Source organism: Pseudomonas kulmbachensis, assembly GCF_963681935.1.
GTDB lineage: Bacteria > Pseudomonadota > Gammaproteobacteria > Pseudomonadales > Pseudomonadaceae > Aquipseudomonas > Aquipseudomonas kulmbachensis.
Map to the genome: position 1 here is coordinate 3,315,924 of NZ_OY817088.1, position 54,863 is coordinate 3,370,786.

Genomic DNA, 54,863 nt, shown 5'->3' on the forward strand with positions numbered 1-54,863 from the left:
TGGTGTAAAGCTATCGCCGTACTCATGGGGGATTAAAGATCTACGCGATTTAAATCAATACATGAATGGAATGATTTCAAAAAATCGATGATTGTTGAGTTGAGAGGCAGGCACAGAAACCCAAGAGCCATGTGGGTGACCTCCAACTAATCAGGGCTGCAATCCACCTCACAAAACTTCAGGAGCGATATACGTCAAATGCGTGAGCGAAAGGCAGCACGATTACTAGTTATAAGCCCCTCTCGAGATGTCCTGCTTTTCAAGTTTCTCCATAAAGATGGAGCTTTAGCCGGTAAAAATTACTGGGCCACCCCTGGCGGTGGTCTTGAGGACGGAGAAACATTCCACGCCGCTGCAATACGTGAACTGCGTGAGGAGACCGGTATTCAAGTCAACACTGTTGTAGGGCCTGTGGCAGATCGGAGGTTTTCAATGCTCCTGCCCAGCGGCGAGACGGTATTCGCCGTTGAGCAGTATTTCGTTGTGCACGTGGACAGCCAGATTATCTCTAGCTCCGAATGGACCTTACACGAGACTCAGGTCATGGCAGATCATCACTGGTGGTCCGCTCTTGAGCTTAGATCTACTGGAGAAACGGTATGGCCAGAGGCGTTAGTGGAGATGCTGGTAGATGCAGCTGTCTTCACACCGGGGGCGTAACCGTCACCGCGAATCCATATGCGTTTTTACACACCCTGGGCCAGAAGCTGACGTGCAACAAGAATGTAAGAGGCTGCCTAACACCCCTGTTCATTACACTCACGTCAAATCACACTCTATGCATCAACCTCTCACATCCCTATCTGCAGAAGCGCTGACTATTTTCTGGGGAGCAATGCGATCATTTGATCAAAGGACGTAACCGAATATCTTCCCTCAAGCTTTTCTACAGTGGGCATTTTGGAAGGAAACCCAAATCGCACTCTGCCGGGAAGCACTTCGTCCATAGATGCGTACCAGGCTAGCAAAGCCTGTTGGAGGCGCACATGAAGTTCGAACTTGCTCCGTCGGCGGGTAGTGTCTGCTTTGGCTCGTTCTCGCGCGAGCATCGGATCTATGCGGCCAACAATGTAACAGTCAGCAAAACCAATACGCCCTTGTGCGATCGTTTCTCTTGTGGCTTCCAACTCTATTTGCCAGTCGTGTTCGCTCGCCTCGCCGATCTGCCAAAGACACCAAATGTAGTGGAGTTTGAGAGGGTCACTGTCACACATAGCCCACGAAGAAATATCTTCCATGGCCAGCGCCGTTTGCCAGCGATCCACGTTTCGCTCTGCCCAAAAACGTGCAGCTCCAAATGAATCCTTTATCCGATCCGGTTCGTTTTCAAAACGACCGTTTTCAGCAATAACATGCTGCCCTCCATGCTTGGCGCACCAGGTGGTTTTCCCGCTGGCACTGATCCCCTCAACAACCAAAATCATCGTTTGACTACCCCGTTAGTTGCGCATCCTTGTAGTCTCCAAACATCTGGATGCTTGGAGACTCTTGATCATCTGCACATTATGACTGGCAGGAGCTTTAGGCAGAAATCCAACGGTGCGCTAGCAAACGACAAACCGTGGCCTACCAGGTAGGTTTTGCGCAGCTTCACCTCCCTACCTGAACAATGAAGTGGCTATCTGCTGGAAAACTGCGGCCTTGATGCTAAATAATTGGTTCTGAAACCAACATCTATTCTCAATGCTCAGGCTCCCAGCGACGGAACAGCACGCTGGCGTTAACTCCACCGAACCCAAAACCATTTGAAAGTGCATGAGTAATTAACATCTCTCGTTTAGTAGGACCGACCAGATTGAGCCCGTCGGCCAACTCATCGGGATGAGTCAGATTCAGTGTGGGTGGCGCGACCTGGTCTCGAAGTGCCAGAACGGTGAAGATCGCTTCAATGCCTCCAGCCGCTCCCAGAAGATGCCCAGTGGCGGATTTGGTCGCGCTGATCGCCACGCTGGAGTCAGTCCCGAACAACGAGCGGATGGCTGCCAGTTCCCCCCTGTCACCGACCGGTGTGGAGGTGGCATGCGCATTGATATGCTGCACTTGGGCAGGGCTCACAGCAGCCTGGCGCAACGCCTGCTCCATGGCGCGTCGTGCACCACCGCCGTCCGCTGGGCCCGCCGTCAGGTGATAAGCATCGGCGCTGGTGCCATAGCCGACCAGCTCCGCCAGGGGCTTGGCACCCCGCGCAAGGGCGTGTTCCAGTGTCTCGATCACCAGCAACCCCGCACCTTCGGACATTACAAAGCCGTCGCGATCACGATCAAAAGGGCGTGAAGCCTGCTGCGGGTGCTCGGCAAAACCTGTAGACAGCGCGCGGGCCGCCGCAAAGCAGCCCAGTGTCACTCGGTCGATTGCAGCTTCGGTGCCCCCGCAGAGGGCGATGTCTGCCTCACCACTTCGGATGATTCGTGCCGCATCGCCGATGGCCTGCACACCGGCCGCACAGGCGGTTACAGGAGCGCCGAGCGGCCCTTTGAAGCCGTAGTTGATGGATATGTGCCCTGCCGCCATGTTGGCTAGAAAAGACGGTGCAGTGAACGGCGACAATCGACGGGGGCCGCGTGTATCGGTGGTTCGTACAGCATCGGCAATCACGCCAAACCCACCGACGCCCGATGCAATGATCGTTGCCGTCCGTTCCTGCTCCACGGCCGTTGTGGGCTGCCAACCTGCCTGTTCCAGTGCTTCGTGGGCAGCCACCAGTGCAAACTCGATAAAGCGGTCCATCTTCTTGCGGTCCTTGGCCGAAATGATTCGCTCCGGATCGTAGCCTGCGATGGCATCCTCCTCCAGAGACGGCACCGGACCTCCTGCGGTAACGCCCGTACCCTCGGTGATATCGCCTGGCAAGTTACGGATGCCGGAACGGCCAGACAGCAACCTGCTCCAGACTTCTTCTGCTCCGCATCCCAGAGGCCCGACTATTCCGACGCCTGTCACTACGATTCGCTTTTGAGCTTCGAGATTAATCATTGAAACCTCTTTGTTTTTCAGTCGACGCTGGTAAAAAGCAGCGCGCTAATGCCTAGGATCAAACCTCTACGGCGAGAGGACGGTGGGCGTTTTGCCTGAAGCCTCAGGGCGGATCTTGAACCAGATGGAGTACATCGCCGGCAGGAACACCAAGGTGATGATAGTCCCCACGAACGTTCCCCCGATCAGTGTGTAGGCCAGCGTCCCCCAGAAAACAGAGTGCGTCAGGGGGATAAACGCCAGTATTGCCGCCAGCGCCGTCAGCAGTACCGGACGGGCTCGCTGTACCGTGGCCTCGACCACTGCGTGAAACGGATCCAGCCCTTGTTGCGTGTTGTGATGGATTTGCCCAATCAGAATCAGCGTATTGCGCATCAAAATGCCTGAAAGTGCGATCAGGCCGACCAAGGCATTGATGCCAAATGGCTGCTGGAAGATCAGCAGGGTCGGTACCACGCCAATCAACCCAAGTGGCGAGGTAAGGAACACCATGACCATCGCCGAAATCGACCGGACCTGCACAATGATGATCAGCAGCGTCAAGGCAATCATGATCGGGAAGAGTGGCAACATCGCCTTGCCCGCCTTGCCCGACTCCTCGATTGCCCCCGCCTGCTCGATCCGGTATCCGTCAGGCAACTGATCGATGACCGGCTGCAATGCCTTGATGATCACACTCGACACATCAGGTGGCTGCAGACCTTCGGCGATGTCACCTCGCACGGTGATGGTCGGCGTGCGATCACGACGCCGCAGGATCGGATCCTCCATTCGCACATCGACCTTGCCTACCTGAGACAACGGTAGACGCTGGCCTGCAGCCCCCACCAGCGTAAAGCCTTCAATTTTTGCGGGATCGAGGCGGATATCACCCGCGGCCCGCCCGACCACCTGTACCGAACGAATGTCCTCGCGAACCGCGGTGATGGGCACTCCGCTCAGCAAAAATTGCAGTTGCTGCGCCACTGAACTGGACGTCAGCCCCACCGCCTCCAGGCGATCCTGATCGAGAGTGAAATGCAGCGTCGGGGTCAGCGGGCCCCAGTCTGTGTTGACGGTCCTCATCATCGGGCTCGACTGCAACACGTCCTGCACCTGCCCCGCTATCTCACGCAGTTTTGAGGGGGCAGGCCCCATGACCCGGTAGGCAACCGGAAATGGCGAGTACGGGCCAAACACCAGTTGAGTCACCCTGATACGCGCTTGCGGGGCGAGCCCCTCAGCGGCAGCCGCTCTGAGGCGGAACTTGAGGGCCTCGCGCTGCTCTTGGCTGTCGGTCAGCACTACAATCTTCGCGAACGACGGATCAGGGAGTTCCGGCGCCATCGCCAGATAAAAACGCGGCGCACCCTGGCCGATGTAGGACGTGACGATTTTTGCCTCATCCTGCTTTTGCAGCCAGGCCTCTATAGAGCTGGTAGTCGCGCGGGTCTGTTCAATGGCGGTTCCATACGGCATTTGCACTTCAATCAATACTTCGGGACGGTCCGAAGTTGGGAAAAACTGCTTTTTGACCACGCCCATACCCAGGACAGCCACGACAAAAGAAACGATAACAGCCCCGGCCACCAGCCATTTACGCGCGATAACATGCGTCAAAAGCTGGCGAAAACGATTGTAGCTAGGGGTGTTGTAGATTGCCCCATGACCACCCTCGACCTTCTTGATATCCGGCAGCAGCTTTACCCCCAGGTACGGGGTAAAGACTACCGCGACCACCCAGGAGGCAATCAGGGCAATGCCTACGATCCAGAACATGTTGCTGGTGTACTCGCCCGCGGTTGATTGCGCGAAGCCGTTGGGCATAAAACCGATAGCCGTCACCAGCGTACCGGACAGCATCGGAGCGGCCGTATGACTCCAAGCATAAGCGCACGCTTTGATGCGATCGTAGCCCTCCTCCATCTTCACCACCATCATTTCAATGGCAATAATGGCGTCATCGACCAGCAGCCCAAGCGCCAGAATCAGCGAGCCTAAGGTAATACGGTCAAAGCTCTTGCCAGTGGCCGCCATCACCACAAACACCACGGCCAGCGTCAACGGAACAGCCGCTGCGACCACAAAGCCCACGCGCCAGCCCATGCTGAGGAAGCACACGAGCATGACCACGAGCAGCGCAACGAAGAACTTGATCATGAACTCGCCCACGGCCGAATCAATATTTACAGATTGGTCGGTGACCTTGGAGAGCGTCATGCCCAAGGGCATGCCTTGGTTGATCTTGAGCGTTTCGGCGTCCAGTGCCTTGCCGAGTTCAAGGCCATTCCAGCCCTCACGCATCACGATCCCCAACAACAGCGCGTCTTCACCATTGTTACGCACGAGAAAGGTTGCGGGGTCTTCATAACCGCGCTCGATGGTCGCCACGTCAGAGAGCTTGAGCGTACGCCCCTGAACCGTAATGGGCGTGTCCCGAATTTTCTGTAACGTATCGAAGGCGCCCTCCAGCCTGAGGAAAACCTGCGGCCCTGCGGTATCGATCGAACCGGCAGGCGTGAGCACGTTCTGGCTATTGAGGGCAGCAAAGATATCCTGAGGAGACACGCCCAAGGTGGCCAGCCGATCATGGGCAAAGGAGACAAAGATACGCTCGGGTTGCTCCCCGATAATGTTGACCTTCTTCACCCCCGGCACATGTAAAAGGCGCTGGCGCAACAACTCAGCATCACGCACCAGCAACCGCTGCGGCTCGCCCTTGGCTTTGAGGGCGAAAAGAGCAAATGTCACATCCGAAAACTCGTCGTTGACCATTGGCCCGATGACACCTGATGGTAACTTTCGGGCTTCATCGTCGAGCTTTTTGCGCGCCTGATAGAACTCCTCCTGCACCTGCGCGGGTGGCGTGCTATCGAGCAGTGACAGCATCGTGAAGGCGAGACCAGGGCGGGTGTAGGTTTCCGTGCGGTCGTACCACTTCAATTCTTGCAGGCGTTTTTCCAGTGGCTCAGCTACCTGATCCTGCATTTCCTGCGCAGTTGCGCCCGGCCAAGCGGTAATGACCGTCATCTGCTTGACCGTAAACGGAGGATCTTCTGCGCGCCCCAGCTGGAAGAACGACAGAGTGCCTGCAACGGCGATCAGAAAGATCAGGAATACGGTGATTGAGCGCTCGCGAACGGCAAGCGCGGATAGATTAAAGCGCCCCTCGCTCATGGACGACTCCCCCCGGCGGTGGTGTCATCCAGTTGAGGCAACCTCACCTCGTCACCCTCGCGCAACAGATGTGCGCCCAGCGCCACGATCTGCTCGCCCACCTTTAGATCACCCGCGACGAGCGCAAAGTCGTCGCTCAAGCCCAAGACCTGAACAGGTCTCCAGGCCACCTTCGCAGGTGTACCGGCGATCACCCACAGGCCAGTGCCTTTGCCAGGGTCATAAACGGCTGCGATCGGCACTTGCATCGTTTGCCCTTGCGCGGCGCCTTCAGCGATTCGAAGAGTAACGGTCGAACCTATTGGTGCATTGGCCAGCGCCCCCTCAAGCACATACCGCGCCTCAAAGGTGCGGGTCATACGGTCAGCCGAGTCAGACAGCAGCCTTAACTTCGCGGTAACAGCCCCCGTGATGTTGCCATAAAGCGTCGCTTGCGCAGTGGAGCCGGCTGCGGGGCGCAATGTCTCTGGCAGATGTACGATGGCTTCGCGCTGGCCGGCCCGCGCCAGACGAAGCACGGGCTGCCCGGGGCTGACAACCTGCCCGGGCTCGGCGAGGGTCTCCACCACAACGCCATCGGAATCGGCAGACAGCACCGCATAACCAGAGGCATTGCGGGCCACATCAGCCTGCGCTTCAGCGGCGCTGAGTTGCGCCTTTGCAGAATCCGCTGCAGCTTTGATCTGGTCGTAAGCCGATGCAGAAATAGCGCCTGCGCCGACCAGATCACGATATCGAGCTTCATCATCTGCTGTCTGCTTGGCTCGAGCCCGAGCAGCCATGACCGACTCTTGTTGTGCACGCGCCTGCAAGCCCAGATCGATTGGGTCGAGGCGCATAAGCGGCTGACCACGTTTAACGGTCTGACCGGTGTCAACCAGACGCTCAAGTACCTTGCCTGATACCCGAAACCCCAGGTCGCCCTGGACACGGGCAGCCACTACACCCGTGAATGAACGTGAGGTGTCGGACGAAGCCTGAACAGCAACGGACCTCACCACAGGGGCCAACGTGCGCGGATCTTCAGCAGTGGATGAATCACCGCACGCTGTCAGGACGAGAGGCAGCAAGAAAACGGCAAAGGGGAAAGGTCGAAGCCGGCGCATAGGTTCCCTTATTTATATATATGACGAGTGACATATTCTCAGTCCAGTGACCATATGTGTCAACGGTCACATTCGGCAGGACCTATGAGAATTAATGATAACCGCCAATATTACTGCTGATGCCGGGATATCCCCCACTACCCTCGGGAAGCGTTAATTGACAGATTGTGACCAATAAGTAATATGGTCACATATCATCCTCTGTTTAAGGAACCTCAATGCCTCCCCTCCGTCCAATTGCACTTTTGGTCAGCGCCGGCGTAATGGCAGGTTGCGCGGTCGGTCCGGATTACCATCGTCCAGACGCTCCGCTTTCGAATCGTTACGTGGGCCATGCTTGCCTCGAACAGTGCCCTGGAGCGACGCCGACTGATCTTGTCGCTTGGTGGGAAGGCTTTGGTGACCCCTTACTGACCGCGCTCATCTCCAAGGCTCTTGAGCAAAATCTGGACCTGGCGCAGGCCTCGGCGCGAGTCACGCAGGCGCGGGCCGGACTAGGTGCCGCCAATGCCGCCTTACTGCCCTCGGGGAATGTCAACGGCCAAGCCGCGCGCGCCTACCAATCACTCGAGACCCCACTGAGCCAGGTGCTCAATTCAACACCTGGCTATGATCGGTACGCAAACGCCTACGAGGTCAACCTCAATGCCAGCTGGGAGGCCGATGTCTTTGGCGGCCTGCGACGCGGACGCGAGGCCGCTCTGGCCGAGTACCAGGCGTCCCGGGCTGGCGTCGCGGCCACGCGACTGGCCATCGCTGCACAGACCGCGGACGCCTACATCACTGTCCGCGGATTGCAGGCCCGGCTGGACATTGCGAGTCGGCAAGTCAACACGCAGCAGGCGTTGCTAGAAAAAGTCCTGTTGCTCCACGCCAAGGGACTCAATGCTACCTATCAGGTTCATCAGACCGAGGGCGCGCTGTCACAGGTCCAGGCGACCGTGCCGGTCCTGCAGGCCGGGCTGGAGGCTGCCATGAATGCACTGGATGTCATGCTCGGCACGCCGCCAGGCACTCATCGCTCGCAACTTGCAACGGCGGCACACATTCCTGTCGCGCCTCAGTTGCAGACAATGGGAACGCCGGCCGATTTGCTGCGCCGCAGGCCAGACCTCATTGTGGCTGAGCGTCGTCTTGCAGCCGCAAACGCACGCATCGGGGAAGCTATTGCTGAGTACTACCCAAAGTTCTCCCTTGGTGCATTGCTGGGCAGTGCTACGTCGGTGTCCGCAGGCCATCTATTTACCGGTGGCGCCAGCCAATCGGCAGGCTTGCTGGGACTGCGCTGGAGACTCTTCGACTTCGGTCGCATAAACGCACAAATCGACCAAGCCAAGGGGCAGGAAGCCGAAAATCTGGCCGCTTACCGTCAGTCTGTGTTGCGCGCCACCGAGGATGTCGAGAACGCACTTTCTTCACTGGTAAATCGGCAAACTCAAGCAACCACCCTCACCGGAGGCGAGGCCTCTCTAAGTCAGGCTCGAGTATCGTCGTTCATTGCCTATCAGAAGGGCACGGCCAGCCTGATCGATGTCCTGCACGCGGATGAGACGATGCTCCAGGCCTCCGATGCTCGGGCGCAAGCGCGAACAGAATCGGCACTCGCGGCGGTTGCACTATTCAAGTCACTCGGAGGTGGCTGGCAACCATGGGATGTCACGGTGACGAGTCGATAGGAAGATCGCTGATTCTGGTAGCGCGCAGACTGAACGCCATGACTCGCTTCTTTGCACAAACGATGCGAGCCAGGCGTAAAGGGCATATTTAAATGCCGATAACAGCACTCAACTAGAAACGGTAACTCACAGAGGTACCAAGCCCGCTCGCACTGTTCTTGTAGTGTGCACTGTAGGCACCTTTGGTCGGCGAAGTATCGTTGACCTGTACGCTCTCCTCCCACAAGTAGGAGTAAGCCACATCGATCGTGAGATTGTCCGCCGGAGTCCAGCCAGCACCGAAGCTGATGACCTTCCTGTCACCCGTAGGAATGCGCGGTCCACGATGGGTGTTATTGGTGGGTGACTGATCCACCGAAAAGCCTGCGCGAAGCACCCACTCTTTATTCAGCGCATAAGCAGCGCCGATAGCGTGTGCCCACGTATCGTGCCAATTTTGCTCTTCGGTAATCGTGCCCAGCGAGCCGCTCAACGCGGGGGGTAAACCGGTGTTCTCGATGGTTAAGTCTTTAAAGCGACTCCAGCGAGTCCAGGTGCTCCCCATGTAGAGGGTCCAGTCATTATTGAGCTGATGAGTCACCGAGAAATCCACTGACTCCGGGGTATCCACTTCCAGCGAAGCGTCATAACTGCGGCCGCTAACCCCCAACACGCTAAAGATGCCGTCAGTGACCTTGGTCTTGGCATCCAGTTGATAACTGACCTTGGAGTGGTAGGTCATACCCAGGCGGGTTCGGTCCGTAGCCTGCACCAAGATACCGGCGTTGAAACCAAGCGCAGTGTCGTCACCCGTGCTTTTGAGTTTTCCGTCATTACGACCGGGGCTAAGTGGATTGAGCACCATACCCGTCAGCTCACCACTGATGTGATTGATGGTCGGACCGAACCCAATCGATACTATATCGTTGAAGGCAAAGCTGATGGTGGGCTGGAACGTGAGGGTCGTGACCTCGCTTTTGTTGGCGTAGTAGCGCCCGGCGAAACCGCTGCCATAGTCAGTCATCAGACCAAAAGGCACATAAAAACCCACACCGAACGCCCAATGCTCATCGATGGGTTTTACGTAATATCCCATCGGTACGGTAGTGGTGGGCACCATGTCGCCGTCTTCCTGGCCGCCGAATGTACTCCGGGTGTGGCTGATGTCGGACTTGGCGAACAGAGTCGCTGCTCCCACGCTGACCTGCTCTCTTTTCAAACGAGACATGCCCGCCGGATTACCGAAGACCGTACTCGCGTCTTCAGCGGCGGAAGAGCGACCGGCAAACCCGGCCCCCATTCCACTGATGCTTTGTTCGTTGAGCGCGAAGCCGCTTGCAAAAGCGCTTGAAGATGCGAGCACAACAGCAATGCCAAATGGGGTCTTGAGCGCTATGTTTTTCATTGTTTGAACTCTATGGGTATCACTGAGATGAAGCATTAGAAGCGGTGAACACCCATATTCATTCAAGTGACCAAATCAGTCAATGGTCACAAAACAAACAAATAAAATACCCTCCTACTGATAGAGAAGGGCTCAGTGAAAAGCCGGCTGATGAGCTGTCGCTTACCCGGGTATGCAGTGAACCTTCAGCCGAAGATCAAGGCATCAGGCTGCGCAAGATCAGGTTGCAGGTGAGCGTGGGAGCCTCCTCGACGAAATCGAGGTTGTACTGCAGTAGCAAGGGGTTGACGAATGGTCGCAGGGTGAGATGTATCGCTTCAACTGTCTCGTCCAGCGGAGTCTTGCGTTCAAACTCGCCGATCTCTCGCCCTTCCCGCACGATTTGCAACACGAAGTGTTTGATACGTGCGTCATAGGCCTGTGAACTCGGCCAGCTTTCAGACGCTGCAAACGCTGCTATGTCATAGAGTTTTCGGTCGTTGAAGAACAGATTCACGCCTGTGGCGATCACAGTTTTGACCAAGCGTCGAAAGCGCTCCGTCGGCGACAGGTTCTCTACATTGATAGCGTGTTCCACAGCCGCGACGATTTCTGCCAGACAATTTGAGCAGATGGCTTCACCAATCGCCTGCTTGGAATCAAAAAATTTGTAGATGTAAGCCTTGGAGAAACCGATGGCCTTGGCCAGGTCGGAAACCGTAGTTTTACCGTAGCCGTATTGGCTGAAGTGCTGGTTGGCCGCCGCGACAATTTGATCGCGAATGTCGTGATCGGCCGGGCCACGGGAGCTGGGCGAAGATATTGATGGCTGCTTCATGGGGATAGCTTACTCACCCTGTCGAGGACTTACAAATTGTGACCTTTAGAGTACATAGTCATAAATCGAACTTTCTGGAACCACCGCAGTTCGGGATGAGAACGGGCTGACGCTTGAGTCATCGAACGGGTCGTATCAGCGCTCAACACGTCCATCGTCGCTAACCCCACGTGGGTCCATGCCATTGACTTCGTGCTGGTGACGAAGCTCAGCCCAGTCGATGAGGGCTGTCATGGCCGGGCCGAGTGCATGGCCCAACGTTGTCAGCGCGTACTCCACCCGCGGAGGCACCTGCGGGTATACGGTGCGCAGAATGATGTCGTCTTGCTGAAGCCCTTTCAACTGCTGAATGAGCATTTTCTGCGTAACATCCGGAATGAGCCTTTCCAATTCAGAGAACCGAAGCGGCCGGCCTTTAGCGGCCATCAGCTCATTGATAATCACAATTTTCCACTTACCCTCCAAAACACGAAGCGTAGCGTTGATTGCGGCCGACCAAGCCTGTCGCCGTAAAGGGTTGTCACACTCCCACTTGCGCTCCATCAATACTTACCTTTTGGTGGGTTACAGACAAAAACGTTGGTTCTTGCGACTACTGCAGCATAAATCATAACGTATGCAGACTTTGAATCCCTGGAGGCGTTATGAAAGTCGCAATCGTTGGTATTGGATCTATCGGCTCAACCCTAGCCCGCAAGCTTATAAGCGCTGGTCACGAAGTCAGTGTGGCCAACTCTCGGGGAAAAGAGGCAGTAAGGGCTTTTTCCGCGGAAGTAGGGGCCGCTCCTTGCGACTTGAAAGATGTCTTCGACGGCGCCGATGCGGTGATTCTTGCCATCCCCCTACCGGCCATGACAGTTCTTCCCAAGAACCTGCTGGCTGTGTTGTCATCCTCGACTCCAGTGGTCGACACGAGCAACTACTACCCAGGTTTGAGAGACGAGTGCATCGACGCTTTGGAAAATGGTCAGACAGAGAGCATCTGGGTTAGCGAGCAGCTTGGTCGACCGGTGATCAAGGCATTCAATAACATTCTGGCGTATTCGCTGGAGCATCTTAGTAAGCCAAAAGATGCGGAAAACCGCCTGGGAGTCGCTGTTGCCGGTGACGACGCAAACCATAAGCGCCTCGTGATGCAACTTGTCGATGCCGTTGGATTTGATCCAGTTGACGGTGGCCGTCTCGAGGACTCATGGCGCCAGCAACCCTGCACACCAGCGTACTGCTGCGACTACACCGCAGATGAAATGACTCCCGCGTTAAATGCCGCCGTGAAGGGTGCCGCAGCTCAGAAACGCGAGGCGTACAACACACAAATCCTGACCTTATTCGCCAAAAACCCTTCTCATAATGAGGTGGTTGAATTCAATCGAAACTTCAACGCGGCGGGCTGAACTCCTCGTTATTAATCCAACTAGCATCCATGCTTTTTAAGCGGTTACAAGCAACTAATTTTATCAGCTATAACTAGCTTATAAAGCTCCACTGGCCATACACTTTCAACTAGCCACAACCGGTACCTTTGCGCATAGAAAAACAGTTTCTTAAACACTAATCCTCGTTACACGCGCAATGTCATCCTTGAATGAGCGGATTATACGAATCTACGGTTTATTCCCAATGTTTGACTTAGTGCCTGAGACCTCTTAAATGTAAGCCTGACAAGCCTGCAGAGCGATCAGTCCATGATCGCCTTCACCGGTAATTCCGATAACTCGTTGAGCATGCACTGGGTCAAGTCGGGCTCTATGGGCGTCATGAACCACACCGCAGGTCAACAGTAGCAAGGCGATCACGCAGACGTGCCTGCTTCGTTTTCTCATCGGTAAGGGCTAGGTAATGGGCTTGGTCGCTGGCTGCCAGCCACTGCTCCAGGGCGAAGTGCTTGCCCTGCTCCGCCAGAATTTGCGCGGAATTGAGATTGGCCAGATTTGTGCGTTCGGTTTGGTGGGCGGTTTCCTTGACCCCAAGGAGCGCCAATCAGAGTCGCGCTCTGCTGGTGGACATTTTCAATCATGCCGCGTCGGAAGGGCTTGTGTCCGGACAACCCCGCATCGAGCACCATCAACCGTATCGAGAAGAAGCAACGAAAACGCCATACCGTGGAAGGCCTGAAGGCGGTCAGGGAGGTGGCACCACCCTGGCTGCGCAACGCCATCGACTTGGCACTGATCACTCTCAGCGGCGCTCCGACATCCTGGACATGCGCTTTGATGGCGTTCGGATGGGTTCTTGTACCTGGTACAAAAGAAGACAGCCAAAGCCAGTGATACAGCGTGGATTCGTTTCAAGGTGACTGACGAACTGCAGACCGTCATAACCCGCTGCCAGGACAATATCGCTTCCCCCTTCTTGATTCATCGCAAGCCGCAACGACTGCTGCACAAGCAGGCGCAAACCAAAGAGCACTGGACGAAGGTTGAAGATCGCTTTCTAAAGCGCACTTTTGTGAAGGACTGCTATCGGCCCAGAGTGTGTAAAAAGGCCTTCGCGAATACTTGCCACTATTTCTGAGGATTTCATCGCAGGAACCGCCCATGAAGCGCTTTATCCAAGGTGAATACTGACGACTACGTCAGCGATACCAATCCGGTGAGCGCAGTCGACGTCTTTGTCGACGAAGTCTATCTGGTCAAACGGGGTTTTGAAGGCGTCATACCGGCAGAACTGGCCGGTCTGCTTAGCATCCCGCGATTCTCCTGAAGACCTACATCTACGGCTATCTGAACCGCATTCAGCTGGGCTGAGAAAGCAACCCCACAATACTGCGGCTTTGCCGTAGCACTGTGGGGTTGGTATGACAGCGCCTACACAGTCCCGAAACGCACCTCCACCGACAGGCTGCCCAGGTTATCGCTCAGACCAGCTCCGTAATGTCCGTCCAGGTCGTCATTGATGCACAATTGCAACTCCCCCTGCTGGGCACGCGGCAATTGCGCCTTATTGCCGACCAGGAACGGCACGCCGCTGTTGCCGATACGCCCGATCAGCGCTCCTTCCGGTTGACCGGGCAAGGCATAGCCGGGCTTGGCTATCAACCCTGGGTTGCCCGCCGCGCTGACCATCCCGGTGGCCGGGTTAGCCGTCCACTGCCCACCGGTGCACATCGCCAGTTGCCAGTTCTGCCCGTTGACCTGTACGCCGGTGCCCTGCCAGGCTTGGTTGGCCTGCACCTGCACGGTACGCTTGAGTAGATCGCTGGCGACCACGTCGGCGGCCTGGAGAGTCAGCGCGGTGATGGTCAAGGTCGGGTTGGCGGTGCCGGTGGCGGGGAACACTCCGTCGCCGACCAGGAACAGGTTGGGGTGGTCCCAACTGCGCTGGTCCTTGTCCACCACCGACTTAGTGCGGTCCGAGCCCATGCGGTAGGTGCCCATCAGGTGGCCAGCGCCGAAGAACGCGTAGTTCTGACCGTCGTAGTTGAACACCGTTTGCGAGCCGGGCTCGATCTTAGGGTTCAGGTCGGTCAGTTCAGTGGCGCCCATCAGCTCGGTGATGATATGCGTGGCGGCCAGGCGCGCCTGCTTGAAGCCCTCCTTGGTGTAGTCGGACAGTTCGTAGGTTATCTGTGGCCGAGGCAGGCCCAAGCCGTCGGTGAACTCCATGGTCCTCTCCACCCGGCACAGCGCATTGTCGGGGTCTTTCTCTACCTGCTCGATCAAGAAGCCCAGACGGAACTGGCGGGTCAGCACGCTATTGAGCTGCTGCACCAGCATCTTGCCGGACAGCGCCAGCTTGTTGGGGTTAGCGCCGCCGTTGTTGGTGCCGTCGATGAAATCGCAAACCGAGGTGTAGGGATCGTTCACCGACCAGTTCCAACCCTCGTTGCCGATCTCGATACGCCAGGCGGCACGCTGGCTGCGGAACGGGCCATCGCGCATGTCCTCGATCCCCGAGGTGGACAACGGCCCGCGGAATGGGAACAGCGGCTTGCCTTCGGGCATCAGGCCCCAGGCCAAATACACCGGGTGGTCGGCCAACGCCTGGCCGACTTGGCCGCTGCTGTTGGCGACCCCTTTAGGGCTGTTCGGGCCGATGGAGTTGAGCAGCAGCTTCGGGGTTTCGATCGCGTGGGCGGCGATCACGTAGCGCTTGCCCTGGGCCGTGCCGTTCTGGCGCGGGCCATTGTTCTGGTACTGGATGAAATCGATACCCGTGACCCCATTGCTATCGACCTGCACCTGGCTCGCCACGGCCTGGTAGAGGATGCGCACGTTGCCGGTATCCAGTGCCTTGGCCATGGTCACGGTGGCATCGTACTTAGCTTGGATCGGGCAGATCGGCGTGCAGCTGGTGTTGCCGGCGCACACCCGGCGGCCGTTGTCGCTCTGCGAATTGCGCCCGGCCGGGGTCTGCCGGACGTTGAGGGTGACACCTGGGTACGGCTTGCCATCGGGCGCCTTCTCCGGGCTCTGGTACACCGTGCCCGTGACGTTCTTGCCCAGGCCCTGGTCGACCAACGACATCGGGATGCCGTGCATGCTGTATTCATAGCTCTGCGGGAAGGTCACGCCCAGGTAGGTCTGCGAGGCGACATCGGCGGACACGCCCATCTCCTCCTCGGCGCGGCAGTAGGCGGTCTGCAGATCGTCGTAGCTGATCGGCCAGTCGACCCCGACGTTGTACGCAGTGCGCATGCGAAAGTCGTTGGGCAACAGACGCAGGGCAGTGCCCATCCAGTGCCACATGGTGCCGCCGCCTACCCGCTCGTAGGTGCTGGCGAACAGTTGCGGCCCCTTCTGTACCAAGTAGCTCTTCTGCACCTTGTTCGGGTCGGTGCTGCCGGCAGTGATCAAGTCCTGGATAGTCGCTCGCGGGGCGAACTGCGTGGCCGGGGTTTGCTCGGTCTGCTCCGGTGGGTATGGCGACTCGGGCGACTTGAGCACGGCGGTGTAGAAACGCTCCAGGTATTCGCTGCGGTTAGGCGGAATCGCCGGGCCCGACTCGAGCACCAGCACTTTCAGGCCGGCCAGGCCCAACTGATAGGCCATAACGCTGCCGGCCATGCCGGCGCCCACGACGATCACATCGGCAGTTTCGATGTTCTGGGTTTGTAGATTGTTCATGGCTGCTGCCCTTCCTTGGCGTCGACACCGGTGAATTGCTTGAGGGTCGGTGGCTGCTCGGCCCAGTAGCCGAAATGGTACTGGCTGTAGCCCATGGGGTGGGATTGGGCGATCTTCCACGCCCAGCTTTCCTTGTAGGCCTGGTCGGAGACTACGAGGGTGTCACCCGTGTGGGCGTTGTCTTGATCATAAGGCTGGTACCAACTGCCAAGCAGCCACAGCTTCATGATCGAGCGGGCGCCCTGGGCGATCTGCGGGTTCGAGTTGCCGAGCACGGCGCTGGCGATTTGCGCAGGCTGTTGGCTCTCGATGCTGGCGTACAGATCCAGCAGGTTGCTGAACGCTGCGGTGCCCATGCCTTGCTGGGCAGTGGTGAAGAACAGTGGCGGCAGGTTGATCGGGTCGACGGACGGCGCGAGCAGGTCGGCCGCAAGGCCGGTGAGTACGGCAGACAGGTCGATGAAGTTCTGCAGGTTCGGGTTACTCATGGCATCACTCCTTGGCGCCGGTGGATTGGGCACGTTCAAGCAAGAAGGTGAAATCGGCGAAACTGGTGCGCGGGGACTGGGTCACCCGGGTGGTCGCGTTGTTGTGGCATTCCATGCAGCTTGACGAGGCCTGTGGCGTGGTGCCCTGGTTGAAGGTTTCCAGGGTGGCGTTGGCCAGAAAGGTCGGGGCAGGACTGCCCAGCGGGTTGGTCGGCGACGGCACTTGGCAATCGTTGGCCGGGTCGGTCGGCCACTGGGTGCTGATCAGCTGGTAGTTGGCCCAGACCGTGCCCTTGAGCGCGCCTTGCCACTGCGCGTTGAGCTGGTGGGTCGCGGCGGTGAGCGGGATTTCCCGCACGATCTGCGAGGGTGTGGCTTTCTTCGACGGATCCCACGGCTGCACTGGCGGCTCGTTTACCGGGCGGTCGCTGGCCTGGGCGTCGTAGAATAGGTAGGGACCCTTGCGCTCGTTCATCGGCGTGGTCTTTTCCGGCACGTTGCGCACGTGCTCGAAGCTCGACCATACCCACTGCGGCGAGCTCTGGGTCTTGTGCACGATGTGCAGGCCGACCAGCCCTACCTTCTGCGCGTCACACGACTCGGGGATCACCGCGCCCTTGTTCGGGTCGGCGTTGCCGGGGGTGTAGACCAAGGCGTCGACGGCGTGGAAGTCTTGCGGGTTGTCGTTGTCGCCGAGTACCTTCCAGGCCGACTTGACCATGATCGCGCCGACCTGCTGGGCCTTCTGCGAGCCGCAGGAGAAGGCGATGCGGTTGTCAGCCTTGGTGAAGAAAGCCTGCTGGCCTTCCTTGCTGTAGAGGTCATTGCTGACGATGTCGTCGAACATCGGCTGGTTGATCATGATCGCGTTGCGCGTGTAGGCGCCGTTCTGGTCCACCAGTGGGCCGGTCTTGAACGGCTGGATGAATTCATCGAGCACACCGGCAACCTTGCCCATCTGTTGCAGTACGGGCAGGTCACCCTTGCCTTGGCAGGCGGAGGGTAGCGGCGCCTTCTGGTTCCAGGCGACCGGCTTCTGGCCTTTGGGCAGGAAAACCTCGTAGCTCTCCTTCCACGTCTCCCAAACTGTCTGCCCCGGCGCGCCAATCTTCGCCGAGGTGTTGGCGCTGCCGTCGGCGCTTGCGGGCCAGTTCAGGGCGACGAAGGTCTGCCACGAAAGCACGTCGAAATCGTGTTGCAGGTTGTCCAGAGTAAAGGGGGGGTTGGCGGTGACATCGAAGGGAATCGCAGGTGACAGCACCGGTGGGCTGGCCGCATCGGCCATGACGAGCGCGCTGGTGAAGCTTGCACCCAAACACGCCAACCGCTTCAAGGTTATTATCATTATCGTCTCCTCAGCAGATAAAGCGTCGGGACGATGAGTGCTGGCCCTTCATGGACCGAATGTTCAGCGTTGTCCCTGACGCTAAGCTGCAGGCTAGCCGTTGCGTCAGCCCCCTCATAAATACCTGACTAACGGTAGGGATAAGCAGGGATCGTCGGACAGCGGCAGACGCTCTCTGGTGGCCAAGGTGTTGACGGCAACTGGCGATGTTGAGACGGTGTAGACCATCCTTGGTCATTCCTGCCTTGACCACAGCAAGCCCTGTTTGACTGTCGATTAAGCAACGATTCGTCGGGCATTTGAAGTTGCGTTGTAGTCACGCAGAAGCGCATTTAGTTAGAACTGTTGAACATCGTTGGTTATCTGTTCGGCAGTCATCCGTTACGCCAATGCATCAAGCGTTGCAGCCAGGACGAAGTGACAGCGAAAGCATCACGCAATTCGTAGATCACACAAGCCACACCGTACACATCGGCACTGGCTGACAGCGCAGCGGCGCAGGGCCGATTCGCCAACTCCGTGCGAGCTACCAGCTTCGATGAAACTGTAATTCTGCTTGAGTACGAGGTCGGCAGCCTCGCGTTTGAATTCAGCGGAAAAGGAACGGCGTTGTTTGGTCATCTGACACCTCGATCTGGCGAGCATTCACGCCTAAATGGGTGTCCGGTTTCATTAGACCACTACACATCTACCCTGATGCGGGTCATTGGGGCATCTTTCAGTTTAATTCCGACTTCGTACCCACCGCGCTAACCTTCCTTGCCCGTTAATGCACTAAAGGTGTCGAGAGAGTTCCGCAATGAAAGCCTTCTGGTAATTCAGAAAGACCCTGGGGACGAGATCATTGAACCTCTCGTACCTTAATCAAAGGCTCCGTTGAGTACCTCATAAATTATGCCGGAAGCAATTGCGACAAGTATTAAATCGGTCCCAGCCTGCTGCCATTCGTAGCCGTCGTAATGTGGCAGCCTGCCCAACAACCGGCCATCCAGCTTCTTGGCAATGCCCGGAGGAAGAGGCTTTCCTCTAGCTAGGTTCTTCTGTATCCCAGGTGGCAGTGAATGGTCTGAACTCCAGTAGTCACGGTGGCCGCCAAGCACACCCAATATGCTGCCCCGGTCAATGCTGGGGCCGCGCGCCCAATCACTCCCGCTCGAGCCCTTTCCTTTGTGACCCTGGCTTCCATGTCCTTGGCCGCCTTGGGAGTTGCCTTGTCCATTACCTTGACCCTTTCCATTGCCAGGATCGGCCAAAGTGGTAACTGGGCCTGCGGCCAAAGCAAGGCAGGTAATAGCTACTAGGAGCGAGCGAGGCTTAAGCATGACCGTCTTCTCCGAAAGGGAATACCCCTTGAAATATAGACGGTATTACCGATTTTAGTTCCGTATAACCCATCCACTCGCTGCATCCGGTCACGGAGGGCCATCCCGAGGTAATCTCATGCCCATCCGCCACAGCATCATTCACCAGATCGACAAGAAGCCAGGCGATACACCTGCCGTGCTGCACGTCAGCAGCACCGAACTGGTCGAATCTCAGGTCACTGAAAACCTGCTGCACGACTTCAACGAAGCGTACAGCGCCAAACAGGGCAAAGGCTGGAGCCTGTTCCACCCCGAATCAGGCGCCTACCCTTTCAGAGGCTGGATGAAGGGCTTTTACGATGGCGGCGACTTTATTGAGTTCAGCCTCACCGCTGTCGAGCACCTGACCAGCTTGATGGAAAAATCGAACCTTTCCGTTGGTGGTCACGTCTTGTTCGCGCACTTCCAGCAAGGCCTGACCGACTACATGATTATCGGCCTGCTCCAGCACAGCGAGAGCATCACGGTTAGTACTGACCTCAGTATTAAGCCTTCCAAGCACCTGGATTTCGGCAGCATCAGCCTGGCAGCCCGGATCAATCTTTCGGAATGGAGTAATAACCCAAACTCACGGCAGTACATTTCATTTATCAAAAGTAAAACTGGCACGAAGTCCTCGGAGTACTTCCGCGACTTCATCCGCTACAAGGACTACGGCCTGCCAACTCAGCTCATTTATCAGCTCAAGCGCGCATCTGCCTAGAGCCTACCGACACGCCCAGAGGGGCATCAGGCCCGGGGTGATGTCATTTCATGATTACCTGAACCTCATAACCTTTACCTGTAGGCCAAATATCCCGAACTACCTCAATGGTTCCTGTGCCTGCCGCAGCGGTTAAGGGCTGGCCGAGAACTATGGCTTTTTTAATGCTGTTCGGGAGTGGGGCTCCGAGGGCTTCAAGGGAGAGTTTTTCCGAAGCCTTACCCAGTGCACTAATTGACATGCCCACAGACTTCACCTGATTGAAGTTGAGAACCAGCTTTACCTGATCGACAGTTGAGTCACTGCCTGTCGCATAAAACGCAAGATTGTTAGCCATCGGAGAACCACTCCCGATGTCCTTGTAGTTGCTTGCGCAACCAGACGTACCGTCACCATAGTCGGTCCATTTCCGCCCTTTCAGGTCCAAATTGCTCAGAAATGCACAGACCGACTCCGGAGCTGTTTGCTTTAAGTCAGCAAGGCAAGATGCCGAGAAAAGTAATACCAGAGGTGCAGCAAATACTTTGAGCATCTTTCAAACTCCATTCTGATCAAGGGCTACTCCGGCTCCATGCCGGGCGAACACAAATACCCCACTTCAACGAATCACGCCATCCGGTGAGGATCTTTCATACCTATTACATACGGAAGCATTTGCAGCGGCATTGAAGCCGCTGGCACACCCTGGATCAAGCGTCACAGTATGGGGGCAGGATTACGAATGAAATTACTTACGCGCTTAAAGCTGAGGGCTTTGATGGCAGTGAAGACGGTACAGGGCGTGAGCAGCCGATTGCTACCGCTTACGCGGTGCCGGGAAGCTATACAGGGACTGCACAGCGTCACTCGATGCGTGCAGTCCTCCACCTGCGTTACTGACCCCATCTCAAGTTCGACGCCTAACTCCTCGGGATTGGGAAATCGCGGTATCGGAGCTGGATACCACAGTATTTTTGATTCCGGCCGGGTTTGGCGGGCGAAGTGAAGAACCGGGACGAGCGCCTGATGATTCTCAACACTGTGGCCAAGTCAGTCATTGAGAACCATCGAGGCCAGCACAAGCAGTACGCCTTCCCTTTCGGCAAGCCAGACGGCGATGGTAACGAAACAATGGTTCACCGCATGAATGACTCAATCTGGAAGAAAGCACGAGTGAGGGCGGCAAACTCTGGCAGGAGGAAAACCTTCGCCCCGCTCACCCCGGCTATCTGTCTATCAGGATTCACGATTTGAAACACACGTTTGGTCGGGGCCTTCGGGCGGCGAGTGTTACCGAAATAGAAGTCACGCAAAAGTCACGCACATGAAAAAGGCCAATGCGGTAAACATTAGCCTAAGTCATTGAATAATATGGTCGGGGCGGAGTGATTCGAACACTCGACCCCTAGCACCCCACGTTCGATCTTATATCACTTTAAGTCATTGTAATTAAAGAATAAATATCTTAATCAAGGATGGCAAAGTTAACGGTTTTTCGTGCATTAGCAAACGATAAATCGAGGCCTCCCGGGTAGGTTTTGCGCAGATTTTGGTATGCATCCACCCTATTCTTTATTTCCAGATACTCAGAACTGGCAGTGCCGGGTGATCGTCTGCATTCGGCCAAAAGCAGGCATTGCGAACGCAGATGCTAAACGTCCTTTCTGATACGCGCGAACACCTCATCACATGCTTCTCTCCAAGCCAGCATTGCGCCATTCTTTCGAAGCTTCTCTAACCCGGCGGAAGTGAACGTACCAGGTGTTGCAATACTACCGCCAAGAACTTCCATGCTGACGTGAGGTTGGTGCCGTGCACTGGTCAGACAATCCTGCATATTGCCCATCACCAACTGTGCTGCCTGCTCATGAGAGAGGCCCTTCCCGGTAAACCACTCCTGAAGATCGCCGAGGAAGAAATAAAACCAGCCGTTCATGCACGCCGCCACAGTGGCGAGCTCAAACGCGTCCTCTTGGTCGATCACGATCAGTGACCCAAGGGCGCCGAGCAAGCTCTCATGAGGCTGGCCGCCTGGGGTCACGACAACTGTTGATTGGTTAATCTGAGCTGCATAGGACAGCATCGCCCGGACGTGCCGCGCTTTAGGAAAGTTGTGTTCCAATTCGCTGATACTCATACCCGCTACGAGCGAAACCAGCGTCTGTTCGGGCTTGAGTCGTACCTCATTGGCAAGTTGCTCAACAGCATCAGGTCGGACGCCCAGAAATAGCAGGTCGCAGTCATCGACCACACTTTGGTTGTTCTGAGCAATCTCACAGGCCCAGAGCCTGCCTAGCTCTCGGGCACGGTCATTATTGCGCGGTGAAAGCAAAATCCTCCCGGAGAATCCGCTTCGGCGCAAGCCAATCACGACCTTCTCCGTCAGTTCGCCGACACCCAGAACTCCAATGTTCAGCACTCTGCCTTCTCCTGTATTAAGCAAATAGAGAGTGTCTCATGATAACTGGAGGGCAGCCTGTCCCGAAGTGCCAATCGACCCAAAGCCTCCATCCTTGGCGAATCATGACCCACTGCCCAGAGCACTTGGACAATTTTAACCCTCTGCCGCTGAATGCATCAGCTGTCCAACATGGATGGATTCGACATCACCTTCACTGGGTTCCGCCTCGAAAGAAGCGTAACAGGTTGATATGTAGCCATCGTAGTCAGCGCCCGCAGGCTGTGTGCTCGGGCACGAAGGGCTGCTTCCGGCTAAAAGCGGCCCTTCGTAAATAGATGCTTAAGACCCATAACATATCTAGAGAAAGGGTATTGGACCTGCTGGCTTTCAAGCTTATCTGACGCGAAACTGCATTAGTACGAACTCACGCCGAGAGATAATCATCCACACATTTAACCGTGCCGTACCCAAATTCAAACGCGGCCATCATCGCTGCATGCACTTGAGCGGCTGGCACGTTAACGCCATTGAATTTGAGATCCAGGGTGGCGCAAGCGTCATGCAGCACCGTAACCGGATAACCCATGTCCGCCGCAGCACGTACGACGGCGTCGATACACATGTGGCTCATTGCACCTACCACCACGATATCTTGAACATCGAAAGCATCCAGCTGCTTTTTGAGGTCAGTGTCTCTGAAGGCGTTAATGTGCTTTTTAACAATCACAGGTTCTTCATCCTCAGGGGCTACCGCTGGCTGAATTTGCGCGCCTTTAGATCCCTTTACGAAGATTGGGGCATCAGCATTATCTGATTCGTGCCGTATGTGAAAAACGGGAATACCTGTATTCCGCGCATGGTCCATGACCCGTCGAGCATTCGCCACAGCCGCCTCGATGCCGCTCAAAGGCAATTTACCAGTGGCCAGGTATTCGTTTTGCAGATCAACTACTACAAGACCTTGTTTCATGAGCGATCTCCGATCAAATCAAAGTGATGTTGCACTGAGGGCTGAGATTGCTGGTAGGTAAGAAACCTGCCCGCTACCACGGCCCAATACGGTTTAAATCAGTACTTCAGCGAAGCGCCGTCTTCCGGTATATCAACGCGACTCTCGATACCTTGTTTCTTGACGTAATTGCGCAACTCTTCACGGGTCAGGGACATATGGTTAACCGCGTCCATGTGCACTGCGACAATTTTTGCGCCTTTGGCGGTCTGTGCGGCACGCAGGACGTCCTCCTCACCCATAATGATCGCCCCCTCGAACCCCGTCATTTTTGCTTTCCCTGCGTTCAGGACGATGACTTCAGGGTGATATTTATCGATGGTCTGGTCGACCTCTTTGCGCCAGATGGTGTCGCCGGCGAGGTATAGAGACTTATAGCCTGGCGCTTGAAACACCACACCCATGGCTTCGCCCAGCGGTTTTGCGAGGGCTGGTACGGCATACATTTCGTCGGTGCCATGCTGACCACCGGTTTTGGTGATTTTGACGCCGCCGAATTCAGCTTCGTCAGTCAGTACACGTACATTTTTGAAACCCTGGGAACGAATCAGCTGTGCATCGTCTTCGTGTTGAGTGAACAGCGGGATGTCTTTAGGTAGCGCTTTTTGTGCCGCATCATCCCAGTGATCAAGGTGTGTATGCGTGACGATGACTGCGTCGACACCCGAGATAACCTTGTCAGGGGATTCGGGTAGATCGACCAGCGGATTGCGAAGGTTGCTTCGGTAGGTATTTTCAAACCCGGGGTAAGCCCCTTTTTTAGCCAACATTGGATCGATCAAGAACGTGGTGTCACCGTAAGTGATTTTTACCGTGGCATTGCGAACCTGCTGCAGATCCACTTTGTGGGAGGCCTCAGGTGCCTGGGGGTTATTGGTATCCGCGAACGCCGCTGTAGCGACTGCACCGCAGGCAATGCCAAGGGCGAGAGGAAGCGCTATAAATTTCATGGAATTAATCCTGTTGGTACATCAAGGAGACCATTCTGGGCTAGCGCCTTAGAGCCCAACAGTGGCCCGAATGACATAATTCGATATAATCGGGCCAGATAATCTGTATTGTAAGGGAGGGACAAGGGTATTTGGGGCTTCCCTTGGAGTGAAAAAATCCGCGTGAGCGGCCCTCCCATTCCTGTGTGTGACAGACAGTGGGCCAATACAGGATCAATTTGAGGCAGCCTGATGGAAGCCATACGTGTTGCAGTTCTAGCATTCAACGGCGTGAGCCTTTTTCACCTTTCTGTTCCTGGCATTGTATTGGGAACTGCTCAAACCGCGCCGGGTGAACCTGAATACGAGGTCAATTTCTGCGCAGAGGTGCCGGGTATGCTGAGCAGTGACCAGGGCATTGGGCTGTCTGTAACCCACGGCCTAGAACTGATGGAAGCAAGTGACGTAATTGTCATTCCCGCGTGGAGTGATTCGTCGGTCGCCGCATCTGCACAGCTTGTGAAGGCGCTGCAACTCGCCCACTCCAAAGACAAGTTGATCGTCGGGTTATGCCTCGGGGCATTTGTGCTCGGCGATGCCGGGCTGCTTGACGGGAAAGAGGCGACGACTCACTGGATGGCACGCGACGAATTCGCGCGGCGTTTTCCAGAGGTCAGTTTTCGGCCTGAAGTACTCTATGTCAGTGACGGCAACATCATGACCTCCGCTGGAACCGTGGCAGCAATTGATTGTTGCCTGCATCTGGTACGCCAGCGTCTAGGAGCTGATGTAGCCAATCGCACCGCCAAATTGCTGGTGACACCACCACACAGGCAGGGGGGCCAGGCTCAATACGTAGAACACCCTGTACCGCACCTCTCCAGCGAAACTCATTTGTCTGATGTATTGGCGTGGGCTCGCATGAATCTGGCCAGCCATCTGTCGCTAGATGTCCTGGCTGAAATCGCAAAAATGAGCAGGCGCACCTTTACCCGTCGGTTCAAGGAGGCCACTGGCACTACCGTATCCAAATGGTTAAACGCGGAACGTGTGGTCAGAGCGCAGGAACTACTCGAGACGACCGAGTTATCGATTGAATACATCGCGGGTGATGTAGGATTTGGGACGTCCCTTTCCTTAAGACAACATTTCGCAGCTCATCTAGGTACATCGCCATCTGACTATCGGAAAATGTTTTGTCTTGGAATGAATCCAAAGAATGAGTCGCCCCAAGTTTCGTAGAAACCTTTGAGCGACTGCTCATGGCCGATTGTGGTCTGGTACGAATGACTGCAATTGGCCGATTCTGTTGAAAAAGGCGGATTTTCAGTTCGCCTGAACTCAGGCACGACTACCACCGGAGAGCCTACTCACAACATTGAGTGGTTTCTCGGCCCTTCGTTGACCTTTACTCCTCTGTTATTGGGTTAATTTGAGGTTTTTTGCCTAGTGCAGGCGCAACTATCCCGTGGCAGGTGGCCCTTGAGATGTAAATTTGGCCAGTCGACGCAGGTTCTGCACCGCAGCCGCCAACGTGAACTCATCGGTCGCGCCACTCATGCCACGTAGTCGCAAGCGATCCAGTTTCAGGATGCGTTTGAGATGGGCAAACAACATTTCGACCTTCTTACGTTCATGGCGAGAGCGCTGATACGCTGGCGTCGTCGCGATGCGAGCGATTTTGCGGAACGCCGTGTTCGGGCAGCACTTGGCTTTCATCGGACAGGCTACGCAGTCGCTCTGCCTGGATCGGAAGATGATCGTGTTGGCTTTGGTGACGTGTGAACGCTCGCTTTTGAAGGCTCGCCATTCGCTGCGCAATGCGTTGCCGGTCGGACAGCGGTATTCCTCAGCCTCTTCATTCCAGCGGAAATCATTGCTCGAGAAGCTGTCGTTCTTGCGCTCGGTTTTGTCCCACACCGGCACATGCGGTTCGATGTCTTTTTCCTCCACCATCCAAGCCAGCATCGGCGCGGTTCCGTAAGCGGTGTCGTCGATGAGGCGTTCCGGCTTGATGTCGAACTGCTCTTCGACACGATCAACCATTGTTTTGGTGCTCTCGACCTCGGCCGTTCGATGAGCTGGTGTGGGTTCCACATCCACGATGACGCCGTGTTCGGTATCGATCAGATAGTTGGTGGAGTAGGCGAAGAACGCTGGGCCTCCAGGAGCGGCGGTCCAGCGGGCTTGAGGATCAGTCAGTGACAGGCGCTTCGGTAGCGTTTCGGCTAGAGCCTCTTCATCGAGTGCCTCAAGGTACTCACGCACTGCGCGGGTGCTAAGGGACGGATCGCTCCAGTTGACCGGTTCATCGCCCGGTACGCCGCGCTGACGACTGGCATCCGCCTTGATGATGCTGGCGTCCACGGCAAAGCCTTCGTCCTTGACCAGACCTGCGTCCATGCAGCGCCGCAGTACTTCATTAAACAACCAGCGAAACAGATCGCTGTCCCGAAAACGGCCATGTCGTTTTTTGGAAAACGTCGAGTGATTGGGGACTTCATCTTCAAGGCTTAACCGGCAGAACCAACGATACGCCAGGTTCAAATGGGCCTCTTCGCACAACCGTCGCTCTGAGCGAATGCCGTAGCAATAACCCACGATCAGCATGCGGATCATCAGTTCAGGATCAATCGACGGACGCCCAATCGGGCTGTAGAAATCGGCGAGGTAATGGCGCAGATCGCTCAGATCGAGACATCGATCAATGCTGCGAAGAAGGTGATTGGCTGGGATGTGATCTTCAAGGTTGAACGAGTAAAACAGTCGATCCTGCCCACTCGATAACTGTCCCATCATGCTGTGTGATCCCTCGCCGGCCAATGAAGCGATTTTGCCGCAGGCCAGACAAGGGAGCTACTTTTTCAACAGAATCGGCCAAAAGAAGACGTTCGCAAAGCCGTGGAAGCACGCTTGTTAAATCCTTACACTTGAAGCCAGCTACAACAGCGTATCCACCCAACCGCCCCAAAGAGCTTAAAATCTGCGGTGGCGCGCTGCAGAATGCAACGTGTGCCCGATAATCCCCGAGCAGTTGTTGAGACGAACTATGCTTATTTGATCCTTCCTTCTTGAGGCGGTGAACATGCAAAAGTTATGGATGCGCTACTCGGAATTACTCGACAAGGATCTCAATGCCAAGATCTTCGACAATTTCAAAAATATGGTTCTATGCGCGCTTCTGTTTGCAGCGGGTACGAACGCTTTGCAAAGTGATCACAAGATTTTTATGAGCATCACTGCCACCAACCTGGCTGGGTGGGGAGTGATCACCGTATCTGGATTACTGATGCTCCTGAACCTCAGTGATGGCATTCGCCGCCTAGCCCAACTCCGCTACCACCTCGCCTTTCAGCTTTTGATAGTGCTCGTCTATATAATAATTTCCGCACGGGTTGTGGAGATGGTCTGGAGCTTCCGCGCGTAACGGATGGAACTTTCCCAGTCCTGAGCGTTGACAAGCAGTGCGTCGACTCACAGGTTTAGCCACTATATTTTATAATATTACGCATTTTTCTAACCGTTCTATATTGGCTCACCTCAGTATTCATCGGCTTTTGGACGAGTAATATTCATGGCGAATTATGACAACCTAGTCATCTGTGAGCATTGTGACTGTGTGTATGACAAGGTTACTCTCGTCAACTATCAAACTTCCTATTGTTCGCGTTGCGATGGCGTGCTTCAGCGCTTTAACGGTCTGTCGGTGGAGCAGCGTTTAGCGTTGACCTTTACTGCTGCGGTGCTGTGGATTTTCGCCAATTTCTATCCGGTCATGAGCATCAACCTGCAAGGCCTGAAAAGCAGCGCCACGTTATGGGATTCGGTACTGGCACTCAGCGTAGGGCCGATCACGTTCATCGCGTTGGTGGCGGCGATTGCCATCATCATCGCACCAGTTTTTCAGCTGCTTTTATTAATGTGGGTCTTGAGTTTCGCACTTGCGAACAGACGTTCGCCGGCGTTTAAGTCGTGTATGCGCTGGCTGGAAACCCTTCGTCCCTGGAGCATGCTGGAAGTCTGTCTGCTGGGGGCGATGGTGGCGGTGTTCAAACTCGCAGGATTACTCGATGTGCTGCCAGGTATCGGCCTGTTTGCCCTGGCGGTCCTAAGCCTGATGATGATCCGTCTTGCCGGGCGCGATATCCGTGATCTGTGGGGCATCCTATGAATACGCCACCGACAGCCAGCGAACTCAACCTCTGCTTGTGTCACACCTGCGGCCTGGCTTGTGACTTGAGCAATCGTGCACATCAATGCGAACGATGTGACGCTCCGCTGCACTACCGAAAAATCAATTCTCTAACCCGAACCTGGGCATACCTGCTGGCGTCGCTGGTGTTTTATATCCCCGCCAATCTGCTGCCGGTGATGAATACCACCATGCTCGGCTCCGGAGCCGACAGCACCATCATGAGCGGTGTGCTGGAGTTCTGGCAGCACGGTGCCTGGGACATTGCCTTAATTATTTTCATTGCCAGCATCGCCGTGCCAGGTATCAAGTTCGTCGCCCTGACGTTGCTGCTGGTTACCGTGCAGCGCAACAGCCAATGGGCGCGCAAGGAACGATCAAAACTTTACCGTTTCGTCGAGCTGATCGGCTATTGGTCGATGCTGGACGTGATTGTCGTCGCGCTGGTGGCAGCATTGGTGAAATTCCAAGCGCTGGGCGATATCGAGCCGCGCGTGGGCATTCTATTTTTTGGCCTTGTGGTGATATTCACCATGCTGTCGGCGATGAGTTTCGATCCACGCCTGATCTGGGATACCCCACAAAACAAGGAGCAAATGGATGACGCTGAAAGCCACTGACGGGCCGAAACTCCCGGGCAAAGCCCCCATCAAAACCCGACGCTTCAGTGTATCGCTGGTGTGGATCGTTCCGATCGTTGCGGTGCTCGTGGGGATCTCGCTGGTGGTGCACAGCTTGATGCAGGAAGGACCGACCATCACTCTGAACTTCAAGACCGGCAGTGGTCTGACGGCTAACAAAACCGTGGTCAAGTACCGCAACGTGGTGATCGGAACAGTGTCCGACGTGGAATTGAGCGACGACCAGAAGAGTGTCAACGCCACCATCAAACTGGTCAAACAAGCGGAAAGTTTTACCCGCGAAGATTCGCAATTCTGGGTCGTGCGACCGCGTATCGGAGCTGGCGGCGTCTCGGGCATCGATACCCTGCTCTCCGGTGACTACATCGGTGCGGATATTGGCCAGTCGAGCGCCCGGGCGAAAAAGTTTACCGGCCTGGAAAACCCGCCGCCGATTACCTATGGCGAGCCGGGCAAACGCTTCACCCTGCGCACCCAGAACCTGGGATCTGTGGACATCGGTTCGCCGGTTTATTACCGCAAAATCCCTGTTGGCCAGGTGGTCGCCTATGCCTTGGACGCCGATGGTAAAGGGGTGAATATCGAAGTGTTTATCCACGCCCCGAATGATGCCTACGTCACCGAAAACACTCGATTCTGGAATGCCAGCGGGATCGACGTGAACGTGGGCGCAAACGGGTTTGCGGTGAAGACCGAGTCGCTGTCGTCATTGCTGGTGGGGGGCATCGCCTTCCGTGCTCCGGAATACAGCCCAAACGACCAACCTGCCGGAGAGGAAAAAGCCTTTGACCTGTTCGAAGACCAGCAAACCGCCCTCGCTCCGCCCAGCGGCAAGGCGCAGTACTTGAGTTTGCGTTTTGATCAGTCCTTGCGCGGACTTAAGGTCGATGCGCCAGTGGAGTTTCTCGGCATTGAATTTGGAAAAGTAGTATCGGTCAACCTCGATTTCGACGTGAAAAAGCGCAGCTTTCCGGTCAATGTCGGCATAGTGATCTACCCGCAACGCCTAGGTCAGGCCCACCTTAAAATGCTTGAGGCCTTAAAGCACGACCCCAATGACGAAGCTGCTGGCATCAAGCTGATAGGTACCTTCATCGAAAACGGCCTGCGCGCACAGGCCCGCAGCGGAAACCTGTTGACCGGCCAGCTGTACATCGCTCTCGACTTCTACCCAAAAGCGGAAAAGGTCGTGTTCGACTCGACTGCCCGCCCTGCCACCATCCCAACCATTCCTGGCAGCTTGGAGCAGTTGCAGGAAAAACTGGAAAGCATGGTCAACAAGATCAATCAGTTGCCCATCGAGCGAATCGCCGGGAACCTCGATAGCAACCTCGTCGAACTGCGTAAGGGGTTGACTCAATTCAACGCAAAAACCCTCCCCAGTGTGCAAACCACCTTGGCGGACGTCAGCAAAACCCTGCAATCGGCCAGTTCGACCTTGGCCGAAGACTCGCCGCAACGGGAACAGTTGACCCAGACCCTCGACGAACTCGGCCGAATGTCGCGCTCCTTGCGAGAACTCTCAGATTACCTCGGCAGGCATCCGGAATCGCTGCTACGCGGTCGTCCCGATAATGCCCCGCCGATGGATTTAAAGGCGCCACCGCGTAACTGACCATAGGAGCAACATTCATGTTTTTGCCACTAAAGATCAGCCTGTTAACAGCGTTGCTGCTGCTCGCGGCTTGCCGCAGTGACCCGATTCAATTTCACACCCTGATGCCAGCTCATCTGAGCGGCAACTCAAGGTCAGGCGCAGCGGATATCCAAATTGTAGGCATTAGCGTGCCGCCCCAGGTTGATCGTCCGCAGATCGTTATCCGGCAGGGAAACAGTGGCCTTGCGATTCTGGAAACCCAATGGTGGGCGGCGAGTCTAGTCGATGAATTGCGCAGTGCGCTGGTTGGTCAATTGACTAACAGTACGCCCAGCCGCAAGTTTTCGGTGCGACTGGACGTGCAGCGCTTTGACTCGATACCTGACCAGTACGCCTTGCTAGACGTGAAATGGCGCTTGCGTACAACAGGCGACAACGATTATTCGCTGATGACATGCCGAACGACCCTTCGTTCGCCAGCTGGACCTACCATCGATGACTTGGTAATGGCCCACCAAAACAACGTAAAGCGCCTGGCCGCCATAATCAGTGAGGCTTCCGGCAGAACATCTACCGACTGCCCCCTCGAGCGGTAAAAAATCTTTTAAAGCAGCTAACGACTGACGGATGGATTTAAACGGGCGGTCAGGTTCAATGTTTATCGACCTGCCCGTTGCTCTGCTCAACGGCTAGATATGGAGGCAATCTCGATAGGTTGCGGGGTCCAATTTGCAACCGATGCGAAGCATTTACGATCTCGGCGATTAGATGGGGTGGATATCTACTGTCACTAGCGAAGTCCCTAGATCCGATGTCGATTCATTGACGTGGGCCGCGCCCAGCACTGTTACGGCAGCGAACGTAACTAGCGCGCAGATTGGTATCTGTTTCATACCATTCCTTTGAATTTTGAGGGGTGATAATCTTATTTCTGGCGAAGCGGTGATTCAGCTTATTGACCTTCGACACTATAGTAAGAGTCCTAGACAATGTCCGCTTTTGGCCGGTAGTTGCCTTTCGTAACAGGCAACTACCGGCTATAAGTAGTTACTCCCATTTTCGTGGACTGCTTGATGGTATCGTTTCTGTCTGCCACGAGGGGTTGAAATCTGCCAAGAGCTGGTCTTCGAGGGTACTTATTAAATCAGCGGCGATTCAACATTTTCAATCAATACTGCTTTTTTGCGCTGGCTATACGCCGGTACCTACGCAACTCCCGATAAGCGCTGCGGATATCCAGAAAAAATATCTCTGCGCTGCGCCAGAGCAGCATCCACACCGTAACGGTAAATACTGCCACCGGGATGGTGCTTTCAATGCCTAGAGCATTGCCTATCAGCCCCACCGCCAGTGCCAGGCCCAGGAGTATCAGCGCTTCCAACTGTAGGATGAGAATATCCCCTCTGACTTGCTCGCTCTTTTCTGCAAAGGTATTGCTGATAGCTTGCTGTAGGCGTTCTCGCTCATTTTCGGGGCAACTGATCTGCAGGCACAGTTTGGGGTAGTACCAGGCACTATCCAACAGGTAGTCAGCCAGCTCCGGGCTTAGTTTGGGTGCGTCCGGCGAGGCAAATGGATTGAGGTAATCATGGGTGATCGTCAAATCGATTTTTTTGAGCATTACGAACTTTGGCCTGGTTGAGTTGTGGTCGGAGGCTTCAGTGATCCAAATAAAGCTAGTCCAAGATAGCTGTTCTGCTTTGTTGGCATTCACTCGCGCTGTTGTAGGAGCGGATTTATTCGTAATGCGTTGGCTGAATGTGCACCTCGACTGCCTCCATCAACGCTGATTGTTATCGTTCTCTGCCAGGATTTGCGCGGAGTTGGCATTGGCCAGATTTATGCGCTCGGTTTGGTAGGCAGCTTCCTTGTCGGCCAGCTGCTGGCTGTAGGCGTTGGCCTGCCACGCCCGTGCGGCCCACGCGCTGCCCGCCATAAGGATTAGGCCCACCAGCAGCACCCCGCCCCACTTCACCGCATCGATCTTCACGCCAATACCTTAAGCGCACGGGCATACAGCACCTGCCGATCGGTCGCGTCATTCTGGCCACCATTGATACGTTGGGTGATCTTGTCAAACTGGCCAGCGTCGGCAAGGGTGTTTAGCCCCTTGGTGGCCCAAAACCATGCCGCTGACATGCAAGCATGTTGTGGCTTTTCCAGCAGCTCGGGCTGCTTGAGCAGATCCAGTGCCAGCGCTTCACCGCAGGTCATGTAGTTGGCCCGGCCGGTGATCTGGATCAGGCCACGGCCGCGATACGCAACGCAAACGCCATACCGTGGAAGGCCTGAAGGCAATCAGAGAGGTGGCCCCACCCTGGCTGCGCAACGCCATCGACTTGGCACTGATCACTGCTCAGCGGCGCTCAGACATTCTGGACATGCGCTTTGATGGCGTTCGGGATGGGTTCCTGTACCTGGTACAAAAGAAGACAGCCAAGGCCAGTGATACAGCGTGGATTCGTTTCAAGGTGACTGACGAACTGCAGACCGTCATAACCCGCTGCCAGGACAACATCGCCTCCCCTTTCCTGATTCATCGCAAACCGCAACGACTGCTGCAGAAGCAAGCGCAGACTAAAGAGCACTGGACGAAGGTCGAGGATCGTTTTCTAACGCGCTCTTTTAAAGAGGCGCGGGAACTTGCTGGCTGTTATGCAGAATGGAAAGAAGAGGAAATGCCGGGCTTTCACGAAGTGCGAGCGCTGTCGCTGCACCTGTACAAAAGAGCCGGTAAAGATGGCCAATCCATCGCGGGACATGCCAGCGAGACCATGACCAAGAACTACCAGAAAGACCACGCCGATGTAATCTGGTCGGATGCGATTCCAGACCTGAATATCAGCGAAATTACCGGTTAGTTTTGCGCCCATTTTGCGCAAGGCAGAAACGAGAAAGGGAATCAAAGGCCTAAACCCTTGATTCCCTAACAGAATATGGTCGGGACGGAGTGATTCGAACACTCGACCCCTAGCACCCCATGCTCCCTCGTAAAATATAGTAAGCTGTTGTAAATAAAGAAAAAATACAATTTTTTTATGAAGGCAAAATGTACTGCGATTCGTGCGTAGGCAAACGGTAAACTGGGGCCTGCAGGTTAGGTTTTGCGCAGATTATCGCTCATCACAATGCGACCCTTGCGGGGCCATTCTGTCGTGTGATCAACGCTGAGGACTGGGGGTTTTAGCCTCTGTCGACAGATCGGTCCGATCCAGGGTTGATCTGTCAGTGTATAAACATGGCCGATACGTAAGATACCGAACTCCAGAGTCTGTTGAAGTCTACGGTTTTCAAGTTCAGCGTCCCCAGAAAAAGACTGATCATTCGCTCGCGATTAAATTGAAGCCCTCCCTCTCACCATCAAGTCATTTTCGTAGACAGAATCATGGCGCATAGCCATTATTACGTTTTTTTCTCAATGAAGATCTTCACTCAATGAAAAATTTACTTCTTCTGTTTCTGATGAGCGTTGTCATAACCGGCTGCTCCAGCCGTAAAGACTTTTACGCTACGGGCGGTAGCCGTGCAGATGGCTCAATTGACATGGCTTACGATTTCAAACCTTTTGAAACGCCAATCGTTGATCCCGCCCAGGCTGAATCCATCGCAAACAAGAAATGTGCGGTATGGGGATATGAGCGAGCCGAACCCTTCGGTGGACAAACCCAAAATTGTCAGGTTCGTGATGGCTGGGGGAACTGTACTGCTGGCCAGATGATTATCAAGTATCAATGTATTGGAAACATCACTCCAGCAAACCAGACAACAACCTCTGAGCTCGCTACGACTCCTATAGGAATGTTGACTCCTGCTCAGTACAAAGAATCTCGTCTAAAAGCGTTGATGGGTAAGAACCTTCCATACACAGAGTATCAAAAACAATACCAAGCTATTATGGCCGAATGAACCGCCCCTATTTTTTGTAGACGCTGAGTGACTGTTCTTGGCCAATTACTGCCTATCATGAAGGGCTGCTACCGGCCAAAAGCAGTCGCTCGACGGAGTCCTTGTCTTGAGCGATTCGCCTGTTGTAAGTACTAAGTAAAAAGCCACCACACTTAATCAAAATGTAGGGGCATTCTTTGGCGAACGTATATCTCTGAGCGCCATCGACGCTGATTACATCCAGAGCCAAATGGCGCAGGCAGCAATGAGCAAGGTCGACACAATAATTACGATAACAGAACCGCGCTTTCCGCCTTGCAGTGTCTCTCCCACCCCCATATCCATGATCAGGTGCCGGACGCCCGCCACCAAATGATAGATCAAAGCTGAATACAGCACCCACGCGATCAGCTTGCCAAGCGGCGATAACAGCATGCCTTTGATCTCGTTGAAACCTTCTTCTGAGCTCAATGACTTGCCCAATGCGTAAAGCATCACGAACAGGCACAAGAAAAGCAGGATCCCGGACAGACGATGCAGGATCGAGGTGAGTGCCGTGACAGGGTATTTCATTGAACCCAAGTCGAGATTGACTGGCCGCTTCTTGTTCATCTTCACTCCAAATCTGTAATTTCACGTCAGGCCAAACACTGTCAGCTGACAGCGCGGTCGGTTGGCAAGGGCTTAGGCATGCCAGCGTTGGATTCTAAACTAAACCGCACGGTCTAGTTTAGCTTTTGGTACGAAGCTGACGACCGATGGACTAGGATAGGCAAACTTTTGAACGAGACCGCTTATGCGAACGAAATCCGAGGCACGCCGATCAGCGATCTTAATGGCCGCCGGGCAGGTTTTTCATGACCAAGGATTTGAGGGCGCTTCCATGGCTCAAATTGCAATGAGTCTCGGCTGCTCTAAAGCAACACTCTATGCGTATTTTGAATCCAAAGAGGTCCTGTTTTACGAAGTGCTGATGACGGCGGCAGGGTCGCAAATGCGCGAAACGTTTAATGCCATTGAGAACCTGTCACTGCCAATTCGTGACGCTCTTCAGATCTTGGGGGAACAAATTATTTCTTTGCTTTACTCAGAAGAGGTTATGGCTGTCCGCCGGTTACTTTTGTCCGCAGCTGGCCGCAAAGCAGGATTGGGCAAAGCTTGCTATGAAGCCGGACCAGCACAATTTTTAGAGGCGACATCGCTTTTACTCAAGCATTACATGGACACAGGGAAACTTCGCCAATCTGATTCACGGGTCGCAGCTTTACACTTGCGCGCACTGCTGGAGTCCGAATGGATTGACCTATTCCTGTTTTCCACCATGCAGGGTTTCGACCAGGCCTTCTGTAAAGAAACGGCTACCAGAGCGACAGATGCATTTTTAGCCGCGTACAGCCCAACGCAGTGATCCCCCTCTAGCAGCTCTGCTTGGCCAACGATAGCCCATTCCGACGTTAACAGAAGCAGGCGAAATACAGCATAGGGCCGGTTTCAATCTATCTCCAAGGTCCGCTATGGGTCGATAGCAGTCACTCGTAAACGTCAGCTTTCTACCCGTCGTAGCTAACACTTGCTATTTAATAACGCTTTTGAGTGATCAGATCAAAACGGTGCCAGTTGAGTGGGCCTGAGGGCGTTTGAGTCATTATTTGCGTCTCGCGAAGAAGATTTACTTCCAGCTCCTCGCACATCCGACGGATGTCTAGCTCGGAGTGGAAGGTCAAGTGAGTAAACGTCGACCAGCCATGCTGGGGACCAAAAAAATGCCCGACAAAAACTCCCCCTGGTTCCAGCGCATGCAGAACCTGATCCCAGAGTTGCTTAAAACTTTTCGGCCGACAAAAAGGCAAGGCCAATCCGGCATGGATCAGGTTTGATCTAGGTAGTGCAGGCAAACATTCAAAATCCGAGAGGCAGGTAGTCAGCATTCCTGCATTCCCCCCTGAGCAGTTTGCTATCGTACGAGTAATTGCCTCTGGCTCATTATCGACAGCTAAGACGTCCCAGCCCGACTGCATAAGCTGCTGTGCTTCCTTTCCTGCACCGCACCCCAAATCTACTGCCTGGCGAGCAACTGACAAATTACCAGCAAGGTTTATCGCTCGGGCTAACAGAAGGGATGGGCCTCGACGCTCGGCCTCATCATAAAAAGCGTCCCAGCTAGTCACGGATAAAACATCATCATTTCTTGAAATTGTTGCCAATCAGTTTTCATTCGAACTCCTTTTCATTGTTTTCTTGCAGCAGGATACGTTAAGCGTTTTTCTGTGGACAGGTGAAAGGCAGCTTATGGCCGATATCAGCTTGTCGAGAAGAGCTGCTTTCGGCTAAATCCAGCTGTTAGATCACCACTGTCCAATACCACATTTCCAATCTCCAGAAACAGAAACAGAAACAGAAACAGAAACAGAAAAGCCCAGCGAACCGGGCTTTCTTAAATCTAGAGTTGCTTATTCAGCAGTTTTCAGTTTGATCACATCGCCGGAGACGGTGGTGGTGTAGCCGTTTAGGATCCAAGCCCAGAACCACTTTTCCTGCACTTGAGTATTGATCAGCGCATCGCCACCTTTGCTCTGGATTGCAGAGGTTTGCGCCCGAACAAAACGGTTGTTCTGACCAATCGGTATTAGACCGAAAAGCATCAGGCCCGTAGCGCTTGCCTCACTGTGGCCAACGACGGTGTACTGGTTGCTGTCGTATTGATGAGTCTTCATAGCGGTGCCGGTGCAACCCGCAAGGACCAAACCACATACAGCAGAAGCGAGGATTTTACTAAAGATCTTCACGGTGTTATTCCATGGAATAGAGCCCGAATCCAATTATCGGGCGGCGACACTTTACCCGAAGGGAGCGAACTTTCGACACCTATGACCCACCCCTTTGTTATCGCTAACGTTCATCTATCGAAAAAACCCAAAGCACAATACGAGCTAACGATCCATTGCCGCGCCTAGTAGCGTCCATTCAAAATGGGGTACTTCAGGGAACAGGTAAAAATCTGGCGGGCAATCGGAGTTCTCGAAGAAATTAATTCTGCAATAATACGTTTTTGCCTTTAATCCTTCTCTTTGTAAGTTGCCTCAGACAGCCGTTACCCTAGGTGCAGCCCGCTGTCGTTGGCAAGCAGTGCCCTGACCCACAAATCGCGCGCTGCCTTGATCGCACGGATCTCCAGTACTCTGCCGCTGATTATTGGTAATACAAACACTCAAAGGATGAACTCATGAACAGGACGCTCTGTGTCGCATTGAGCCTTACGATTATTGCTTCATCATTAACTGCGTGCTCCACACCTTCGAACAAGGCGCAAATCAGCGGACCGCTCGTCTATGGATATACCTTGCATAAGCCGCTCTCCAGCGAAGAACTCAACACGCTCACCAAAACTGGCTACGAGACATTCCAGGGAGCCAGGGTATTCCAACGCGATGATGGGTATGGCGGAGAAATCAACGTTTATCTGGATAGCCTAAATCGCCCCGGCGTGATCAACAAGGATAGCCACGTATTCGCCAGCGAGGACGAATGTGAATCCCACCTCAAGGCGCAGATGAAGAACCTGCAACAAGACATCGACAGCTATAACAGTACAATCGACCAGTTGGTAAGAGAAGATGACAAAGCGAGAGGACGCTATGTCAGCGTTAGTCAACAACCATGCCTCGTTCGCCATGGTGACCAGGCCGGGCACTATCGTTATACCCTGAGTGTTTCCAAGCGTGAGAAGCCTGCCTCCTCGACATCAGAGTTGGGAAAGAAAATCGACGAGGCTTATACGGGAGCCTTGGTCACAGTGTTCGTGGTTGTGCTGGCGCCGTTCGCACTGATTGGCGCGGTAATTAGCAAGGCGATCGATTGAAATAAGCCTGAGACTAAAGTCAGCTATTGGGCGAAAACAGACAATCACGAACTTACTCCGAGGACAGTAAAGCAATTCGATATCAGCACCGAACTGAATGGATGAATCGTGCCATCTCACCCGATGTTGCATGGCGCCTGCGTGAGTCCCGCCCCCAATCACAGCAGCAACGCTGCTACCCGTGCCTGGGCAGCATCATCCAAGATCATGTACAAGCTTTCAATCTCACCCGGCTTAAGCACTTTGAGCACCTCCAGCGCTTCGACGAAGCCTTGCGCCTGTTCGCTGGCCAGACGCAGCTGCAGGGTATTGGCGCTACGCTCAATGGCAGTCAGGCGGCGGCTCAAGATTTCTAGAACCTCGTGTGGCATTTTTATCGCGGCAAACGGATCGTGTTCATTACCGTAATGGCAGCTCATTCGGGCAATACTCCGTATGGGCCGCCCAGTGCAGCCGCGTCATACGCAAAAAAGGGCACATGTTTAGCGGGTATCCCCCCATCGCTGGCCACAGCTGTTAACCAGCCCCATAGCCGTGTCACACAGCGGATATGTTGTTGAGCCACTTCCTGCATTAGATCCAGCAACTGGGCCTCAAGGTCTCGGGTGTAATGCTTAACAACTCGGGCTTTAAGTCCAGGGCAATGCGTTCTGCCAGTTCAGCGGTAGAGGGGGACAGTGTGCGTAGGTCACGCAAGCTGCGCTCATGAGACAGCGTGATGGGTAACGGCATGATGGGATTTTCCTGTGCCGAGTCAGTGGCCCACAGTGTGTAAAACTAGTAGCCGTTAGTGTGGTAGACCAGTACTGCGGGGGCTGGTTTCCTCGGGTACAAAAAATGCCCCCACGCTCGGCTTGAGTGCGAGGCTTTTTTGACATAAGCGGCGTTATTCGCACTGCTAATGCCTATCAATCAGCGTGTACGGAAAGCCACTACCAAACACCTAAGACGGAGGCACCACAAATTTCCTTAGCCTTACCCTCCTGAGTTTGATTAGAATGATGGCACATTGACTTCAAATAACAATGGATTGTCCCATTCGGGATTTCTTACGCTCATAGAGATATTAGAAATGATGATGTTAAAACGCTGCTTGGTGCTTTCTACTTTTGCCGCTATCGCTGGCTGCCAATCAACCGGTGAGGAGTATCAAGCAGATGTATTTGACGCCACTCAGGTAAACACTCAACAGGAAGCTAAAACCGTAAAAATCATTACTATTTCGCCGAGTAAAATCAAAGTCAGCAATGAGAAAAATAAGAATGCAGCCATGATGGCTGGAGGGGTGCTGGGGCTTATCGGTGGTGCTGCGCTGGGCAATACAAAAAACACTGACACGGCCCTAGTTGGCGGTGTCGCCGGTGGCGCTGCAGGTGCCATGGCTGGATCGATGGTCAATAGCACCACCTTAGTGCCAGGCGTACTGATTGGTTATTCCGAAAACGGTAAGATTTTCACTTCTGCTCAGGTCGGTCGCCCTTGTGAGTTTAAAGTTGGCGAAATATCTCTGATGGTAATGACGCTCTCCAACGAAACACGTATCCAGCCGAATGCGACCTGTCCAGAACCGAAGAAAAGCTAAGGGGCCAGATATGAAATATATTGCTCTGGGCTCCGTCCTAGCACTGCTAACCATGCCTGCATTGGCTAACCAATTCGATAACCTGCACCAAATCGAACAGCAAACCAAACAGGCTGAAGCGGCCTCTGAAGCGGAACGTAGTCGCCAAGCCACAGCCGAACGGGCCCGGGCCGAAGCGCGCAGTGCTGCGGAGCGTCGGCAACGTGCAGTAGCGCAACAAGCAGCGCAACAAAAGGCCTCTGAACTGCGCAAGACACAAGAGATCGAGCATAAGCGCGTTCAAACTCGGGAAGAAAGCTTCGAAGACGAGCAACGAGCACTGGATCTAGAAGAACGCCGCCTAGCAATACAAGCCAAGCGAGCTCGTGCTGCACGAACAAACGATTACATCGATGCAGAACTACGTAATGACGCGGCACGTACCGATGTGATCCAAGCTGAAGCTGACTCTGCACGCAATATGACTTCCGGCGCCAAGTCTCTACTGGAAGATGCCGGAAAAGCTGAGGTCAATCGCTCCAGCCGCTTATTTGGCAAGTAATCTTCCTAACTACCGCCCCGGACCAAGGTCCGGGACACCTGCTATCAGAGATAAATCCATCATGCTGCGTTTATTTACGCTAGTCGCCGTAGGTCTCCTCATCAGCTCTTGCTCCAAAGAAGATCCAAACACACAGTTATCGACTGTCGACTTACACGGTAGCCTAGTAATAGATCAAGAAATGACGACCAGCCGTCAGTCCCAAGGAATAAACGGTGAGTATTACAAACGTATTCTTACCGTTAATGGCCAAGAAATGACACTGGCTGACTTCATCAAACAATATTGCCCTGATACCAATACTCGCAACGAAACTTGCGTGAAAGCCTATCGTATCAAGAAAATCGATGATGTCAGCGGGGCAACCAAATTCCTTCCAAATGGGCTCTAACATCCATATTTGATCAAGCCACACTGAACTCTGAGTCTTTCCCCCTCACATTTCCAGCACCGCCAAATTGGCCCGCTGGGCCTCGACTTTATTGGGACAGACCTAGCCGCCAGATAAGAGGGCTGCTCTGCTGGCTTTATTGGAAGGTTTTCTGACTCGACCGGTTGAGCGATTATCCGTACCGGGAAAGACGGTAGAGACTCAGAGGCGTTCAGCGATTGACAATACGATCCTAAGATTCCTAGTTAACGATTGCCAAGCGAACAGCCGGCAATCGTATTAAAACTGCCAGCCTGTCGATTACATCAGACCTGAGAGGTTTGACCACGTAGGATCTGTTGCTTGCGTTGCTCTTCTGGCAGGTCGTTGATGCAGTAATTGATGTAGAAAACGTTCAGAAAGAAAGTGTAGAACGCATTCATGCGCAGATCGATTTTATGCTCGCTTAGGGCGTATTCCGACAAGGCATTTTTGGCTTTAAACGCCCAGACGATGTACAGGGCGTTTGCCGCAATAATCAGAATTCCGGACAACGCATCGAACAGAGCCTCACCTACATTAGATAAAGCGCCGCTCCAGCCAAGGCAGACGGCCAGCCAGATAATGTAGGTGTTATCGACCAGTTTGATCTTGGTTGTTTCGCTGATTATCTGATTGGTTCTGACTAGCCACAGCAACAGGTACAGTCCGAGGGTTGCAGCTGACAGCAATACCATGCTCAAGGTTTTGGTATTTATCTTGTCTTTTAGCTCATTGATGTCAGGCATAGCGATTCCATGTTCACGATAGAGGGGTGTCGTACATGGAGGGGTTAAAGTGGAGGCACTTTTATGCAGAATGGGGTGATTCACACATTCCCTGCGCTGTCTCTAGCCTGTGGTGATTGATTAGAAACAGGGCTCTGAATCAATGCTGACCATCTTCCATGTACCAGGGAATGATAGCACGATGATATCAAATAAGGTGCAGGCGCGAAGCAATCGTACGCAAGCTTTGAACCTTGTGCCGCTGCTGGAGGCGCACGTTTTTTGATCCGACAACGGTGCCTGTACTTACCTAACTAGCTTCGGCCGCTCCTTTCATTTCGCGCCTGAGACTTCTTTGGCGTAGGTTTGTCAGGCCTGCAGCGCGATCAGTCCTTGATCGCCGTCACCGGTAATTCCGATAATTCGTTGAGCATGCGCTGGGTCAAGTTGGGCTCTATGGGTGCCATGAACCACGCCGCCGGCGCTGGTGGTGGGTTGCACTGCGTCACAACCAGTTGCGGCGGCGTCGAGCTGGACTGACAGCCGCAGGTCAGCAGTAGCAAGGCGATCACGCAGGCGTGCTTGTTTGGTTTTCTCATCGCTAAGCGCTCGGTAATGGGATTGGTCGCTGGCGGCCAGCCACTGCTCCAGGGCGAGGCGCTTGCCCTGCTCTGCCAGAATTTGCGCGGAGTTACCGTTGGCCAGATTGGTGCGTTCGGTTTGGTGGGCAGCTTCCTTGGTGGCCAACTGCTGACCGTAGGCGTTGGCCTGCCACTCCCATGCGGCCCACGCGCTGCCCGCCATCAGGGCCAGGATGATCAGCAGCACCCCGCCCCACTTCACCGCATCGATCTTCACGCCAACACCTTGAGCGCCCGGGCGTACAGCGCCTGCCGATCGGCTGCGCCGTTCTGGCCACCATTGATGCGCCGGGTGATCTTGTCGAACTGGCCCGCGTCGGTCAGGGTGATCAGCCCCTTGGTAGCCCAGAACCATGCCGCTGACATGCAAGCATGTTGTGGCTTCTCCAGCAGCTCGGACTGCTTGATCAGGTCAAGGCCCAGCCCTTCGCCGCACGCGATGTAGTTGGCCCGGCCGGTGATCTGGATCAGGCCACGGCCACGATACTTGGAGCCGTCGCCGGCCACGGTGTTACCTAGGTCTTTGCGGCCTTAGTATCGGGCTTGGGCAGCCGTAGGGCCCCAGATTTATTTGACGTATTTGAGCTGGCCGGACTCGTGCCCAATCTGGGCGATAAACGCGGCTACGCGCTTCGTCCCAATGATCTGGTAATGCCCCATCGCAGCGTTGAGTACCGGCACAAAAACGCCGGCAACTGGGCCGGCGTTGGGGAGGATCTGCAGGAGTTGTTGCGAGGTAATCGACATAAGTTGCCCTTACGAAAAAGCCCGCTCAAGGCGGGCTGGGAGTGGGGATTTTCGGGTTAGAGATGAACGATTTTCAGGGCCCTCTCAGGCTTCTTGCCTTTGACCTTGCGCTTCTTGCCGGCGTTGCACTCGATAGTCGTCGACCAGCCAGACTGGGTGAAGACCTGCTCCCGGGAGTCCACCAGATACTCGCCATCAAGCCCGTCCTTGAATCCCTGTGCGTTGATCATCCGCTCTGCGAACAGATCAGAGCGCCCGGGCATTTCCAATCGCATACCTGCAGTCGAACGGTTGAACGCCGCCAAGCGCGCCTTGGCGACCTGTTCGGCGGCGGTCTTGTTCGGCTGGATATGCCGATCGGTATGCACCGGCGGCAGGCCATCCGGGGCGTCGTCGTTGTTCAGATTCACCACCGCCAGTTTGCCGGTGGCTTTGTCCTGGTACTTGGTGCTGACGGCCTTGTGGGTCGAGCGATCACCCAGCCGAAAGCTGTAACGGCTGACGTCTGTCTTATTGATGGTCACGACGCCCAGCGTCTTGCCGCTGGCCGTGACACCGCCCTGACGCGGCATGACGATCAGCTTGCCATCCGAGATCTTGGCCGTGCAGTCGTACTGACGGGCCAAGCGGGTAATAAAGTTAAAGTCCGACTCACCCAACTGGTCAGCCCGGGGCACGATCGTGGCCACCGTACAGGCCGGCTCCCAGCCGTTACGCCGCGCCACGGCACTGACGATGATGGCCAGGGTTTCGCCCTCCCAACTGCCGCTCCGAGTGGTCTTGCCGCTGCCGCGCATAGGGATGGTTTCCTGTACCTGGTACAAAAGAAGACAGCCAAGGCCAGTGATACGGCGTGGATTCGCTTTAAGGTAACTGATGAGTTGCAGGCCGTAATAACCCGTTGCCGAGATAGCGTCGCCTCACCCTTCTTGATTCATCGCAAGCCGCAACGATTGCTGCAGAAGCAGGCGCAGACCAAAGAGCACTGGACGAAGGTTGAGGATCGCTTTCTAACGCGCTCTTTTAAAGAGGCGCGGAAACTTGCTGGCTGTTATGCGGAATGGAAAGAAGAGGAAATGCCGGGCTTTCACTAAGTGCGCGCGCTGTCGCTGCACCTGTACAAAAGAGCCGGTAAAGATGGCCAGACCATTGCGGGCCATGCCAGCGAGAGCATTACCAAGAACTACCAGAAAGACCACGCCGATGTAATCTGGTCGGATGCGATTCCAGACCTGAATATCAGCGAATTTACCGGTTAGTTTTGCGCCCATTTTGCGCCAGTTTTGCGCAAGGCAGAAACGAGAAAGGGAATCAAAGGCCTAAACCCTTGATTCCCTAACAGAATATGGTCGGGACGGAGTGATTCGAACACTCGACCCCTAGCACCCCATGCTAGTGCGCTACCGGACTGCGCTACGCCCCGACTAGGCGTTACAACTTGATAGAACGTCGAGAAATATACCTTAAGCTTTTGAAATACGAAAGTATTTTGAAAGCCTTTGTTATTTCTTGAGAACCAGCAAAACATCTTCCAATTCGGAGATTGTTTGGCGGATCAATTGTTTGTACTGCGTGGTGTCATCTTTGGCTTCATCACCGGAAAGCCGCAAGCGCGCGCCGCCAATGGTGAACCCTTGATCATAGAGCAGCGCACGAATTTGCCGGATCATCAGCACATCCTGGCGCTGATAATACCGGCGATTTCCGCGACGCTTCACGGGGTTGAGTTGAGGAAACTCTTGCTCCCAATAGCGCAGCACGTGTGGTTTTACCCCACACAGCTCGCTGACTTCGCCAATGGCGAAGTAGCGTTTGCCTGGGATCGGCGGGAGCTCGTCGTTATGACTTGGTTCCAGCATAAGCCTCTACTCGGGCCTTCAACTTCTGCCCTGGACGAAAAGTGACTACACGGCGAGCCGTGATCGGGATTTCTTCTCCCGTTTTCGGATTGCGGCCAGGCCGCTGTCGCTTGTCACGCAGATCAAAATTGCCAAAACCTGACAATTTGACTTGCTCGTTGTCTTCAAGAGCGTGCCTGATTTCTTCGAAAAACAATTCCACCAATTCTTTGGCTTCGCGTTTATTCAGGCCCAACTCTTCATAAAGACGTTCCGCCATTTCAGCTTTCGTCAGAGCCCCCATACGTCACTTCCTTAACGTGGCGTTCAACCTTGTTTCGAGCGAGGTGAGGATATTTTGCGTAGTGGTATTCACCTCATCGTCATTAAGAGTGCGCGATGGATGCTGCCAGGTCAAGCCGACTGCAAGGCTTTTTCTATGCGGATCAATACCTTTACCCTGGTAAACGTCAAATAACCTTAGGTCCGTGAGCCACTCGCCTGCATTTTCACGAATTACATCCAGCACAGCACTGGCTGCAACGTCACGGTCGGCCAACAACGCCAAGTCACGACGTACTTCAGGAAAGCGCGATAACTCATGGAATTTAGGCATTTTACCTAGTGCCACTTCGGCCAAAACCAGCTCGAAGACGAACACTGGTCGGTCGAGACCCAGATTTTTCGACAGTTCAGGATGGATTGCACCTACATAGCCGACTTCTCGGCCATCACGTTCAATACGTGCGGTCTGACCCGGGTGCAGCGCAGGGTGAGTACCCGGCACAAAAGTGAATGCATCCAGAGCACCCGCAAAACCCAACACGGCTTCTACATCAGCCTTGACGTCGAAGAAGTCAACGACATCGCGCCCCTGGGCCCAGCCCTCAGGCAGGCGACTGCCGCAAACCACACCCGCCAGCATCGGCTCTTGTTTGAGACCTTCCAACTGACCGACAAAACGCAGACCGCTTTCAAACAAACGAACGCGATCTTGCTGACGATTCAGGTTGTGTTGCAATGACTTGACCAGGCCCGGCCACAACGAGGCACGCATGGCGGCCATATCATTGGAGATCGGATTGGCCAGCAACAGCGGCTCAACACCTGGGCTGAACAGTTCGAACTGTTTCGGGTCGATGAAGCTGTATGTAATCGCTTCCTGATAACCACGCGCTACCAGCAGACGGCGCAACTCAGGCAGATCGCTACGTGCTTCAGCCTTGGCTTGCGGTGCCAGTCGGGCCTGAGGGTAACGAACCGGTAAACGGTTGTAACCGTACAGACGTGCCAACTCTTCGATCAGATCAACTTCAAGGCTGATATCGAAACGATGGCTTGGCACTTCTACGCGCCATTGCCCTGCCCCTTCAGCGGTAATGGTCAGGCCCAGGGCGCTGAGCAGGCGCTCAATTTCGGCCGAGTCCATTTCCATACCCAGCATCTGGCTGATACGCGCGGCACGCAAGGTGATCGGCGCAATCGACGGCAGGTATTGTTCGTTTACGGTTTCGATAATCGGGCCGGCTTCGCCGCCAGTGATTTCAAGCAGCAGGCCAGTGGCGCGCTCCATGGCTTCACGGGCCAGCTTCCAGTCTACGCCACGCTCGTAGCGGTGCGATGCGTCGGTGTGCAGACCGTAGGAACGGGCTTTACCAGCGACAGCAATCTGATCAAAGAAAGCGCTTTCAAGGAATAAATCGCGAGTCTTGGCGGTTACGCCGCTGTGCTCGCCACCCATTATCCCTGCAATTGCCAAGGCGCGGGTATGGTCTGCAATCACCAGCGTATCGCTACGCAGGGCAACTTCCTGACCGTCGAGCAATACCAGCTTCTCGCCCTCTTCGGCCATGCGAACGCGGATGCCGCCATTGATTTCGGCAAGGTCAAACGCGTGCAACGGCTGGCCCAGCTCCAACATCACATAGTTGGTGATGTCTACAGCCGCATCAATGCTGCGCACGTCGGCGCGACGCAGACGCTCAACCATCCACAGCGGAGTCGGCCGGGACAGGTCGACATTGCGGATAACTCGGCCCAAATAGCGTGGGCAAGCTGCAGGAGCCAGCACTTCGACAGAGCGAACTTCGTCATGCGCTGCCGGTACAACGGCCACAACAGGACGGGTCACTTGTGCCGCGTACAACGCGCCAACTTCACGCGCCAGACCAGCCAGCGACAGACAATCACCACGGTTCGGGGTCAGGTCTACTTCGATGCTGGCATCTTCAAGGTTCAGGTAAACACGGATATCTTCACCAACCGGCGCATCGGCCGGCAGCTCCATCAGGCCGTCATTACCTTCGCCCACTTGCAGCTCTGCTTGCGAGCACAGCATGCCGTTGGATTCGACGCCACGCAGCTTGGCTTTCTTGATTTTGAAGTCGCCTGGCAGCTCGGCACCGATCATGGCGAACGGAATTTTCAGGCCTGGGCGCACGTTAGGCGCACCACAAACTACCTGAAAAGTCTGCGAGCCATTGCTGACCTGGCAAACACGAAGCTTGTCGGCATCGGGGTGCTGCTCGGTGCTCAGCACCTCGCCCACGACCACGCCACTGAATACACCGGCGGCCGGCGTAACGCTGTCGACCTCAAGACCGGCCATCGACAGACGAGCAACCAGCTCGTCGCGACCTACCTGCGGGTTAACCCAACCACGCAGCCATTGTTCACTGAATTTCATCCTGCTCTCCTAAGAATTCGTTACGACTAGCGAAATTGCGCGAGGAACCGCAAGTCGTTGTCGAAGAACAGACGCAAGTCGTTCACGCCGTAACGCAGCATGGCCAGACGCTCAACGCCCATGCCGAAGGCAAAGCCCGAAAACTCTTCTGGATCGATCCCGGACATGCGCAGTACGTTCGGATGAACCATGCCGCAGCCCATGACTTCCAGCCAGCCTGTCTGCTTGCAGACACGGCAGCCTTTGCCGCTGCACATCACGCATTCCATATCCACTTCAGCCGAAGGCTCAGTGAACGGGAAGTACGAAGGACGGAAGCGCACAGCCAGTTCTTTTTCGAAGAACACCCGCAGGAATTCTTCGATCGTCCCTTTCAGGTCGGCGAAATTGATATCGCGATCGACCAACAGGCCTTCGACCTGGTGGAACATCGGCGAGTGGGTGATATCGGAGTCGCTACGATACACACGGCCTGGGCAGACGATGCGGATCGGCGGCTGTTTCGATTCCATGGTGCGGACCTGTACCGGCGAGGTATGGGTGCGCAGCAACATGTTTGCATTGAAATAGAAGGTGTCATGCATCGACCGGGCCGGGTGATGGCCTGGGATGTTGAGTGCTTCAAAGTTGTGATAGTCGTCTTCGACCTCAGGACCTTCGGCGATGCCGTAGCCTATATGGGTGAAGAACTGCTCGATACGTTCCAGAGTCCGGGTAACCGGATGCAGGCCGCCTGAGGTCTGGCCACGGCCAGGCAGGGTTACATCAATGGACTCGGCGGACAGTTTGGCGGCCAGATCAGCCTCTTCAAACAACGCCTTGCGCGCATTGAGAACCTCTGTGACACGCTCCTTGGCAACGTTGATCAGAGCACCGACCTGCGGACGCTCTTCGGCCGGCAGATTGCCCAGGGTCTTCATCACCTGAGTCAATTCACCTTTTTTGCCAAGGTATTGAACCCGGATTTGCTCCAGGGCATTGATATCTTCAGCGCTTTGCACAGCCTCTAGTGCTTGAGAGACCAGCGCATCCAGGTTTTCCATGTACAGACTCCAGATACAAAATAGGGGAAGAGCTTGAAGGCTCTTCCCCTATTTAAGACGTTTAGCACCCGGGCTTACACAGGCAAGCCCAGGTGACTGTCGGGGGTACTTAAGCCAGAGTGGCTTTAGCTTTCTCGACAATCGCAGCAAACGCCGCTTTTTCGTTCACTGCCAGATCAGACAGAACCTTACGGTCGATCTCGATGGAAGCTTTTTTCAGGCCGGCGATGAAACGGCTGTAGGACAGACCGTTAATACGTGCACCAGCGTTGATACGAGCGATCCACAGAGCGCGGAACTGACGTTTTTTCTGACGACGGTCACGGTAGGCGTATTGGCCTGCCTTGATTACCGCTTGCTTGGCAACACGGAATACGCGTGAGCGTGCGCCGTAGTAGCCTTTAGCCAGTTTCAGAATTTTTTTGTGACGTTTACGGGCGACAACGCCACGCTTTACACGAGCCATGAGTTACTTCCTCTATTCTTGACCGAAATTAGCAAAGGCGCAGCATGCGCTTCACTTTTGCCACGTCAGACGGATGCAGCAAGCTGCTACCGCGCAATTGACGCTTACGCTTAGTCGACATTTTGGTCAGGATGTGGCTCTTGAAAGCGTGCTTGTGCTTGATGCCGTTAGCAGTTTTCAGAAACCGCTTGGCAGCACCACTTTTAGTTTTCATCTTTGGCATGTTCGGTACTCCGCATTCAGTTGATAAACATAATCAAAAGGCCTGCCGTGCCCTAGTGATTACTTCTTCTTTTTCGGGGCGATGACCATAATCAGTTGGCGTCCTTCCATCTTAGGATGCTGTTCGACGGTCCCGTACTCAAGCAGGTCACCTTCAACCCGCTTCAACAGTTCCATACCCAGCTCCTGGTGGGCCATCTCACGGCCGCGGAATCGTAACGATACCTTGGCCCTGTCCCCATCACTCAGGAAACGTACCAGGTTGCGCAGTTTTACCTGGTAATCCCCTTCCTCCGTCCCTGGACGAAACTTGATTTCTTTAACCTGGATCTGTTTCTGGTTTTTCTTTGCAGCGGCAACCTGTTTCTTCTTCTCGAAGATAGATTTGCCGTAGTCCATCAGCTTACAAACTGGGGGTACTGCATCAGCGGAAATTTCCACCAAATCCAGTTTGGCCTCTTCAGCTTTAAGAAGCGCGTCTTCAATTGACACAATCCCAAGCTGCTCGCCTTCAGCCCCAATTAACCGAACCTCGCGTGCAGAGATATTCTCGTTGATCGGGGCTTTCGGTGCAGCTCGTTTATCTTGTCTCATTTCACGCTTAATAATAATTACTCCGAATCATGGCGACCACGCCGGGAAACCGCTTGTGCGAGGAATTCAGCGAATTGCGCGACGGGCATCGAGCCCAGGTCAGCACCTTCACGTGTACGCACAGCGACAGTCTGCATCTCGACTTCCCGATCTCCGATAACCAAGAGATAAGGAACCTTGAGCAAAGTATGCTCGCGGATTTTAAAGCCGATCTTTTCATTTCTCAAGTCAGACTTGGCACGAAATCCGCTCTGATTGAGAGTTTTTTCAACTTCAGCAGCAAAATCTGCCTGTTTATCAGTGATATTCATGATCACTGCCTGGGTTGGCGCCAGCCACGCAGGGAACGCACCTTCGTAATGCTCGATCAAAATACCGATAAAGCGTTCGAACGATCCAAGGATCGCACGGTGCAGCATAACCGGGTGCTTGCGGCTGTTGTCTTCGGACACATATTCTGCGCCAAGACGGATAGGCAGGTTGAAATCGAGCTGCAGGGTACCACATTGCCAGACACGACCCAGACAATCTTTCAGAGAAAATTCAATCTTGGGTCCGTAAAAGGCGCCTTCACCCGGCTGCAAGTCGTAGGGCAGACCCGCACTATCAAGGGCCGAGGCCAATGCACTTTCAGCACGATCCCACAGATCATCAGACCCCACGCGCTTTTCAGGACGCGTTGACAGCTTGAGCTCGATGTCCTTGAACCCGAAGTCAGCGTACACATCCAGGGTCAGCTTGATGAAAGCTGCCGACTCGGCTTGCATCTGTTCTTCAGTACAGAAGATGTGGGCATCGTCCTGAGTAAAGCCACGCACACGCATGATGCCGTGCAAGGCACCCGACGGCTCATTACGATGGCAAGCACCGAACTCCGCCAGACGCAGCGGCAACTCACGGTAGCTTTTCAGACCCTGATTAAACACTTGCACGTGGCAAGGGCAGTTCATCGGCTTGATCGCGTAATCGCGGCTTTCCGACTGGGTAGTGAACATGTTTTCGGCGTAGTTGGCCCAGTGCCCGGACTTTTCCCACAGGCTGCGATCCACTACCTGAGGAGTCTTGATCTCCAGATAGCCGTTATCGCGCTGTACTTTGCGCATGTACTGCTCAAGTACCTGGTAAAGCGTCCAACCATTCGGGTGCCAAAACACCATGCCCGGTGCTTCTTCCTGAGTATGAAACAGGCCAAGACGCTTACCGATTTTACGGTGATCGCGCTTCTCGGCTTCTTCGATACGCAGAACGTAAGCCGCGAGCTGCTTTTTGTCAGCCCAGGCAGTGCCGTAAATACGCTGCAACTGCTCATTCTTGGCATCGCCACGCCAGTAGGCGCCCGACAACTTGGTCAGCTTGAACGACTTCAGGAAGCGCGTATTCGGGACGTGAGGCCCGCGGCACATGTCGACGTACTCTTCATGGAAGTACAAACCCATGGCCTGTTCGTTCGGCATGTCTTCGATCAAACGCAGCTTGTAGTCTTCGCCACGAGCGGAAAACAGATCAATCACTTCGGCACGCGGAGTGACTTTTTTGATGACGTCGTAATCTTTTTCGATCAGTTGCTGCATACGCGCTTCGATAGCGGCCATGTCATCCGGAGTAAACGGACGCTCATAGGCGATATCGTAATAAAAGCCTTCATCGATCACCGGGCCGATCACCATTTTGGCCGTCGGAAACAGTTGTTTCACCGCATGACCGACCAAGTGGGCGCAAGAGTGACGAATGATCTCCAGCCCCTCTTCATCCTTTGGCGTGATGATTTGCAAAGTGGCGTCGTTTTCAATCAGGTCACAGGCATCAACCAGCTTGCCGTTGACCTTGCCGGCCACGGTGGCTTTTGCCAGGCCCGCGCCAATTGAAGCGGCTACCTCAGCAACAGATACAGGATGATCGAAAGAGCGTTGACTGCCGTCGGGAAGAGTAATAGTTGGCATGGCGCCTCCTCTCCTAGTGGTGACCCCTACCAAAGGTCACGTGGGTTGGGATGAGCCAGTACGCGATTCGGGAGTATGCCTGCCTCACAGTGGCAGGAGCCTTGCGGCCAAACGAGAACCGAACCAGAGTGACTGGAGTTCAAATCAATAAGGTTAATGGCCCGGCATTGCGACTCAGGGAGTACACAAAAGCACAAAACAGCCAAGGGCGGCATGCTAGCACAGATGTCCGCTCTCTGTTGTAGACCCTGCCCTGCATCCAAAATAAAGGAAACATTCTTACACGCATGGTGAACTTGAGCTGCACTAACCTTTCAGATACTCAGTGATACACACTCGGTTTTAATACTTACAAGGAGCATCTTATGCGCATGATCCGCCTCCTCGCCCTCGCAGCACCTTTGGCAATGCTGCTGCCCCTGAGTGCCCAGGCCGACAACTGGCCAGCCGGGGCCAAAAAAGATTACATGAAAGACTGCGTCGCAGCGGCAAGCCAAAACGTCGATGCCAAAACAGCCCAGCAGCATTGCGCATGCGGCGCGGACAAGCTCTCTGAAAAGTTCTCGACTGCTGAGATCAAGCAGTTGATGAGCAAGACGACTCAGCCGAGCGCCGAGCTTCGTACCAAGGCTCTGGATGCAATACAGACCTGCCGGGCAACAAAATAGACCCTACTTTCAGGGCCAATTTGGGTCTTGTTCAGAGCAAAAGCGGCCTAAAAATCCTTTTTGCTTAAAAAATATATATTCGTGACTGCTTTTTTTTCAAGTCTTTTTGGCCATCAAACCCCCGTAATACGGGGGTTTCGAAGGTTTTAAGCGGCAGACAAAAGCTAACATTGCAGCAATCTGCAGCTCGGGGGGGCTCCCAAAGCGCACATTTCGACTATGATAGCTCGGTGTGCCCAGTTGGCCTGAGCAGCACAGTACTACTGAAAATATAAGTTTCTTGGAGATACACCATGTCTAATCGCCAAACCGGCACCGTAAAATGGTTCAACGATGAAAAAGGCTTCGGCTTCATCACTCCTCAAGGTGGCGGTGACGACCTGTTCGTACACTTCAAAGCTATCGAAAGCGACGGTTTCAAAAGCCTGAAAGAAGGCCAAACCGTTTCCTTCGTGGCTGAGAAAGGCCAAAAGGGTATGCAAGCTGCACAGGTTCGTCCGGAGTAAATCTCCCTCGAACAAAAAAACCCCGTCCATGTGACGGGGTTTTTTATGCCTGATGCATCGTCAGCCGTACGTTAGCCGCAGTTAACCCGGGTAATGATTGCATCGTCATCCGCATTGAGATTCAAACGATCCGAACGGTACTCAAGCGTCATTACGTCGTGCGGCGACAAGATCCGCGCGTTTTGCGCACCGGCCTTTACGCGGGCCTGCTCCAGAAGCTCGGACGAAGCCTTTTTACCGATCACAAACTCTGCTGATTTAGCATCGCAGCGGCTATGCCCTGCATCAGCGACGGGTTCTTTAACTGAATTCTGGGTGCTGCACCCTGACAGTGCTACGACTGCCAACAACGAGCCCAATGACACTAGCTTCCAAGACATGAAGCCTCCTTAAGATAAATAGTCTGAACCCTTGCGACAGCTTTTTCGCAAATAGGTTGCATGGCGCCTGACTGCACCCACTTGATTGGCCTGCGCATGCACGATTTTGCACACGCGGACTGTTACCGCACGCATCTAATCATTGCCAAATATGTGTACGAAATCAGTACACATCAATGTAGTCAAATGGCGGGTTAGGCCAGTTGTCTTTAAGGGCGTTGAAAATCTGCATCACCCATACCTCATCGCTAGCCGCGACTTTTCCGACATAGCCAGATCCAGCCGCCCAGGTTTCCAACCTGAAAAGCAGCCCGTCGGTATCTACACCGCCCACTACGCCAGATGAAATGTAAGCAATACCCGCCTTGCTCACGCGCAGCTGAGTGTGTTCATCGTCACCCGCCGAAGCCAGCAACTGGCGCACCGCAGCAAGGGTCAGGCCCTCAGGGTCGTTTAAATCAATTTGCATGGCCTGCACCGCTCTTGAAAAGCGCAAGTGTGGCATGCACCACAGACCTGATGTCAAAGTTGAGACAGGAAAACTTTGGTCTCCTGATAGCTTAAGGGTGGCTTTTTGCTAAAATCGTTTTTCACGCCCCCTCATGAGCACCCCATGACAACAGTCAGCATCGACGCAGATATCAAGGCCAAGTGGCCTCAAGGCCAGTGTTCCTACAGCCCAGGCAGCCCTGAAGAGCTGGCCATCATCGGCATCGACCTTTTAGTCAAAGAGCTCGGGACAGATGCAGCCCGAGCTTTTGTCAGTCAGGTTTTCGAAAAGTACAAACAGGGTGAACTCGCGAAACTGACCTGAACCTGCGCGCGCTTAGATCACTTCAACCGGCCCAGCCGTGCCGTCAGCAAATCAAAAAAGCCTTGTGCGTCCCCGTCTTCGACCCAGAAGGCATTTTTTGGCTGATTCAAGGTGTTGTACCAATCCGGGATTGTCTGGCCAAAGGTTGGCCCTTCGCGCGTATCCACTACCAGGTTCACTTCACGCCCGGTAAACAACTCCGGGCTTAGCAGGTAGGCGATAACGCTGGCATCGTGCACGGGCCCGCCTGGCAACCCGTAGTGTTCCATATCACCTTTGACGTATTCATTGAGGATATCGCCAACCAGTTTGCCGGCCGTGTTGCCCAATGCAGCGATCTGTTTCAAACGCGCTTCACTGGTCAAAATCTTGTGCGTTACATCGAGCGGCACATACGTCAGCTTGACGCCGCTTTTGAGCACCACATCGGCTGCATGCGGGTCTGCATAAAGGTTGAACTCGGCGACCGGGGTAATATTCCCCCCGTT

At 54.6% G+C, this 54,863-nt stretch carries 55 protein-coding genes, 1 tRNA gene and 13 pseudogenes (2 of these 69 cut by a window edge); 27 read left to right on the plus strand and 42 right to left on the minus strand.

The features are described from left to right. Both U5A05_RS15185 and U5A05_RS15190 read left to right on the plus strand, forming a co-directional pair. A protein-coding gene (locus U5A05_RS15185) for a c-type cytochrome (protein ID WP_261738716.1) crosses the window boundary here: on the plus strand, positions 1 to 91 show its end. Its footprint begins 287 nt before the window's first position; only the last 91 of its 378 coding nucleotides appear in the window; its start codon lies off the left edge, out of view; the stop codon is at positions 89 to 91. A gap of 107 nt (positions 92 to 198) precedes the next feature. Then, positions 199 to 660, plus strand: coding sequence for an NUDIX hydrolase (locus U5A05_RS15190; protein WP_321833729.1), 462 nt, complete (start codon positions 199 to 201; stop codon positions 658 to 660). Between the two features lie 158 nt (positions 661 to 818). On the opposite strand, the gene U5A05_RS15195 is transcribed toward U5A05_RS15190, so the two are convergent. From U5A05_RS15195 to U5A05_RS15210, 4 genes are all read right to left on the minus strand, one after another. Further along, positions 819 to 1,424, minus strand: coding sequence for a hypothetical protein (locus tag U5A05_RS15195; protein WP_321833730.1), 606 nt, complete (start codon positions 1,422 to 1,424; stop codon positions 819 to 821). Between the two features lie 256 nt (positions 1,425 to 1,680). Beyond that, a complete protein-coding gene (gene fabF, locus U5A05_RS15200; RefSeq protein ID WP_321833731.1) occupies positions 1,681 to 2,973 on the minus strand; it encodes a beta-ketoacyl-ACP synthase II in 1,293 nt (430 codons plus the stop codon). A 66-nt stretch (positions 2,974 to 3,039) separates the two neighbouring features. Then, positions 3,040 to 6,129 carry an efflux RND transporter permease subunit gene (locus U5A05_RS15205; RefSeq protein WP_321833732.1) on the minus strand — a complete coding sequence of 1,030 codons (3,090 nt, stop codon included), beginning with the start codon at positions 6,127 to 6,129 and terminating at the stop codon, positions 3,040 to 3,042. Next, positions 6,126 to 7,235 (minus strand): efflux RND transporter periplasmic adaptor subunit, encoded by a 1,110-nt coding sequence (locus U5A05_RS15210; RefSeq protein ID WP_321833734.1) that lies wholly within the window; start codon positions 7,233 to 7,235, stop codon positions 6,126 to 6,128. The genes U5A05_RS15205 and U5A05_RS15210 overlap by 4 nt, the downstream gene beginning before the upstream one ends. Positions 7,236 to 7,453: 218 nt before the next feature. Between U5A05_RS15210 and U5A05_RS15215 the strand changes: the two genes are divergently transcribed. Beyond that, positions 7,454 to 8,911 (plus strand): efflux transporter outer membrane subunit, encoded by a 1,458-nt coding sequence (locus tag U5A05_RS15215; RefSeq protein ID WP_321833737.1) that lies wholly within the window; start codon positions 7,454 to 7,456, stop codon positions 8,909 to 8,911. A gap of 112 nt (positions 8,912 to 9,023) precedes the next feature. On the opposite strand, the gene U5A05_RS15220 is transcribed toward U5A05_RS15215, so the two are convergent. From U5A05_RS15220 to U5A05_RS15230, 3 genes are all read right to left on the minus strand, one after another. Then, a complete protein-coding gene (locus U5A05_RS15220) occupies positions 9,024 to 10,295 on the minus strand; it encodes an OmpP1/FadL family transporter (protein WP_321833738.1) in 1,272 nt (423 codons plus the stop codon). A gap of 196 nt (positions 10,296 to 10,491) precedes the next feature. Continuing rightward, positions 10,492 to 11,112 carry a TetR/AcrR family transcriptional regulator gene (locus U5A05_RS15225; protein WP_321833740.1) on the minus strand — a complete coding sequence of 207 codons (621 nt, stop codon included), beginning with the start codon at positions 11,110 to 11,112 and terminating at the stop codon, positions 10,492 to 10,494. A gap of 135 nt (positions 11,113 to 11,247) precedes the next feature. After that, positions 11,248 to 11,655: a winged helix-turn-helix transcriptional regulator gene (locus U5A05_RS15230; protein ID WP_261738725.1), complete on the minus strand. Its 408-nt coding sequence runs from the start codon at positions 11,653 to 11,655 to the stop codon at positions 11,248 to 11,250. Positions 11,656 to 11,756: 101 nt separating this feature from the next. Between U5A05_RS15230 and U5A05_RS15235 the strand changes: the two genes are divergently transcribed. Further along, positions 11,757 to 12,506 (plus strand): NADPH-dependent F420 reductase, encoded by a 750-nt coding sequence (locus U5A05_RS15235; protein ID WP_321833741.1) that lies wholly within the window; start codon positions 11,757 to 11,759, stop codon positions 12,504 to 12,506. A gap of 252 nt (positions 12,507 to 12,758) precedes the next feature. On the opposite strand, the pseudogene U5A05_RS15240 reads toward U5A05_RS15235, so the two are convergent. Then, positions 12,759 to 13,092, minus strand: a pseudogene (locus tag U5A05_RS15240) (hypothetical protein). Between U5A05_RS15240 and U5A05_RS15245 the strand changes: the two are divergent. Both U5A05_RS15245 and U5A05_RS15250 read left to right on the plus strand, forming a co-directional pair. After that, positions 13,070 to 13,560, plus strand: a pseudogene (locus tag U5A05_RS15245) (site-specific integrase); the annotation flags it as partial. The pseudogenes U5A05_RS15240 and U5A05_RS15245 sit on opposite strands and share 23 nt — an antisense overlap. Before the next feature lie 89 nt (positions 13,561 to 13,649). After that, positions 13,650 to 13,850, plus strand: a pseudogene (locus tag U5A05_RS15250) (IS5/IS1182 family transposase); the annotation flags it as partial. A gap of 69 nt (positions 13,851 to 13,919) precedes the next feature. Here U5A05_RS15250 and U5A05_RS15255 read toward each other — a convergent pair. The 3 genes from U5A05_RS15255 to U5A05_RS15265 are packed head-to-tail and all read right to left on the minus strand — an operon-like array spanning position 13,920 to position 18,011. Beyond that, complete coding sequence (locus U5A05_RS15255) at positions 13,920 to 16,178, minus strand: GMC family oxidoreductase (protein ID WP_321833742.1); 2,259 nt, start codon at positions 16,176 to 16,178, stop codon at positions 13,920 to 13,922. Next, entirely contained in the window at positions 16,175 to 16,666 is a 492-nt protein-coding gene (locus tag U5A05_RS15260) for a sorbitol dehydrogenase (RefSeq protein ID WP_321833743.1), read from the minus strand. The genes U5A05_RS15255 and U5A05_RS15260 overlap by 4 nt, the downstream gene beginning before the upstream one ends. Positions 16,667 to 16,670: 4 nt before the next feature. After that, positions 16,671 to 18,011 (minus strand): cytochrome C, encoded by a 1,341-nt coding sequence (locus U5A05_RS15265; protein ID WP_261738729.1) that lies wholly within the window; start codon positions 18,009 to 18,011, stop codon positions 16,671 to 16,673. 142 nt (positions 18,012 to 18,153) lie between these two features. Here U5A05_RS15265 and U5A05_RS15270 point away from each other — a divergent pair. Beyond that, positions 18,154 to 18,291 (plus strand): annotated as a pseudogene (locus tag U5A05_RS15270) (site-specific integrase); the annotation flags it as partial. Between the two features lie 212 nt (positions 18,292 to 18,503). Here the strand turns inward: U5A05_RS15270 and U5A05_RS15275 are convergent. Then, positions 18,504 to 18,632 (minus strand): annotated as a pseudogene (locus tag U5A05_RS15275) (transposase); the annotation flags it as partial. 239 nt (positions 18,633 to 18,871) lie between these two features. Continuing rightward, complete coding sequence (locus U5A05_RS15280) at positions 18,872 to 19,333, minus strand: anti-virulence regulator CigR family protein (RefSeq protein ID WP_261738730.1); 462 nt, start codon at positions 19,331 to 19,333, stop codon at positions 18,872 to 18,874. Positions 19,334 to 19,451: 118 nt separating this feature from the next. Here U5A05_RS15280 and U5A05_RS15285 point away from each other — a divergent pair. Continuing rightward, a pseudogene (locus U5A05_RS15285) lies at positions 19,452 to 20,015 on the plus strand (nucleoid-associated protein); the annotation flags it as partial. 106 nt (positions 20,016 to 20,121) lie between these two features. Here the strand turns inward: U5A05_RS15285 and U5A05_RS15290 are convergent. Continuing rightward, positions 20,122 to 20,610, minus strand: a complete 489-nt coding sequence (locus U5A05_RS15290) for a hypothetical protein (protein WP_321833745.1) — start codon at positions 20,608 to 20,610, stop codon at positions 20,122 to 20,124. A 379-nt stretch (positions 20,611 to 20,989) separates the two neighbouring features. Here U5A05_RS15290 and U5A05_RS15295 point away from each other — a divergent pair. Beyond that, positions 20,990 to 21,355: pseudogene (locus tag U5A05_RS15295) on the plus strand (tyrosine-type recombinase/integrase); the annotation flags it as partial. Between the two features lie 353 nt (positions 21,356 to 21,708). Here U5A05_RS15295 and U5A05_RS15300 read toward each other — a convergent pair. The 3 genes from U5A05_RS15300 to U5A05_RS15310 form a co-directional block, all read right to left on the minus strand. Continuing rightward, entirely contained in the window at positions 21,709 to 22,476 is a 768-nt protein-coding gene (locus U5A05_RS15300) for an NAD(P)-binding domain-containing protein (protein WP_321833746.1), read from the minus strand. 406 nt (positions 22,477 to 22,882) lie between these two features. Beyond that, positions 22,883 to 23,428, minus strand: a complete 546-nt coding sequence (locus U5A05_RS15305) for a cysteine hydrolase family protein (RefSeq protein WP_321833747.1) — start codon at positions 23,426 to 23,428, stop codon at positions 22,883 to 22,885. Between the two features lie 98 nt (positions 23,429 to 23,526). Then, entirely contained in the window at positions 23,527 to 24,417 is an 891-nt protein-coding gene (locus tag U5A05_RS15310; protein ID WP_321833749.1) for an MBL fold metallo-hydrolase, read from the minus strand. Between the two features lie 231 nt (positions 24,418 to 24,648). Between U5A05_RS15310 and U5A05_RS15315 the strand changes: the two genes are divergently transcribed. Further along, positions 24,649 to 25,638 carry a GlxA family transcriptional regulator gene (locus tag U5A05_RS15315; RefSeq protein ID WP_261738735.1) on the plus strand — a complete coding sequence of 330 codons (990 nt, stop codon included), beginning with the start codon at positions 24,649 to 24,651 and terminating at the stop codon, positions 25,636 to 25,638. Positions 25,639 to 25,857: 219 nt separating this feature from the next. On the opposite strand, the gene U5A05_RS15320 is transcribed toward U5A05_RS15315, so the two are convergent. Further along, positions 25,858 to 27,195, minus strand: a complete 1,338-nt coding sequence (locus U5A05_RS15320; protein ID WP_321833751.1) for an IS1182 family transposase — start codon at positions 27,193 to 27,195, stop codon at positions 25,858 to 25,860. A gap of 286 nt (positions 27,196 to 27,481) precedes the next feature. Here U5A05_RS15320 and U5A05_RS15325 point away from each other — a divergent pair, with 286 nt between their 5' ends. From U5A05_RS15325 to U5A05_RS15345, 5 genes are all read left to right on the plus strand, one after another. Continuing rightward, positions 27,482 to 27,823, plus strand: a complete 342-nt coding sequence (locus U5A05_RS15325; protein ID WP_261738736.1) for a hypothetical protein — start codon at positions 27,482 to 27,484, stop codon at positions 27,821 to 27,823. Between the two features lie 147 nt (positions 27,824 to 27,970). After that, positions 27,971 to 28,567 (plus strand): paraquat-inducible protein A, encoded by a 597-nt coding sequence (locus U5A05_RS15330; protein ID WP_261738737.1) that lies wholly within the window; start codon positions 27,971 to 27,973, stop codon positions 28,565 to 28,567. Next, positions 28,564 to 29,208 carry a paraquat-inducible protein A gene (locus U5A05_RS15335; protein WP_261738738.1) on the plus strand — a complete coding sequence of 215 codons (645 nt, stop codon included), beginning with the start codon at positions 28,564 to 28,566 and terminating at the stop codon, positions 29,206 to 29,208. Before U5A05_RS15330 ends, U5A05_RS15335 begins: the two co-directional genes overlap by 4 nt. Beyond that, positions 29,189 to 30,844, plus strand: a complete 1,656-nt coding sequence (locus tag U5A05_RS15340; RefSeq protein WP_321833754.1) for a PqiB family protein — start codon at positions 29,189 to 29,191, stop codon at positions 30,842 to 30,844. The genes U5A05_RS15335 and U5A05_RS15340 overlap by 20 nt, the downstream gene beginning before the upstream one ends. 17 nt (positions 30,845 to 30,861) lie before the next feature. Then, a complete protein-coding gene (locus tag U5A05_RS15345) occupies positions 30,862 to 31,422 on the plus strand; it encodes a PqiC family protein (protein WP_321833755.1) in 561 nt (186 codons plus the stop codon). Between the two features lie 572 nt (positions 31,423 to 31,994). Here U5A05_RS15345 and U5A05_RS15350 read toward each other — a convergent pair. The 3 genes and pseudogenes from U5A05_RS15350 to U5A05_RS15360 all read right to left on the minus strand — a co-directional run. Next, positions 31,995 to 32,447 (minus strand): hypothetical protein, encoded by a 453-nt coding sequence (locus U5A05_RS15350; RefSeq protein WP_321836523.1) that lies wholly within the window; start codon positions 32,445 to 32,447, stop codon positions 31,995 to 31,997. A 159-nt stretch (positions 32,448 to 32,606) separates the two neighbouring features. Next, entirely contained in the window at positions 32,607 to 32,816 is a 210-nt protein-coding gene (locus tag U5A05_RS15355; RefSeq protein WP_321833756.1) for a hypothetical protein, read from the minus strand. Beyond that, positions 32,813 to 33,085: pseudogene (locus U5A05_RS15360) on the minus strand (glycoside hydrolase family 19 protein); the annotation flags it as partial. The pseudogene U5A05_RS15360 and the gene U5A05_RS15355, both read right to left, overlap by 4 nt. Before the next feature lie 2 nt (positions 33,086 to 33,087). Here U5A05_RS15360 and U5A05_RS15365 point away from each other — a divergent pair. The 3 genes and pseudogenes from U5A05_RS15365 to yecR form a co-directional block, all read left to right on the plus strand. After that, positions 33,088 to 33,687, plus strand: a pseudogene (locus tag U5A05_RS15365) (tyrosine-type recombinase/integrase); the annotation flags it as partial. Positions 33,688 to 33,938: 251 nt separating this feature from the next. Further along, a pseudogene (locus U5A05_RS15370) lies at positions 33,939 to 34,013 on the plus strand (cysteine hydrolase); the annotation flags it as partial. A gap of 248 nt (positions 34,014 to 34,261) precedes the next feature. Next, entirely contained in the window at positions 34,262 to 34,732 is a 471-nt protein-coding gene (gene yecR / locus U5A05_RS15375; protein ID WP_321833757.1) for a YecR family lipoprotein, read from the plus strand. 213 nt (positions 34,733 to 34,945) lie between these two features. Here the strand turns inward: yecR and sdhC are convergent, their stop codons facing one another. Beyond that, complete coding sequence (sdhC, locus tag U5A05_RS15380; RefSeq protein WP_321833759.1) at positions 34,946 to 35,323, minus strand: succinate dehydrogenase, cytochrome b556 subunit; 378 nt, start codon at positions 35,321 to 35,323, stop codon at positions 34,946 to 34,948. Between the two features lie 184 nt (positions 35,324 to 35,507). On the opposite strand from sdhC, the gene U5A05_RS15385 reads away from it, so the two are divergent. Next, the gene (locus U5A05_RS15385) at positions 35,508 to 36,119 is read left to right on the plus strand and encodes a TetR/AcrR family transcriptional regulator (RefSeq protein ID WP_321833761.1); all 612 of its coding nucleotides are present in this window, start codon (positions 35,508 to 35,510) and stop codon (positions 36,117 to 36,119) included. A 169-nt stretch (positions 36,120 to 36,288) separates the two neighbouring features. Here U5A05_RS15385 and U5A05_RS15390 read toward each other — a convergent pair whose 3' ends face one another. Together U5A05_RS15390 and U5A05_RS15395 are read right to left on the minus strand one after the other, a co-directional pair. Continuing rightward, positions 36,289 to 36,915 (minus strand): class I SAM-dependent methyltransferase, encoded by a 627-nt coding sequence (locus tag U5A05_RS15390; protein WP_321833762.1) that lies wholly within the window; start codon positions 36,913 to 36,915, stop codon positions 36,289 to 36,291. Positions 36,916 to 37,161: 246 nt separating this feature from the next. Continuing rightward, entirely contained in the window at positions 37,162 to 37,497 is a 336-nt protein-coding gene (locus U5A05_RS15395) for a hypothetical protein (RefSeq protein WP_321833764.1), read from the minus strand. A 437-nt stretch (positions 37,498 to 37,934) separates the two neighbouring features. Here U5A05_RS15395 and U5A05_RS15400 point away from each other — a divergent pair, with 437 nt between their 5' ends. Next, on the plus strand, positions 37,935 to 38,570 hold the full coding sequence (locus tag U5A05_RS15400; protein WP_321833765.1) for a hypothetical protein: 636 nt from the start codon (positions 37,935 to 37,937) through the stop codon (positions 38,568 to 38,570). Positions 38,571 to 38,728: 158 nt separating this feature from the next. On the opposite strand, the gene U5A05_RS15405 is transcribed toward U5A05_RS15400, so the two are convergent. Together U5A05_RS15405 and U5A05_RS15410 are read right to left on the minus strand one after the other, a co-directional pair. Continuing rightward, a complete protein-coding gene (locus tag U5A05_RS15405) occupies positions 38,729 to 38,989 on the minus strand; it encodes a hypothetical protein (protein ID WP_321833766.1) in 261 nt (86 codons plus the stop codon). 154 nt (positions 38,990 to 39,143) lie between these two features. Then, positions 39,144 to 39,302: a hypothetical protein gene (locus U5A05_RS15410; RefSeq protein ID WP_321833767.1), complete on the minus strand. Its 159-nt coding sequence runs from the start codon at positions 39,300 to 39,302 to the stop codon at positions 39,144 to 39,146. Between the two features lie 277 nt (positions 39,303 to 39,579). Between U5A05_RS15410 and U5A05_RS15415 the strand changes: the two genes are divergently transcribed. The 3 genes from U5A05_RS15415 (at position 39,580) to U5A05_RS15425 (ending at position 41,084) form a co-directional block, all read left to right on the plus strand. After that, positions 39,580 to 40,152, plus strand: a complete 573-nt coding sequence (locus tag U5A05_RS15415; protein WP_321833768.1) for a hypothetical protein — start codon at positions 39,580 to 39,582, stop codon at positions 40,150 to 40,152. A gap of 10 nt (positions 40,153 to 40,162) precedes the next feature. Continuing rightward, positions 40,163 to 40,693 (plus strand): DUF5384 family protein, encoded by a 531-nt coding sequence (locus tag U5A05_RS15420; RefSeq protein WP_133077999.1) that lies wholly within the window; start codon positions 40,163 to 40,165, stop codon positions 40,691 to 40,693. Between the two features lie 61 nt (positions 40,694 to 40,754). Then, complete coding sequence (locus U5A05_RS15425) at positions 40,755 to 41,084, plus strand: hypothetical protein (protein WP_321833769.1); 330 nt, start codon at positions 40,755 to 40,757, stop codon at positions 41,082 to 41,084. Positions 41,085 to 41,389: 305 nt separating this feature from the next. On the opposite strand, the gene U5A05_RS15430 is transcribed toward U5A05_RS15425, so the two are convergent. From U5A05_RS15430 to U5A05_RS15445, 4 genes and pseudogenes are all read right to left on the minus strand, one after another. After that, positions 41,390 to 41,851 (minus strand): DUF4234 domain-containing protein, encoded by a 462-nt coding sequence (locus tag U5A05_RS15430; protein WP_321833770.1) that lies wholly within the window; start codon positions 41,849 to 41,851, stop codon positions 41,390 to 41,392. A 348-nt stretch (positions 41,852 to 42,199) separates the two neighbouring features. Next, positions 42,200 to 42,688 carry a lysis system spanin subunit gene (locus U5A05_RS15435; protein ID WP_321833772.1) on the minus strand — a complete coding sequence of 163 codons (489 nt, stop codon included), beginning with the start codon at positions 42,686 to 42,688 and terminating at the stop codon, positions 42,200 to 42,202. Then, a pseudogene (locus U5A05_RS15440) lies at positions 42,685 to 43,218 on the minus strand (glycoside hydrolase family 19 protein). Before U5A05_RS15440 ends, U5A05_RS15435 begins: the two are co-directional and overlap by 4 nt. A gap of 56 nt (positions 43,219 to 43,274) precedes the next feature. After that, positions 43,275 to 44,015: pseudogene (locus U5A05_RS15445) on the minus strand (phage late control D family protein); the annotation flags it as partial. Here U5A05_RS15445 and U5A05_RS15450 point away from each other — a divergent pair. Next, positions 44,016 to 44,477, plus strand: a pseudogene (locus tag U5A05_RS15450) (site-specific integrase); the annotation flags it as partial. An 87-nt stretch (positions 44,478 to 44,564) separates the two neighbouring features. On the opposite strand, the gene U5A05_RS15455 reads toward U5A05_RS15450, so the two are convergent. From U5A05_RS15455 to thrS, 9 genes are all read right to left on the minus strand, one after another. Continuing rightward, a tRNA-Pro gene (locus U5A05_RS15455) sits at positions 44,565 to 44,641 on the minus strand. Positions 44,642 to 44,720: 79 nt separating this feature from the next. Beyond that, positions 44,721 to 45,077, minus strand: coding sequence for a MerR family transcriptional regulator (locus tag U5A05_RS15460; RefSeq protein WP_095001969.1), 357 nt, complete (start codon positions 45,075 to 45,077; stop codon positions 44,721 to 44,723). Then, a complete protein-coding gene (gene ihfA / locus U5A05_RS15465) occupies positions 45,058 to 45,360 on the minus strand; it encodes an integration host factor subunit alpha (RefSeq protein WP_002553164.1) in 303 nt (100 codons plus the stop codon). The genes U5A05_RS15460 and ihfA overlap by 20 nt, the downstream gene beginning before the upstream one ends. A 3-nt stretch (positions 45,361 to 45,363) precedes the next feature. After that, positions 45,364 to 47,742: a phenylalanine--tRNA ligase subunit beta gene (gene pheT / locus U5A05_RS15470; RefSeq protein ID WP_321833774.1), complete on the minus strand. Its 2,379-nt coding sequence runs from the start codon at positions 47,740 to 47,742 to the stop codon at positions 45,364 to 45,366. A gap of 26 nt (positions 47,743 to 47,768) precedes the next feature. Then, positions 47,769 to 48,785 (minus strand): phenylalanine--tRNA ligase subunit alpha, encoded by a 1,017-nt coding sequence (gene pheS / locus U5A05_RS15475; protein ID WP_048383162.1) that lies wholly within the window; start codon positions 48,783 to 48,785, stop codon positions 47,769 to 47,771. Between the two features lie 109 nt (positions 48,786 to 48,894). Beyond that, a complete protein-coding gene (rplT, locus tag U5A05_RS15480; protein WP_003442184.1) occupies positions 48,895 to 49,251 on the minus strand; it encodes a 50S ribosomal protein L20 in 357 nt (118 codons plus the stop codon). Positions 49,252 to 49,279: 28 nt separating this feature from the next. Then, positions 49,280 to 49,474, minus strand: a complete 195-nt coding sequence (gene rpmI / locus U5A05_RS15485; protein ID WP_003442181.1) for a 50S ribosomal protein L35 — start codon at positions 49,472 to 49,474, stop codon at positions 49,280 to 49,282. Between the two features lie 59 nt (positions 49,475 to 49,533). Then, a complete protein-coding gene (gene infC / locus U5A05_RS15490) occupies positions 49,534 to 50,085 on the minus strand; it encodes a translation initiation factor IF-3 (protein WP_171970586.1) in 552 nt (183 codons plus the stop codon). After that, positions 50,085 to 52,007, minus strand: a complete 1,923-nt coding sequence (thrS, locus tag U5A05_RS15495; RefSeq protein WP_261738783.1) for a threonine--tRNA ligase — start codon at positions 52,005 to 52,007, stop codon at positions 50,085 to 50,087. The genes infC and thrS overlap by 1 nt, the downstream gene beginning before the upstream one ends. A gap of 365 nt (positions 52,008 to 52,372) precedes the next feature. Between thrS and U5A05_RS15500 the strand changes: the two genes are divergently transcribed. Both U5A05_RS15500 and U5A05_RS15505 read left to right on the plus strand, forming a co-directional pair. Then, entirely contained in the window at positions 52,373 to 52,675 is a 303-nt protein-coding gene (locus tag U5A05_RS15500) for a hypothetical protein (RefSeq protein ID WP_261738784.1), read from the plus strand. 293 nt (positions 52,676 to 52,968) lie between these two features. After that, the gene (locus tag U5A05_RS15505; protein ID WP_003179963.1) at positions 52,969 to 53,181 is read left to right on the plus strand and encodes a cold-shock protein; all 213 of its coding nucleotides are present in this window, start codon (positions 52,969 to 52,971) and stop codon (positions 53,179 to 53,181) included. Between the two features lie 71 nt (positions 53,182 to 53,252). Here U5A05_RS15505 and U5A05_RS15510 read toward each other — a convergent pair whose 3' ends face one another. Both U5A05_RS15510 and U5A05_RS15515 read right to left on the minus strand, forming a co-directional pair. Then, the gene (locus U5A05_RS15510) at positions 53,253 to 53,561 is read right to left on the minus strand and encodes an I78 family peptidase inhibitor (RefSeq protein ID WP_261738785.1); all 309 of its coding nucleotides are present in this window, start codon (positions 53,559 to 53,561) and stop codon (positions 53,253 to 53,255) included. 163 nt (positions 53,562 to 53,724) lie between these two features. Beyond that, entirely contained in the window at positions 53,725 to 54,030 is a 306-nt protein-coding gene (locus tag U5A05_RS15515; RefSeq protein WP_261738786.1) for a hypothetical protein, read from the minus strand. A gap of 144 nt (positions 54,031 to 54,174) precedes the next feature. Between U5A05_RS15515 and U5A05_RS15520 the strand changes: the two genes are divergently transcribed. Further along, positions 54,175 to 54,375, plus strand: coding sequence for a hypothetical protein (locus tag U5A05_RS15520; RefSeq protein WP_261738787.1), 201 nt, complete (start codon positions 54,175 to 54,177; stop codon positions 54,373 to 54,375). A gap of 17 nt (positions 54,376 to 54,392) precedes the next feature. On the opposite strand, the gene U5A05_RS15525 is transcribed toward U5A05_RS15520, so the two are convergent. Beyond that, a protein-coding gene (locus tag U5A05_RS15525) for a nucleoside hydrolase (RefSeq protein WP_261738788.1) crosses the window boundary here: on the minus strand, positions 54,393 to 54,863 show its 3' end. 558 nt of this gene lie beyond the right edge of the window; only the last 471 of its 1,029 coding nucleotides appear in the window; the start codon falls outside the window, past its right edge; its stop codon occupies positions 54,393 to 54,395.

Bases quoted from the DNA above. Each gene is read 5' to 3' on its own strand.
- U5A05_RS15190 (WP_321833729.1), top strand. From the start codon at position 199: ATGCGTGAGCGAAAGGCAGCACGATTACTAGTTATAAGCCCCTCTCGA.
- U5A05_RS15195 (WP_321833730.1), bottom strand. From the start codon at position 1,424: ATGATTTTGGTTGTTGAGGGGATCAGTGCCAGCGGGAAAACCACCTGG.
- fabF (WP_321833731.1), bottom strand. From the start codon at position 2,973: ATGATTAATCTCGAAGCTCAAAAGCGAATCGTAGTGACAGGCGTCGGA.
- U5A05_RS15205 (WP_321833732.1), bottom strand. From the start codon at position 6,129: ATGAGCGAGGGGCGCTTTAATCTATCCGCGCTTGCCGTTCGCGAGCGC.
- U5A05_RS15210 (WP_321833734.1), bottom strand. From the start codon at position 7,235: ATGCGCCGGCTTCGACCTTTCCCCTTTGCCGTTTTCTTGCTGCCTCTC.
- U5A05_RS15215 (WP_321833737.1), top strand. From the start codon at position 7,454: ATGCCTCCCCTCCGTCCAATTGCACTTTTGGTCAGCGCCGGCGTAATG.
- U5A05_RS15220 (WP_321833738.1), bottom strand. From the start codon at position 10,295: ATGAAAAACATAGCGCTCAAGACCCCATTTGGCATTGCTGTTGTGCTC.
- U5A05_RS15225 (WP_321833740.1), bottom strand. From the start codon at position 11,112: ATGAAGCAGCCATCAATATCTTCGCCCAGCTCCCGTGGCCCGGCCGAT.
- U5A05_RS15230 (WP_261738725.1), bottom strand. From the start codon at position 11,655: ATGGAGCGCAAGTGGGAGTGTGACAACCCTTTACGGCGACAGGCTTGG.
- U5A05_RS15235 (WP_321833741.1), top strand. From the start codon at position 11,757: ATGAAAGTCGCAATCGTTGGTATTGGATCTATCGGCTCAACCCTAGCC.
- U5A05_RS15255 (WP_321833742.1), bottom strand. From the start codon at position 16,178: ATGAACAATCTACAAACCCAGAACATCGAAACTGCCGATGTGATCGTC.
- U5A05_RS15260 (WP_321833743.1), bottom strand. From the start codon at position 16,666: ATGAGTAACCCGAACCTGCAGAACTTCATCGACCTGTCTGCCGTACTC.
- U5A05_RS15265 (WP_261738729.1), bottom strand. From the start codon at position 18,011: ATGATAATAACCTTGAAGCGGTTGGCGTGTTTGGGTGCAAGCTTCACC.
- U5A05_RS15280 (WP_261738730.1), bottom strand. From the start codon at position 19,333: ATGCTTAAGCCTCGCTCGCTCCTAGTAGCTATTACCTGCCTTGCTTTG.
- U5A05_RS15290 (WP_321833745.1), bottom strand. From the start codon at position 20,610: ATGCTCAAAGTATTTGCTGCACCTCTGGTATTACTTTTCTCGGCATCT.
- U5A05_RS15305 (WP_321833747.1), bottom strand. From the start codon at position 23,428: ATGAAACAAGGTCTTGTAGTAGTTGATCTGCAAAACGAATACCTGGCC.
- U5A05_RS15310 (WP_321833749.1), bottom strand. From the start codon at position 24,417: ATGAAATTTATAGCGCTTCCTCTCGCCCTTGGCATTGCCTGCGGTGCA.
- U5A05_RS15315 (WP_261738735.1), top strand. From the start codon at position 24,649: ATGGAAGCCATACGTGTTGCAGTTCTAGCATTCAACGGCGTGAGCCTT.
- U5A05_RS15320 (WP_321833751.1), bottom strand. From the start codon at position 27,195: ATGATGGGACAGTTATCGAGTGGGCAGGATCGACTGTTTTACTCGTTC.
- U5A05_RS15325 (WP_261738736.1), top strand. From the start codon at position 27,482: ATGCAAAAGTTATGGATGCGCTACTCGGAATTACTCGACAAGGATCTC.
- U5A05_RS15330 (WP_261738737.1), top strand. From the start codon at position 27,971: ATGGCGAATTATGACAACCTAGTCATCTGTGAGCATTGTGACTGTGTG.
- U5A05_RS15335 (WP_261738738.1), top strand. From the start codon at position 28,564: ATGAATACGCCACCGACAGCCAGCGAACTCAACCTCTGCTTGTGTCAC.
- U5A05_RS15340 (WP_321833754.1), top strand. From the start codon at position 29,189: ATGACGCTGAAAGCCACTGACGGGCCGAAACTCCCGGGCAAAGCCCCC.
- U5A05_RS15345 (WP_321833755.1), top strand. From the start codon at position 30,862: ATGTTTTTGCCACTAAAGATCAGCCTGTTAACAGCGTTGCTGCTGCTC.
- U5A05_RS15350 (WP_321836523.1), bottom strand. From the start codon at position 32,447: ATGCTCAAAAAAATCGATTTGACGATCACCCATGATTACCTCAATCCA.
- yecR (WP_321833757.1), top strand. From the start codon at position 34,262: ATGAAAAATTTACTTCTTCTGTTTCTGATGAGCGTTGTCATAACCGGC.
- sdhC (WP_321833759.1), bottom strand. From the start codon at position 35,323: ATGAACAAGAAGCGGCCAGTCAATCTCGACTTGGGTTCAATGAAATAC.
- U5A05_RS15385 (WP_321833761.1), top strand. From the start codon at position 35,508: ATGCGAACGAAATCCGAGGCACGCCGATCAGCGATCTTAATGGCCGCC.
- U5A05_RS15400 (WP_321833765.1), top strand. From the start codon at position 37,935: ATGAACAGGACGCTCTGTGTCGCATTGAGCCTTACGATTATTGCTTCA.
- U5A05_RS15405 (WP_321833766.1), bottom strand. From the start codon at position 38,989: ATGAGCTGCCATTACGGTAATGAACACGATCCGTTTGCCGCGATAAAA.
- U5A05_RS15410 (WP_321833767.1), bottom strand. From the start codon at position 39,302: ATGCCGTTACCCATCACGCTGTCTCATGAGCGCAGCTTGCGTGACCTA.
- U5A05_RS15420 (WP_133077999.1), top strand. From the start codon at position 40,163: ATGAAATATATTGCTCTGGGCTCCGTCCTAGCACTGCTAACCATGCCT.
- U5A05_RS15425 (WP_321833769.1), top strand. From the start codon at position 40,755: ATGCTGCGTTTATTTACGCTAGTCGCCGTAGGTCTCCTCATCAGCTCT.
- U5A05_RS15430 (WP_321833770.1), bottom strand. From the start codon at position 41,851: ATGCCTGACATCAATGAGCTAAAAGACAAGATAAATACCAAAACCTTG.
- U5A05_RS15460 (WP_095001969.1), bottom strand. From the start codon at position 45,077: ATGCTGGAACCAAGTCATAACGACGAGCTCCCGCCGATCCCAGGCAAA.
- ihfA (WP_002553164.1), bottom strand. From the start codon at position 45,360: ATGGGGGCTCTGACGAAAGCTGAAATGGCGGAACGTCTTTATGAAGAG.
- pheT (WP_321833774.1), bottom strand. From the start codon at position 47,742: ATGAAATTCAGTGAACAATGGCTGCGTGGTTGGGTTAACCCGCAGGTA.
- pheS (WP_048383162.1), bottom strand. From the start codon at position 48,785: ATGGAAAACCTGGATGCGCTGGTCTCTCAAGCACTAGAGGCTGTGCAA.
- rplT (WP_003442184.1), bottom strand. From the start codon at position 49,251: ATGGCTCGTGTAAAGCGTGGCGTTGTCGCCCGTAAACGTCACAAAAAA.
- rpmI (WP_003442181.1), bottom strand. From the start codon at position 49,474: ATGCCAAAGATGAAAACTAAAAGTGGTGCTGCCAAGCGGTTTCTGAAA.
- thrS (WP_261738783.1), bottom strand. From the start codon at position 52,007: ATGCCAACTATTACTCTTCCCGACGGCAGTCAACGCTCTTTCGATCAT.
- U5A05_RS15500 (WP_261738784.1), top strand. From the start codon at position 52,373: ATGCGCATGATCCGCCTCCTCGCCCTCGCAGCACCTTTGGCAATGCTG.
- U5A05_RS15505 (WP_003179963.1), top strand. From the start codon at position 52,969: ATGTCTAATCGCCAAACCGGCACCGTAAAATGGTTCAACGATGAAAAA.
- U5A05_RS15510 (WP_261738785.1), bottom strand. From the start codon at position 53,561: ATGTCTTGGAAGCTAGTGTCATTGGGCTCGTTGTTGGCAGTCGTAGCA.
- U5A05_RS15515 (WP_261738786.1), bottom strand. From the start codon at position 54,030: ATGCAAATTGATTTAAACGACCCTGAGGGCCTGACCCTTGCTGCGGTG.
- U5A05_RS15520 (WP_261738787.1), top strand. From the start codon at position 54,175: ATGACAACAGTCAGCATCGACGCAGATATCAAGGCCAAGTGGCCTCAA.